Below are 57,671 nucleotides of genomic sequence, written 5' to 3'. Positions count from 1 at the left end.
TTGGCATGAACAGAAATACAGCACCCTTTATCGCATTAGTTGTATTGGGGTCAAAGTATTGTATACCATCCCAATTAGTTCCATCAGGACGAGGCAGGATATGATAAAGATTAGCATCACGCACTAGGGGTTTAATACTGTTGTTGTACAGATTGTAATATTTATTCATAAACGTCAGAGTATTGGGCGTAAATCCGCCTGACGCACCCGCGGTGGATTCGGAATTGTGCGGAACACCAAGCAGAAAGCTGCGGAAGGCATAGTCTTTATCCGTTCCAGTTCCCCAGGTTGAGTTAATATCTCCTGGCTCCTGCAGCTGTATAGATGGTATAGCATAAGAAGAATCATAGAACACTTGGCGATTGGACAATGCATCATAAATATCTGTCTGATATACCACACTTGAACGCTTTAAGGTAGCAAAATCCTTCAAATTGCCGCCTGCGTTGCAGTTTTCATAACGGAATCCCGATTTATTGACATACATGTAATCCAACAAATCGTAGAAGCCCCTAGCATTCCAATACATGGTATCTGTGCCGTACTTATGCCGATTGATCTGAGCGCTGGTATACGCAATAGGCTCAAAATCATTGCGGAATGTGTCTACATTATACGTATTCATTACCGACAGCAATTTGGTTTGGAGCCAGGAAACAGCTGCGGTATCGCCTAAATCAACTGAATTGCCATACCCATTAATATTGCGGTTTGAAAACCACGACGGATGTGCATTGGGTCCAATTGAAGTCAACGCATTGGGGTCATTGTCTAGAGCATCATGCAATAAAAAATACAAGGTGAATTTCAAGCCTTTGGTATGCATAAGCGAGCCAGAGCCAGCTAAACTGCCGCTAGCCCAGTTGGTTGGATCGGCACGCCAGTCTCCTTCATGATTGGCAACCCACCAGCCATAATCTTGTGTTATCGATTGAATTCCGTAGCTTGTAGGGGTTGGTGAAGAATTTAAATAAGTTGTTAACGGCGCTTCATATTGTGCTCCATAAGGATAGTAAGCCGCGTTTGGCGCACCGTTTGGTGCATTGACCTGAACGAAGGGCTCTGCCGTGTTGGTACGCATTTCTGCTGGGATATTGTAATTGAACTGCCATTTCTTGAAGCTGTTTGCCCCATCATCCGTTGACCCTTTGTAAGTTCCGATATAGGCTGTTGGTACATTGAAGACATCGCCAATTGGAATATCGGTTTTAAAATCCGTGTTAACTCCTGCTTTAATCCTTGTTGTTACCGGAGATGTTCCGCTTGCTGTTACATTAATTCTTCCATGCGGCCATTCCCAAGCTACATACATTCCATGCGTTCCACCATTATCTAAATAAACCAACGGAATATTATCATTGTCTCCAGCGCTGTTCGCCTTGGAATCCGTATTAGCCGTAATATTCGAGCCTGCGGTTAGTGTATCTAAATGTACACCAGTCGGATTTGGTGCAGCCGCATCCTTGTTGAAGCGCCACAGCACTGGATTGACGCTTCCCTTAACACTGACATCCATGGATTCCTGAGGGAAAACCGTGATAACACTGCCGGTATTATTCTGAATGGTCATCGTATGTGTAACTGGACCTACTCCCGGCTTCGCCCACCAGATGGATTTAAGCTGAAGTGCAGGTGTTGTACTGTTATAGGTTAACGTTACCTTTGTCCCTGTAGTCGTATCCACTGCTGCACTGGCATAAACCCAATTCAGAGTATATGTGGTAGCGCCAATATCAACTCTGCTCATTAACGGAACGGTTGTAGAGGCAGCCGTCCAATTGAAGTTTTGAGTAGGGTTCTTGAGTGTCGTAATCATTGGCCCGCTATTGGTCTCGCTTAAAGTCAGATTGGTATCCGCTGTATTCAATGTCCAGCTTGGACCTGCCACAACAGGCGTAAGCTCAACATCATCAAACCAAATCGAATCCGTCGGGCTGCTGTCTGTTACACAGCGAATAGTTAAGCTTGTAGCTGCACCGCTATTCCACGTACCTTCACTATATACCCACTGGCCACCGCCTGCTCCAACTGAAACTCCAACCTGGGCTTCGCCAGCAATATCATTCATATCGACATAAGCCACACCGTTGTTATTATTCTTATAAATCCAAGCTGAAAGCTTGTACGTTGTGCTTGGAGCTACCGTTACCGTTCTGCTTGAAACGGATGTGCTTGTAGCTGTAGACTTTAAAGAATACGTTCCGTCATAAGCTTTGTCACTTGCTCTTGCATGATTGGTCCCATTGGACCAGCCTGTTGCTGCCCCACCTGAGCCTGCTTCGAACGAGCCATTGGTCACGACATTGCTGGCAGGTACCGTAGTCAGTGCAATAGTCGGGTCCCAGCGAGTCAAATCGCTTGTGATATTGCCATTCTTATTCAGTACAAAATAAATAGCGTCAGATGCCGCGACATTCGTTGTTATATCGTAGTTATAGCCTGTGCCGTTATTATAAGCAATTGACTGAGGTCCCCAGATGGTTACCCCGTTTTTCTTAATGGTAGCGACAACGCCATCGCCGCCTGTAAGATCAGATTTCTTCACATTGCCCGTAATATGCGCACTGCCCGCCGAAGGAGCTACCCATTTACGATTGGGATCACAATTGGCATCGTCATGCTGCTGGTCATAGGTGACGGAGCAATCCAATTGTGTCGCATCTCTCCAGTAGCCGCCAAGCGGAAAAGCTGCGTCAGCATGCCATGCCATGTTGGAGTAGCTGCTAGTGGATGTGTTATACCCTTGATAGAACCACTGATTCGTACCTTGAACTGTACTGAAGCCTGATGAAGCCGTGTAGTTTGTTACATCTGCAAATATAGTTGAAGAAGGTTGTGAAATCATGATTGCCATAATAACTAGAGTCATACTCACGATTATATTTACCATTTTTTTTCTCATCTTAATATCTCCCCGTTGGCATATTTGTTGAATCGAATTTAAGCGGTTGTTTGATTTTTGTTTAATCTACAATGCCATATGTGGTTAATTCCGTGTCATAACCCGCTGGCAATGCTTGAACCAAGGATACCGTTGATTTGGCATACGCAACCATGTTTAGAATCATTCGATCCGCTACGGGCTTGCCAATATTGCCCATTAAATCAAACGTGTTGACTGTGAATTTACCGGCATATTCATTGTAGGTTCCAATAAGCAGACCCTCTGTATAGGAATTGCTGCCATTATCATCAATAGAAAATGCAGTTGTAACAGCAGGCGCTGTAATATTCCTTAAATATTTGGCAGTCCCGATATAATCGCCATAAACATCTGCCGTCATAACCTTTGACGGTAAAGTGTTCAGGATCGCAGTTGGCTTCGCAAACTGCTCCGCATGGTACAGCCAGCCTAAGCCGTTGTAAACTCCGCTTTGATCACCTTTGCTCACTACTTTGACCCATTTGTTTGGCCCGGTGCTGCCATTAAACACATTGCTCGACAAGAAGACAATTTGCGCTCCCCTCGCTGCTTTCTTATAGAGCGGACGCCAGGTTGCTTCGTTGTTAGCTACTGAATTTCCAACAACGATAACTTCATTGTCGAGGGCTTCGGCAGAATTGTACTCATGCAGCGTTGCTCCACGACTAGTCAGCAGATCTCTTACTGCTTGAGTAACTCCCAGCACCGTCACCTGGCCAAGACTTCCTGGGTAGCTGGCGCTGCTGAACACTTTAAAGCCCAATGTATTGCTTTTTGCATTTGTGACTGTGGTTAATGCGGCATTAAATGTATAATTGCCTTCGGTTAATCCTGCAATTGAAATATCGGCGTCATAAACCGAGTAAGCAAAAGGCGGGTTACTGCCGCTAGAGATGACAGCACTCGTGTTTTGCGTCCAAACCGTTGTCCCCCCGGAATTCTTAATCGTCAAGGTTACCGGATAGGTTCCTGCCGCAAGAACATCCTCGTTTGCCAGATTCGCCCTAACATGGAAGGTGCTGTTCGTGTAAATCGTCAACGGATTAACAAACAGGTTCCATTTTGATTTAGCCCAGCCATCTTGAAGGACGGGGAGAATATCTGCCTTCCAATCGCGGAAATCTGTCATGATTCCTTCTTGAGAGCCTCCAGAATCCGTAAGGCTGGTGAGACTGTAGCCCATAATTCTCGGATTGCTTCGTATGGTGCTGAACAATTGAGCTCTTTGCTTGCTTTCTGCTTTCTGGCTGTCGAGAATTGCATCTTCAATAACGGGATAAACACTAGACATGCCATATTTGGTCCAAATGTAATTTAAGGCTGTTATTTTGTTTGTTGTCCATGACCAGGGAACAACTAATGGACCTGCATTATAGGCATGCAGCTTTCTGTCATTGTCGAAGGAATTGAACATCCCGCCAGCGCCAGCTTCAGAAACGAAGATATTGCTCGTTCCACTTCCTAGACTTGCAAAGGAATTGACGAAATTCCATGTCGTTGGGTATGTGTTGTATACATGGACATCGCCTGCACCGCTTATAAATGCACCAGCCGGGTTCATAGGCAATAGATCGGAAAGCGTCCCGGTTGATACAGGTGTTGTTGCTGATTCGCCGCCCAGATAAACATTCCAGGTAGTGGAGCCTGGATTTGAGGCGGATGCCGTGGTCAGATCGTTGTCCCAGCGAGCGCTGCCCAGCATGACAAGCTTAGTCGTGTCGATAGCGCGAAGCGCAGGCAGGAAGTTCTTCGCTGCTGTATATACGGCATTATTCTTATTTTCATTCAAGAGTCCAAACATCGCTACGCTAACTCGGCTGCGATCACGCTTAATGACATCCGTGACAGACAAAGCGAATTTGCTAGAATCGGACAAATTCCAGGAGCCCTGGTGCTCCTCGTAGATAAGAATCCCCTTCTCATCCGCTAAATCGAGCTGCTCCGGCAGTGCCGCTGCGGCAATAGAACGATACATGTTGAAGCCTGCCAGCTTCAGCTTATCGAAATCCTGACCCAGCAGGCTCATATCACGTGCTGTACCTTGGACATTGACGGGATCATAGAAGTTCTGATGAACACCTTTGAGGAAAATACGTTGGTTGTTGAGCATATAGTACCCATTTACAATACGGAAATCTTTAAAACCGAAACGCGGAATGGCGTAGACATCGGTCTTGCCTCCGGATACTGCCGAAATACTAAGCGAGTACAAGTAAGGATCATCCGGGCTCCAAAGATGTACACTAGGAACAGTAACTGTCATATTAAACATAGTTGTCCCTGTAGTCGCGGTAACACTTGAATTGCCTGTACCGATATTGCTTCCATTAAACACCCCGTAAGCTGTGCTCAGCACGACGGATTGCGATGCGCCTGTGTTGTTTTCCACAGTGATTTGCAGATCGATATTTCCATTGGAAATATTCGGCTTAGCATAAACATCTGTGACTCTCAGCTTAGGCTGCTTCACTAAATCAACATGTTGGACAATTCCGCCATTATCCCAGAAAACCGGAACTGCACCGCTGCTTAACACACCCTTCGGATTTTCCACTCGAACCGCAATGAAATTACCACCTTGGACAAGAGATGAGGTTACATCTACCTCAAAAGGAGTATCTGAGCCTTCATGCGTCCCCAAATTTTGCCCATTTACCCATATCTGCGACTTATATTGAACTGCACCGAATTTAATATAGTACTTCATATCCGCAGCAACCGTTAGATTTGTATTGAAAAACCGCCCGTACCAGGTAACGCCATTGTAGCTTGGATACGCCTCATAGATGGTGCCGGGCACTTGAATGTTTATTGCCGTGCTGAAAGGATAGCTTGCCGAATTAAACCATGAGCTCGCTATCCCCGTATTCGAGTTGTCCTGAACAATTCGCCAGCTGCCATCCAAGGACTGCTTAAGCAAACTCGGATTTGGTGTTGGCAAAGCTCCAGGCACAAAAACGACATCTCTTAGATAATTATCCGCAGCTGAAGGAACTACGTTAGGCATTTTACCAACATTTGCCGTGAACCGGCCTGATTTCGTCGGATAACTGAGATGACCACCGTTGTTTCCCGCATTCGTTAGACTCATAAGCGGTATAGCTTTGTTCACATCCGCTCCTGTTGAAACGGAAACGGTATAATCGGTTAATTCCGTAATGCTGATTGGCGTTGGCAGCGTATAGGTAAACCAACCTGCTGCTCCGCCGTAAGTAATCGTATAAGGACCGCCTATTACGGTATTGTCATGATTGCGCCAAATCCGTGCCGTATGGACACCAGATTCCGCTGCAGTTGCATATACACGAATTGCCGTAACTTGGCCAGGAACCGAAGCTTGAAAAACCTGTCCTAGCTCAACAGGGAAACCATTGTTGACTGAAGGTGCTGTTGCCGCATCAGAGAATATTTTCTCTGCAGAGTCTGGTACAAATTCAATATCTCTCAAATAGCTTTCCCCTCCAGATGGTGTTGTAGCTGGACGTGTACCCATCGTATCTGTGAAGCGGGCTGAATTGGCAGGCCAAGCAACATGCTGGCCATTATTGCCTGCACCAGCATTCGTGCCGCCACCCCAATAGCGATTGGTATCCGTTCCAGTAGTTACGGAAACCGTATAATCGATGCCCGAGCCAATCGATAGCGGTGTTGGCAGGGCATAAGCAACCCAGCCGTTTACACCCGTAAATGCAGTTGAAGGAATGGTAAATTCCGCAAGCTTGGCTCCATCCGAATTGCGCCAGATGCGTGCTGTATGGATCCCCGATTCTTGAGATACAGCATACAATCTAACCTTGGTGATTTGCCCGGAGGTTGTAACATTGAATACTTGTCCCAGCTCATGCTGTGTGCTGTTGTTGACTGCAGTGCCTGTTACGGCATCAGCAAATATTTTTTCTCCTGTTGTGCTAATTGTGTCATATTCAAAGGCATCAATAGACGAATAGTAGCCGATGGAAGAAGCATTCTTGGTGTTGGTAGCAACCAGCTTAATTGTGTGGCTAGCATTGGACAAGGCTGTATTGCTGTACAATACCTGCTGCTTCAGCCATGAGCTTGCATACATATCTACCGATGCAACCAAGGCTCCGTCGATATACACCTGTGAAATACCGCAATCTAAATTCTTTGGACCTATCCATTTAATGGACGTACCCGTAAAAGTAAATTGCGCATAGTTTCCATTTGTACTGGAGTAATGCTGGTCACTATTGATATAACCGGAAGCACCTGTCGTATCATAGGTCCATGCTCCTGAATAAGTAATTTGTGCAGTTGTATGGTCATTTACCTGAGTCGCTGCAGCAAAAATCGTATTGCTGGGTTGCACAATAGTAAGCAAAGAAGCAAGTAGTATAAGAATGAGTCCAATTTGCATTAGCTTGTTATTCATAGCTTCCATTCTCCTCATTTTAGTTTTTTCATGTTGAGAAGCAGCCCGTTTTTCAACGGACTGCTGACAGTATTGTTAATTAATCCAGATAATTTCCGAAGCATAATCGCCTGTCATGCCTGTTACACTAATACCAAGATCCATTAGCTCCGCACCAGATTTGACCGTGTTGAGCCCCGTCCTATCCTGAAAAGTCAGGGTGTATGAAGTATTACGATCCAGCCCTTTAAGCTTGATAACCTTTGAGTTACCGTCTGCTGCATTGACAGATGGCTTGAATAGGAATACAGAGCCTTTATTCAAGCTGGAATTGAAGAATTGCATGCCATCCCAATTAGTCCCGTCCGCCATTGGCAGGATATGATACATATTTCCCCCTCTTAGAATAGGGCGCTGTTTGGTCTTATAAAGATCAATGCTTTGTCGATAGCTCGCATTGCTGGTATCCACACTGCACAGCAGCACAGAGCCAAGCATCGAGGTTCTACCCATAAAAGCATAGGGATAATTAACTATTTGCACATCTGATTTAAGCTGGATTGGATTCATTGCGTAGCCGTTGACATATAATGTCGCTCGGTATGCGGTTCCCCCATCCGAAGCTTCGTCATTCGTCGTAATGAATGTCATTCTGCTGGTGACTGCAAAGCCTTTGTACCTGCCGCCATTAGCACAGTTTTCATAGCGGAAGCCAGGCTTGGTGGTAATTAGATTATCAACAATGGACAGGAAATTGGTAACCCCATTATAAGTATCCGGCATTGGATTGGTCGGAGCGGTGTAAATATCCGTTCTCCACATGTCATACCAGCCATTATCATAGCGTGTAGTTAGCGCAGAAAGCTCCGCATCTCTGCCCGCAATAGTGTTTAGATCAGCATCATTATAAGTGCCGCCCATATATAGCGAAGCTTTTAAACCTGCATTGTGCGCTTTTGTTGCAAAATCAAAGCCATTTGGCCACTCTGCAGGGCGGTAGGTCCAGTTTCTGCCGTCATACCAGCCGAAATCCATTTTCACAGCTTCAACACCACTGGCTGCAATGCTGTCATAGGTGCTTTGCGGTGTACTGCCAACAGGATCAAAACAGATTTCTGTCCACGGTTCGCTTGGATTATTATAGAGGCTCCGCGGAACCTTGAAATCCCAGAACCATTTTTTGAAGCTGTTGCCGCCATCGTCGATATCACCTTTGTAAGTACCGTAATACACACTTGGAATGGTAAAAATAGCACTGTTCGCTTGCGTTACGGTCTCTGTAAACGGATTGACTGAGACACTAATATTAAGCGGATCAACGCCAGAGGCAATATTGAAGCTGCCGAGCTCCCACTCATAGCCGACATAGAATCCATGTGAGCCATTTACATTGAGCAGCCCAAAGGGGATATAGGCTGAGCTGGTTGTAATGCTCGTGCTCGCATTCATCGTGAACTTATCCAAAGTCGGCATCTGATAGGCCGTTTTAGAGAAACGATACAAATCAGCTGTGCTGTCCGCTTTTATGGCAATATTAGTCCCTTGTATCGAGGTTCCGTATGAGACTGTTCCTCCCGTATTATTCTGGACGGTCATCCAATTCTCTACAGGTCCTGTTCCCGGTCTTGCCCACCAAATCGATTTAAGCTCCAGATTTGGCGTCGTGCTTGTGAAGCGCAATGTAATCTTCACCCCGCTGGTTGTATCTGTCGTTGTGTCCTGATAGATCCAATTAGGGGTTACTCCTGATACGGTTGAGACTAGAGGTACGGTTGTATCGCCATTAATCCAGTCCCAGCCTTGTACGGGGTTTTTCAATGATTTGATATAAATCAGATTGTTTTTCACAGCAAGCGTTAAGCCTGTATCAGACGTCGCCAAATAGACCGCTGTGTTATACGTATCTAGTGAAACCAACTGTGTTCCACTGATGCTGCCGTTAGTCGCCACTATAGTAAAATTCCCTGCAGTTGCAGAGCTGCCTACTGTAGCTACACCTGATGAGGCATTAATAGATACCCCTGTTTTGGGAGACTGCAGGCTCCAAGTAACAGTAGGACCGCTCATCGCATTCCCCTGCTGGTCCTTTACTTTAGCTAAGTAGCTTTGTGTAATACTGCCTGTTGCCGGGATTTTCAATGCACTTGCTCCGGATACAGAGATCGCCGTCGCAGTCAGGCTTTGGATGGTTACTGTTTTAGTTCCAGTCATGCTGCTGCCTGCATCTGTGGCTACAACTGTAATAGTACCGTTAACCGCCGTGCTATTAACCGTAACCGTTCCAGTGCCTGAGTCGATGGAAACGCCGGTTTTTGGAGTTTGCAGGCTCCAAGAAATGGTTCGGTTTGGAATCATATCTCCGTTCTGATCCAATACTTTAGCTGTGTAAAGGCCATAGCGGCTAAGAGAAGATGGCTTTTCTATAAAGTCCGTTCCTGAGACAGTCAATGATGTAGGTACTTGCGCGTTGGCAATAAATTCAATATCCCTTAGATAGCTTTCGCCTCCTGCTGGTGTGGTTGTAGGCCGCGCTCCCATCGTATCTGTAAATCGACCTGAGCTTGCGGGCCAGCTGATATGTAGTCCATTGTTTCCCGCACTAGCATTGGTGCCGCCGCCCCAATAACGGCCTGCATCCGTTCCAGTTGATACAGAAACGGTGTAGTCAGTATTGGAGGCAATCGATAAAGGGATTGGCAGCGTATAGGTGATCCAACCGTTGGCACCAGTAAACGAAGCTGCTGGTATAGTATATTCACCCAGCTTCATGCCATCAGAATTCCGCCAAATCCTAGCTGTATGATTACCGGTTTCTTGTGAAACGGCATAGAGTCTAACCTTGGTGATACTCCCTGCCACATTAACGGCGAATACCTGTCCCAGCTCGTGCTGCATGCTGTTGCTAAGGGCAGTCCCCGTAGTAGCGTCGCTAAAAATCTTTTCTGCTCCGGTTGAAATGTATTCAAATGCATCTATGGAAGAATAGTAACCGCTAGATGAGGCATTTTTGGTATTAGTAATTACAACCTTGATGGTATGACCGGTATTGGCAAGCGTTGTATTGCTATACAAAACCTGCTGCTTTAGCCAAGTGCTTGCATATAAATCAACAGTTGCTGTTAGCACCCCATCGATATAAATCTGAGAGATGCCGCAATCCACATTCTTCGGACCGATCCACTTAATCGATGTACCAACAAAGGCTAATTGAGCATAATTTCCATTTGTACTGGAATAATGCTGATCCCCGCTTACATACCCAGAGGCAGCGCCATATGTCCAAGCTCCTGTATATGCAATACCTGAATCTGTGTCATTCAGAGTAATAGGCACAGCCGTATCATATTCAAAAGCATCTACGGAGGTATAATAACTAATCGATGCCGCATTCTTGGTGTTGGTGGCTACAACCTTGATAGTATGACTCGCATTGCTCAACGAGGTATTGCTGTAAAGCACCTGCTGCTTCAGCCAAGAGCTGGCGTACAAATCAACTGTCGCAACCAATGCACCATCGATATAGACCTGAGAGATTCCACAATCGACATTCTTGGGTCCAATCCATTTGATTGATGTGCCGGTAAAAGTATATTGTGCATAATTTCCGTTGGTATTGGAATAATGCTGATCACTGTTGATATAACCGGTAGCGCCTGTCGTATCATAGGTCCAGGCACCTGAATACGTTATTGAACCGTTGTTGTCATTGACTTGAGTTGCTGCTGCATGTGTCAAATCTAGGGGGAATAGGGATAATGCGATCACAATTGAGAGAAATAAAGCAAGCAGCCTCCTGCTTTTTTTACCATTTGTCTGTTTCATTATTGATCCACCTTCCTATTGGTTTTTATAACGTTGACCTACCCTAATTATTCCAGCACCAAAGTCCTTTATTAATATCCTTTATTAATTTCTCCTTTCTATAAAATTAATTTTCAATATTATCCTCCTTCCCCATAAACTTTGTAAGCACTTACATGACTAGCGAATTTAGTATACATATAAATATTTTTGTAGTCAATAACTAATTAATGTTGATTTTAATTTATTTTAGCAAACAAAAAAACCTCCCTTTAAGAAAGCGGAGGAATTATGGTTTCATTAGATTTAGAGCTGAGAATTTCGAATTATAGCACTTTAAGCTTAACCCACTTATGCCCCATGGCTGGAATAACTGCATTAAGCAGAATTTTGTCATGGATTACTTTATAAGCCGCGCCTTCTATCTCCACCTGCCCAGCTGTTAAGCCAATTTCCGACAAGCTGAACTGAATTTGCCGCTGTACGAGTTTGTTTTCTAAATTAAAGATGTTGATCACACACTCTCCGTTTTCGGTTAAGGTATGGGCATGAACCGTTTCATCCAAACCATAGAAAGTTCCTTGGGCATAAAACAATTTATGGGACAAATAAACCTGCATTGCTTTTTTCTGTGTTTCCCCTATTTTTAAATTGGTGTGCGTACCGCCTATGCCCAAGTGGCGACATGTGCTCGCGTACCACCAGAACATCAAAGCATTTTCATTGTCCTTGCGTAAATCTATGTGCAAATAAATCGGGATACTGTAGGCTAGATTAGCATAGTACAACGAGAAAGCGCGTCGACTAATAATGTCATCCAACGGTTCTACCATGTACTCATATCCCCATAGCTCATCAAATGACCCAGGCTTTCCATGCATATAATAGGTCGGCACATAACGCGGAGTCCCTGGTCCAGTCATGGGATCATGCTGCTCAATCAGCACTTCCGGAAATTCCTCATGTACCCGCTGTGTGATGAGAAGTATGGCATCGAGATGCTCCTGATGCTTCAAGGGAAGCGAGTGTCCATGTGCAGGATCCCAGCATTCGCCGGCAAACCATGACCCGTCAAACATGAGGAAATAGGCACCTTTTCGACAAAGCTCTTTAAGTCTTTCGACCTTAACCTCTATATAAGCCGAGCTGCCGCTGCACAACACATCAATGTGCAAGAAATCATTCGCTGGATGCTTTAATCTTTGGCCGTTTTTATCCATGCGGCTTGCCTCTTCAGGGTAAGCCCCGGCATCGCACCAAGGCGCTAAAGGTGTATGAAGCGCCAGCTTCATATTATATTCGTCCTTCAACCATTGGACGAAGCTTTCTTGAGTTCCCAAGCGATCATTCGCCCATATATTGGAGCTTAATGAAGTATCCCAACCTGGATCAAGATATAAACATTCACAACCAAATTCTTTGGCCTTGTCTGCTTCTAGCTTCATATCGCTCTTCTGATAATATTTATGGCGATTCTCTTGCGAATCCTCTATCCACCACAGCAGGTTGTCATATAGCTCATTCCAATGAACGGGCGGATTAAATCCAGTAGGCGTAATGTGCCCTTTACGTTCGGTGTATTGGCGGAAGGCCGAATAAGCTTCCTTCCATTCTCCATCCAGAATCTGATAGCGAGTCTCGCCAAAGCTGAATTCACCTCCAGGCAACAGCTTCTCAGCCCCCTCGGGATCTCCCAATTTCCAGCGACCCGCTCCGCCAAATCGCAGAGCCTTAGCCGTCTCACTTGTTTCGTCTTTGTGCATGGGGCTAATTAACGACCATTCCATAGCGTTCGCATTGTACTTGCTGATCAGCAAAGTATTGCCTTCCTGATACCAAGCCCAGCCTTCCGCTCCCCAATCCGATGTGTACTCTATATTGTAATCCGGGCTGCGTGCAGTAGTAAACCAATTAGGCTGATTCGCCAATTGTTGAATATCATAATCGTTGAGTTCCCCCGTCTCTGGATGACGACGATAAGGCACATCACAAAAACGCTGTTGGCTCATCCCAGGCAGCCAGTCGTTGCCATCATGCACGTTCTTTACAAAACCACATGCAAATGAGGAAGTATCCAATGTTTGTAAACTAGGATTATATATACGAATAACCTCTGTCAAAACTCCTGTCTCATCCCCAGGCATTGTCCAAATTTGCTCAATTCCCAATTCACCGGCTTTGCTGCTGAACACTACTTTATACGTGCCATTATCCTCTGTTGTAATGCTTGGCTTTCCTATTAATTGGGGCTGATTTTCACATAACCAAGCATAGCTGTCATCCGCATACACACGTCTGCTCTGCAAATCTCGCAAATGCAGAGGATTTAATCTCCCCTGCGTCTCAACAATCATTTCTAATCGCCCATTGGTTAGAACGAGCTGTCCATTCTGCTCATCATAGCTAACGGAAGGCTTACTTATGTTTAGATCATTTGATTGGGTAGTCATTTCGCAACTTCCTCTCTTCTCCCTAGTTCAAGCTGGGTGAGCTCATCCTCAACCAGATTTCCCGCATTTTCATCCACTACTCTAAAATAAACAAATTCACCATCGGGATCCGCAAAATCGGTTAAATACAGCTTTAATTCAGGTGAATTCTCAGGAGCATGCTTGTATGGCCCCCAAGCTTTGATACAGCAGGCATGTCCGTTTGGGTGCATCACATCTTTGGAATCCATCGATTCCACCAAGCTGGGGTCAAATGCTATCAGCCGCATATCTGATCTTGTTATCTCCGTATTTTGGGAAGGATTAAAACAGAATACAATCGGTCCTTTCATGACGGCCGCTCTACCCTTTTGTGCTTTTCTACCTTTTATTAACCGATAGCCCATCGGTAGGTTCAGTTCAATCGCATCTCCTGCCGACCATAACCGCTCAATTTCAAAAAAACTACCCGCTGAGGCACTAGTCGTTATAGTTTGATGATTTACTTTTACTTGCGTCCCTGCTCCCGCACACCATTTTGGAATCCGCAGCTTTAAGACAAACCTAACAGACATTGAGGGATCTATAGCTATATGGATCTGACCTGAATGAGGATAATCCGTCTCCTGTCTTATAGTGACAGAGGTATTATTATCCAGATCTATGGTTGCTTTTGAAGCTGTATATAAATTGATAGCAACACCGTCAACAGTCCTGTAATAAATCATTTCAGGCAATTCGGATATGATGCGTCTAAAATTATTCGGACAGCAATACGTATCGAGCGGAAAATAGCGTTTAGGTCCATCAAAAGGCACATAATATCTGATTTTCCTGCCATCTGGTGATTGAGCGGCAAACAATCCGTTAAAGATTGTTCGCTCCATCACATCTCCATATAATGAATTACTTGTTTCCTGCAGCAAAATATCCAACAAACGAATCCAATAGGCCGTGGCACAGGTTTCACCTAAATTACCCAGACCTTCCTGAGTATCCTGCCAGCATTCATTCTCGCCCGCTGCACCCGTGATGACCATTGCGTCCTGATTCAGCATAAAATCAACTGTCTGATGGATAGTGGCAAGTAGCGCCGGAACATTTAAACATTTACTGAGCTTAAACCTAGCAATAAGTCTGCTTAAATAGTCATAAATATGCCCGTCAACATGCTCCAGCCTGCCTTTAACAATAGGTCTATCCCAATCCTGAAATTTTCTAAACTCAGTTAGAAATTCCAGATATCTTTGATCCTGCGTTTGTTCATAAAGCGCAAGAAAAGCCTCTTCAGAGCCTAGCGTACCTATGTAAATTTCCGGTAAATCCTGCGGCGCAGCTTTCCATTGCTCCATTAGATAATCAGCAAGCCTACAAGCTGCAGCTAGTGACTTTACCTCTTTCCAGTAACGGTAGTCCGACACCAAACCAAATATCATATAGGATATCTCATGAATATCCCATAATCGATTAAACCTATAATCTAATGGCATTATACCTATATATCCATTCTGTTCTTGCAAGGCAAGGATCTGATTAATAACACTATCCCGAAGATTTGTCAGTTCTTCATCTTGCTTATAGGCGGCCAGCCTTGTCAATGCGTCAATAAATTTTCCCAAGCCGACATAATCGCCAAGCTCCTTGTCTTTATCCCATTTATCTCTAAATGGCTGTATGAAATCCCGTTGTATATCAATAGCGAGGATATTATTCTTGGCTGTAATGTCGATTCGTCTGCCAATTTCACCACCAACTTCGATACTTCTAATATCAATTGTTTTCATAGCTCCTCCTTCATTAAACATCTGTAAGCGCTCACTTTTGCTGCATTTCAAATATATCAGATGATGCTTTTATTGACAACAATTTTAATAAATTGTATACAATTTATTACTTTAACCTTTGAGCTCACAAAAATAAAGCTAACCCGCAGATCTTTTCAGACCTTGCTGGTTAGCCTTATTAAGGATATAAGTTTAATGACTATTCTTCTGCATTCGAATAAATCTTTTCCATTCTATACACAATGATATCTTTAGATTTGGAAATATGCGCTATAAGCTCATCTACGCAGCTGGGATTCTTCTGAATAACAAGATCCGCCAATCGTCTATGATCATTATAAAATTCTTCAAAGCTAGAGCTAGTCATATTAGTAATTTCCAGAATAGCTTGAAACACGTTTGCCATGGTATTCCATGCGACAAGTAATGGGTTATTCTCCAGCATATTAATTAAGCTGCGATGGAATTGCACATCCAAAAAGGATGTCTCCGAGCTTGTAATTTCTGTGGTCAAGGATTTTTTGCGATAGGCTTCGAAGGTTTCCATGATGTCAAAAATCGGTCTATAGTTAAAGGAATTACTTATCAGAATTAATTCCAAAGCTTTTTTCTCCAGCATTAATCGCAAATCAAATAGATCCACAAAATGCTTTACTGAAAATCCGACAACCTCTGTTCCGCCGTTTGATAGATTTAACACTAAGCCCTCTTGTGCCAGCATCTGCAACGATGTACGGATTGGAGCGCGGCTGATCCCCATCTGTTTAGCGATAGTAGCTTCTATCATTCTCGATCCTGGTCTATATTTCCCCAGAATAATATCCGTACGCAGCTGCTTAACAATCTCTTTGGTATGCAATGCCCTGGCTAATGGTTCATCATATTTATTCATAGCTCTTACCTCATTCAACTATATTCAAAACGCCAAAATCGTTCAGTATTACAATGTTATCAATAATCGAATTAAAATGTCAACATTTTTACCGATTTGTTACCTTTTTTTCAAGTTTCGTCACATTCCTACTCTGTCACTTCAAAATCCAAATACCATGCATATTCACCATTCGCAGGAAGTACACTATTCTGCCCAAACCTTTTGGCAACATCCGGTCGATCCAAGGAGCCCGTACACATTTCCAGTGCCAGGTTATTAAAGCCCTTAAAGTCGCCTTCATTGATCCATACACCGAGATAAGGTACCTCAGCTTCTGGGAAGCTTAACTTAAGTGTCGTCCCGTCCGATTTATACCGGTACGCACACCAGCCCTCCGGAATTTTATCTTTAAAATAATATTTATAAGCTAGCTTCCGCTCTGAATTCCCCTCTAATGTGGCGAGGTTAAGCTTACTCTTGTCCTTGCATACAAAGTTAGGCCAAGCTATCTGATCTCCATATTGACCTAGCTTTCCGTCGGTTGAGAACATCGTAATTACTTCTTGTTGACCTTGATAGGGGACAAGAATATCTCCACCTGCTTCGGCGTTAATCATCGGATGTGCCGCCCAGAGGAAATCAAAAGCATAATTGCTTAAATTAGTCGCTTTATAGCTGATATTTAATTTCCCGCTCGGTGCAAATTTAATCCATTTCTCCAGCTTATACGGAAACCTTACTCCATTCACAGCCATATATAGACAATCCGCTCTAATCTCATAATCCCATCTTAAGCCGCAAACCTCGCCATGATCTGGAATTTCGACTCCTTTCCACGGATATTCCGGGTAATAGACCTTATCAATCGTCGGAAACATATCATCAAAGCCGCTGCATTCAGCATCCACATAATCTCCATCATATTCCAGAACTCTATATAACTCATTGGGAGCTTGAACTAAAAACTCCCTTGCTGTTTTCTTTTGAATCAGCGATGCCATTTTGCCGCCATAGTCAGGTAGAAACTGTGCAATCAACTGCTCGTTTTCAATCGTAACCGCTTTAATATTCTTATAGCTTGTGACACTTATGATTGGCTTCACTCTGTTCCCTACCTTCATCTCCGCTTTTGTTATACAGTCAATCTAAGCTAAAGTAATAAGCCGCAAAGCTTCGCTTAATCTAATTCCGTCCTGAGGGATATACTTACGCCAATATTTTACAGACTCAAGAATTTTGTGCTTAATATCACTATTCATTTCACTTGTTCCCGCGAAAATTTCCAACGTTAAATAAATCTCATCGCATACTGGAGGCATTCCCTCCACTGAAGAATCTTGATAAGATTTGCTAATTGCCTGCAGCACCTGATCACCGAAAATGACTCCTGAACTGTTATACTCTTCAGTAAACGGCTGATGCGCGGATGATGTCCCATTGGTTTGCTGCAAATGAATGATTGGTGAATACCGAGCGAGCTTTTCCAGCCAGAGATAAGTATCCCCATCCTTGTAATCTGCAAAAAGCTGAGGAAACTTGTTCATTTCATCATCCATTTGAGTGAGAATATCCACTTCTTGCTCAATTGGGCTTTTCACCAGCTCAGCGAACAAATTGCTCGCCGTTTCCGGGCCAAGCCAGAAATCGCGTAGTCGCTCACCCTGTCTAACTCTACCCGCCGCCTCGCGTATAATAGATGCCGATGGCCGCATGTATCGGCGTTGCCCGCTTTGATGACCTGTGTCGAGCGTAAGATAGAACGGGGAGCTGGAAGACATCCGGTACACTTCACGAAGCAGCTTCTCCGCACCATCAATCGTCCACGGAATTTGGTTTGGCGAATACATCTGTTCCACACCAGGCGTTCGCACCCCACATGCTTTACAATAAACAGCAAGCTCCGCAAGCCGGCGATACAAATCCTGTTCGGTTTCCATGTAAGCCTGCCCGTTTTGAAGCACAGCATTCGAATAGGCGTGACAGTAAAAACCCAGCCCAGCACCAGCTTGAGCAGAGAGTAACGCCATAGGCTTAAGCCAATCATTCAACATACGATCGCGAATGCGAATGTCCGTATGAGCCAATCCCAAGGTTGTGTAAGAGCCATGCCCCGAGTAAAAATTAGCGACATGTACCCCCCATTTTGTACAGGCTTCCTTCATTTCACTTAACCAATCAGCTAAATAAGCTGGATCGCCATAAAGCGGGTCAAACTCATTATCCGAACTTGCTTCAACATAATAAACTCCAAGGTCGTGAATCAATTTCACCCATTCATTAGGGCTCGTCCAGCGTTTTTTAGCAAAGCAGTTATCAAGTGCTAGATATAGCTTTGGATCTGTTTTTGTCATCTATGCTCACCTCTTTTCCTCTGATAATGAACCAACCCCTATACCTCCATCCACATTAATCACCTGTCCAGTAATTTGATCGGCTAAATCACTAACGAGAAACAATACGAGTGCAGCGGTATCATCGCCAGTCTGCAAACGACCCAATGGCAGTGATTTTCCCATTTCCATCATCCATTCAATCGTTTGGCCAATGGCTAGCTGTTCCATAATCTCTCTTTCGCTTGCCACCCATCCGGGATTAACACAGTTGACACGAATTCGGTCGCGCGCATAAGCTCCAGCTAAATTTCTTGTAAGTGTAGCTACACCGCCTTTGGATACAGAATAAGCAAATAACTCTGGCATCCCAACAATCGCATGACTCGAACCAAGGTTAATAATGGCTCCTTTTGCTTTTTGACGCATATAGGGAATAACTAGCTTACAGCAGAGGAACATACTTTTTAAATTGATATCTATAACGGAATCCCATAAGGCTTCCGACGTTTCTAGCAGACTTGCTCTTGGATAAATCCCCGCATTATTCACCAAAATATCTATCCCGCCATAATTGGATGCCGCTTCTGTCAGCATGCGTTCAATATCCGCTTCCTTGGTTACATCTGTCTTAATATATAAAACGCGTTGTCCCGCATCGCATAGAACCTTCGCTTTTTCGGCTCCTGAATCAGATAAATCAGCAATCACAACAGCAGCCCCCGCTTCCGCGAGCCATTTCACGATGTCATAGCCAATTCCTCCCGCCCCACCAGTCACAATAGCCGTTTTATTCGATAATTGAAGCTTAAACATAGATTACCTCCTCATAGTTACTATTGATATATATTCGACTAGGGGGCTAGCTTCCCTTCAAACTAGATTACCGCATACAAAAAGCTAATCTACAGATCTTTTCAGATCAAGCAGATTAGCCCATCTTCATTTTTTTGATAGATAACCATTCATAACCAATCCCCAAAGCTAAAATCCCAATGGAATGCTTTAACGTTTTATCCTCAATAGCTTGCTTGGATAAGTCGATAACATCCACAATACATACTATCCATAGGACAATAAATGCAAGGAAAACTACCCATAAGTACACAAAAATTAATAGAGAAATAATTGAAAATACAAGTGGAAAGGTAATTATTATCAAACTAGGAATCGACAAATACATGAAGCCGGATTTATAAGAGCCTAGATAAAGATGCCCCATTCCCGGTGATATAAGCGTAATCAGAACTGCTTTAGTTGATCTTTTCCTAACATAGTAGGTTAAACAAGCAATAATCCCTACGATACAAATCAAAATCTGGGTATTGGCTGGGATTACTGTCATTTCGATCCCCCTACTTTTATTAGTTAAACCCGATTCGCTGCTCCATTTGTTCATCATACCACACATGCATGCGGCTTTTATTCTGCGCTTGATTCATCTCTTGAATCAAACCCTCGCAATTCACCCGATTGTCGTAATGATGCTGCAAGGCTGCGGACACATAAAACTCATTCAGCTGTGCAAAAGAAAAACCTTTAGTTAGTCGTGCAGCCGATGTAACTGCATCATTTCCAACAAGCTGAATGAGATGTTTCTTCATTAGATAATCCAAGGCGGGATCATTAAACAGATTATCTAATTTGGGAGCATACAAAAAACCGCAAGCTATTAGCCTACGGTCTTCGTGTTGCGAATAAATGCGCAGCGGCTGCGATATAGCGAAAAAATCCCACTAATCTCGGCTTGCGACAGGCCCGTAGAGGCCAATAAAACAGGTTAACTTATGCGATTGTAAAAAATGATTTTTTGAATTCTGCAAATGGCTTAGTCGAATCATGTTGGTTGGCCTCCTTTTCGAAATGAAGATAATGTCATAATAAGCGGGCAAGGAAATGTTTGTCAATGCTTTTCATAATAAAATTTTATTATAATCATCATTATTGTTTATCACAATTAAGCAATTCCAAAGAATTCGATTGTGTTTCTAGTTAGCAGAACAAGAAACCTAATCGAGCTAATTAAAAATTGTATTGACAACACTTGGTAATCCATATTATAACTAGGCTTATAGTTTTTGTTGACAAAGTGATGCGTATGGATGAGTTACTTCGACTTTTAATCGACCTGTCGTTGGTTCGAATCCAACCTCCACTTAGGTGGAGTAGCTCAGCTGGTAGAGCAGTGCGTACCTATCCGCCCTCTTTCCTCACTTTGAAATAAAAGAATTGACAGCTTCCTTGTCCATGAGTTAAGCTTTGAACAAAATTAAGAGGCAGAGCAGAAAGGAGTGTATGAATCATGTTTAATCACTTGACCTATCTTCATTTACCGAATAATAAACAAACGTTTAAACAAGAATTTAATACACAGCACCCTTTTTCTTTGTCATCCATTCTCCATAAGAAGGATAACAGTTGTTAGTTTCATCTCGGCATTTGGCCAGATGAGCACTAAACATCATAAAGAATTTACGGGGCTGCTGAATCTCAGTAGCTCTTTTATTATGAAAAATAAAAGAAAATAATGTATTTACAGGAATAAATTTCTATGATAAGATACGGTTTATCAAAACGAAAGCAGGTGAGAAGCATGGAAAACTTTATTGGAAAATCATTTAAACATGAACAATATCTAAATGAGAAGCATCTGCAATATCCGCAATTAAACAATTATTTCCAACTAAATATTCCTAGCTTTAACAACCCTTTCGTTTATTGTGAAATGTCGCTTTCCGACATTTTATAATGAATATCCGAATCATTTAACATGTGAATGTGATTCCTATAGAATATGTTGTTAGGCTACTGGTGCTCATCTAGTGGTCTTTTCTTTTTACCAAGAAAAGATCCTGGGGAGAGCGGGTAGTCTTTTTTCATTTCAAACTAAATTTAGTGGAGGTTTTGAAAATGCACAATCCATCCCATTTTAAACAAAACGAGAAATCCCAAAAGCAATCCGAGAAGAATTTTTATCGTATTCGCAGTTTTACATACCTAAGTCAGCGCCGCTTTCCACCCAAGGAAGGATGTTCTGCATAATGTTATAGTACTGTGTCCAATTTGGACTTCAGATTATTATACATATAGGTAAGTTGAGGCTGCTGGTACAACTAGCAGTCTTTTTTGTTGCAATTTTGACGCATTCGGCAAGCGGCTAAGCCACACGACTTTCACTCGTGTAACGCCCAGTTCGAATCCCACATGCGTCACCAATTAGGTCAGATAGCTCAGTAGGTAGAGCGATGGTTTGAAGTACCATGCAGCGGCGGTTCGATCCCGTCTCTGACCACCAAAAATCATGGAGAACGTGGCGAAGTGGTTACCGCGAACGGCTGTGAACCGTTTATTGAGAGTTCGATCCTCTCCGATCTCCCCACTATGACGCTGTAGCTCAATTGGCAGAGCAACCGACTTTTAATCGGTAGGTTAGGGGTTCAAGTCCCTTCAGCATCACCACAATATGGATGGGTATACAAGGTCAAAGAAGCTGCTGCACTAGGTGGCTGACAGATTCAACGGTGGGAATCCGTTCCTATCCTCCAAATCGGGATATAGCTCAGCTTGGGAGAGCGCATACTTTGGGCGTATGAGGCCGCAGGTTCGAACCCTGCTGTTCCGACCAAAATTGAATATAGGGATGTAGCTTAATTGGTAAAGCAGCTGACTGTTAATCAGTGTATCGTGGGGGTTCGAGTCCCTCTTTCCCTGCCAACTACATACAAGAAAGGAACAATGCCTACCGTTAGGGTACAGGTGAAAATTATGAAAAAGAAAACAAACAGCCTAAGCCAAAGGTTGGAGTTCCGCAATACCACAGAGATGAATCTAAATCTGGAGCAGGTCCATGGCCGAATCATTCGCTTCATTAAACAAGACCCAAACTCAGAGTACAAATTCATCATTGGCACAGATTGCCAAGTCCATCGTGGATATACCCAGTTCATTACAGGTGTTGTTATTCAAAGACCCGGTAAAGGAGCATGGGCTTGCTACCGACAGGTTATCATTCCTAGACAGCTAGTTTCCATCAAAGAAAAGCTATCTACAGAAACCACTTTAAGCGAAGAAATTGCTATGTATTTTAGTGAGGAAAAGCGCAGGGAAATGGAGGATCTGATTTTACCTTATGTCTATAAAGGTGGTTCGTTCGAATCCTACATTCACATTGATGCAGGCTCCAACCTAATGCGCAATAAAACAGCACTTTTCGTTGCTGAAATGGTTTTCCGAGTCGAATCACTTGGCATGGTCCCCGTCATCAAACCAGATTCCTATGTAGCCTCGGCTTATGCTAACCGATACTCCAAAAAACAATATCAAATTGTTTAACACATTTTTATAATTTGTGAGGCGTTTGAAAGGGTTACTTCGGGCTTAAGTGACTGTCGGTTCGATTCCGGCCTTCATCGCAAGGTGAAGTCGCCAAATGGTAAAGGCACTTAATTTGTACCTTTTCTGTTACTTTCTTCGCAATATTAATAAAGCAACAACGTGAGGCGCTAGAGAGGGTTACTTCGTCCTAAGACTGCAGACTACTATCCTGCCAATTCCTTCTATTGAAGGAGTTATACCTTCTCTGTCCTTCCTCACGTATTATTCTATGGAGGTCCTAATAATGAGTAAAGCAACTAAAATTTTCGCAACAATTCTTCCAACCTTTCGTAACCGCGAGAGCTTTCCCGCTTATGAACGCACGTTGGAAGAGCAGTATGTACAAACACTAATGACAAATACGCTAGCAAATACTTTTTATGCGGATCAAACGCAGCTTTTGATGGAGGCAAATGAAATCCATGACCAAATGCTAAAAAAGGATCCAAACTTCGCTGCAAAAGCCATTGTCTATGCTCGAAATGAAGGCTATATGCGAATTCAGCCCATTTACGGATTAGCTAAGCTGTCCAGCGTACGTCCTGAGCTTTTCGCAGAAATATTCAGCAAGGTCATTCGAATTCCTTCTGATCTTTTTGACTTCATGACGATATTGGAAAGCATGGGGCGAGGTCAAGGCGGTCGGGCAATCAAACGAGCGGTTAAGCTTTTTCTAAGAGAGGTTTCTGAATATTGGGCGATGAAATATAATGGGCGCGGACGCGGCTTCAATCTCGCAGACGTCATTTCTACAGCCCATCCAATCGCGAAGGATCCTACACAGGAAGCACTGTTTCGTTATCTTTTGAACAAAGAGGCTGATCTTAGCTTAATTCTGCAGATTCAAGCGATGGAAAAGCTGAAATCCGCCGAAACCGATAGCGAACGTATACATTGGATCACAGCAGGCAAGCTCACATATGAAGTGGTAACTGGTGTAATTCAACCGTCCAAAGCGGTATGGGAAGCAATTCTCTATCAAATGCCAACATTTGCTCTCTTGCGCCACTTGAATGCATTGGATCGCGCAGGTGTCTTGGAAGGCAATCAAGATTACATCGCAGCAAGATTGACCGACCAAATCGCCTTGCAAAAAGCAAAAATTCTACCTTTTCGGTTTGTTAATGCCTTTCACCATGTGAACGCTCCTGTGATAAAGGACGCACTTAGAGAGGCTGTCGACATAACGTTTAGAAATGTACCTGCGGTCGAAGGCAAAACAGCCATTTTTCTCGATATCTCAGGGTCGATGCAAGGTGACTTGTTGGAAATAGGTTCGGTGTTTGCTTATGCCTTGTATAAAAAGACACGTGGACATGGCTTGTTCTGGTTATTCAATACGGAAGTTATCGATGCCAAGCCTTCCTTGTATGACAGTATTTTAACACAGGCGTCACAAATCAAAGCAGGAGGTGGGACGGATACCGGAGCACCAATCAAAGAGCTGATAGCTAGAAAACGCAAGGTTGATAACATTATCATAATCACCGATGAGCAGCAAAACAGTGGCAGCCACTTCTACAGCGAGCTAGCTCGCTATCGCAAAGCGGTGAATCGTGAAGTAATAGCTTTTATTATCGATATTGCTCCATACCGCAGCGTCATGGTCCCTCCACAAGATCCAAACACTTATTATATTTATGGCTGGAGTGATACCATTCTGCAATATATCGCTAATATGACACAAGGTTATGCGGGAATGGTTGACTCCATTAAAGCAACTGAATTTGATTGAGAATGCACCTGATCTGATAAATCAGGTGTATTTTTACTTACTTTCGATTAATTCTTCATATTTCCTTCACAATTCTCCTTTATACTATTAAAATATGTTAAGGAAAGTATTTTACTAGCAACGCTTACCTAAGAGCCACTTTAAAGGAGTCCTATATTAACATGCAAATCAAACTATCGAAGCTATCGCCATTTAACCGTTTGCGAAAGCCTTCCCGCATTGAACGAAATCCCAAATTGAAATACAGCTTGATTTTAGCCGTCCTCCTCATTGCCCCCTACTTATTAACCTTCGGAGTTGAATTTATCCAAAGACGTTCGATCCATGATACTTTAAATTGGATGACAGTACATTCAAATCTACTTAATCTTAATGTGCTAATCGATTTTCTAATCGTAGTTTTCGTTTATTGTTTGCTTGGCTCGCTAATTCCTTCGCTTGCTGTAACAAGCTTGCTGTTAGTCTTGGGTTCGTTGATTAGTTATTTTAAGATCAAATTAATTGGTGTTCCGTTCTTTCCATGGGACCTGAAGATGAATAAAGAAGTTGTCGATATCCTGCCTTTAGTTATGAACGCTTCCATGCTCCGTTATATAGTAGTCTTAGTCGTGTTTATTGGGCTTATATTCTTGATGCGTTTGCTGCTACCGCGGTTCTCACTCCCTCTAATCACAAGAATTTCTGTGGGGCTAGTCTCTCTGCTTTTATTGTATTTATTCGCCATCAAGATTCCACCTGTTAAATGGCTGATGCAGAAAAGTCAGGTTTCGAATATCCTCTGGAATCAGCAGCAGAATTATTCACTAAATGGGCAGTCGCTTGCTTTTATGATGAATTTACAGAACTCCAAGATGCCAACCCCAGATGGATACAGTGAAGCTTCCATTAAGGCTATCGCCGATAAGCTGTCCACTCAAAGCCTGACTGCTTCAGCTAAAGTTGGCGGTTCTATTCCAGCAACAACCAAGAAGCCAAATGTTATTTTCGTGATGAATGAAGCTTTCTGGGATCCTACGTTAATGACAAATGTAACCTTCAGCGAAGACCCGGTACCGACTATTCACCAATTGCAAAAAGAAACCACCTCTGGTTACATGCTATCCCCGCAAATCGGTGGAGGCACAAGCAATGTAGAGTTTGAGGTTTTAACTGGAGATTCGGTGAGCTTTCTACCTAACGGTGCCATTGCTTATCAGCAATATATCCATAAGCCGCTGCCTAGCCTAGCTAGCTATTTTTCCGGTCAGGGCTACAAAAGCTTAGCGCTGCATTCCTATGTTAGCTACTTCTACAATCGTGAGAATGTTTACAAATACTTGGGCTTCGAAAGCTTTAAAAGCTCGGAGAACTTTATTAATCCTGAGATCAAAGGCGGCTTTATTGCAGATGATGAGTTTTCACGTAATTTAATAGAAGAAGTAGATAAAACAGAAGACCCGATGTTCATTTATGGCATAACGATGCAGAATCATGGATCTTACGAGGGTAAGACACGATACAGTAATCTGCCGATCAAAGTTAAAGGAAATTTCACACCTGCTGCACAGCAGCTAATCGACAATTATACGCAAGGTGCACACGATGCAGACCATGGTCTGAAGCTGCTCATTGATCATTTTAAGCAATCCGCTGAACCCACGGTTATTGTGTTCTATGGGGATCATTTACCAATGCTTGGCTTTGATTATGATGTTTTTCATCAGTCTGGATTTGTGCAATCTGGTAAACCTGAGGAATGGTCGCTAGAGGAAATTAAAAAAATGCACAGCGTGCCTTTTGTAATGTGGTCCAACATGGACTTGCCTAACAAAAGCTTCCCGATTATGAGCAATTCATTCCTAGGTGCTTATGTGCTGGATGCTCTCAATTTGAAAATGCCCGCTCCGTTCGCAGCTAATTTCGAGGTTTCCCGCAAGGTACCAGGTTTAATCTCTAATCTGGTGATCGATGCCGATCAGAAGCTATACGCAGAAGTGCCGGAAAAAGACAAAGCAGTCGTCGAGCAGTATAAACAACTGCAATATGATGAGCTTTTCGGTAAAAAGTATCTAGCTGATTTCATTGATCAAGACTATTTAAACAAAGGTCCAAATCCTAAATATAATGTCGAATTTAAAAAATAAATCGTGTTTCATTTCAGCCAAAAAGTAGTATATGTACTTATGGAAGTCATGAGGTGAGCGAGCGATGAAAATCTACTACATTAAACTTAGCTTGAGCTGCTTTTGCCTTGCCTTGTTTGCATGTTGCTTTCTTAGTCAGACTACCACCTCTGCCGCTGTTCAACCAGTACCTTTAGCTTTTAAAGATGTAACTCCTGCTCAATGGGCCTATGAAACTGTAAATTGGTCTATTGCGCATGAGATTACTTTTGGCTTCGAGGATCAGACCTTTCGACCGAATGAACCGATAACGGAGGAGCAATTTATTGCTTTATTGCTGCGCTCTTTTGGAGTGCTGCCCACTTCAAACACAGGTGATACCGCTTGGTCAGATCCCTTCTACCTTGTAGCTGCCACACACAATTACCCCATAAGCCAACGTCGCAACACCTCTATCACACGTAAATATACAGCTGAGCTCATATCTGCCACACAAGGTGTCCATTACGAGGATAAATTTGCGATTCAATATTTACTCGACAATGGATTAGCCAAGGGAGAAACATCGGCAACCATCCCAGGCTTTAACGGTAATAAACTCCTCACACGTGCTGAAGCCCTTCAGCTTATTAAGAATTTGCAAGAAAAGCTAGAGATAAAGGCATTAAAAAATCGACCGAAACAGCTAAGTAACCGGACTTCACTACAAATGCCAGCATTAGCAGTTGAGAAATTACATGGCTTAGGCAATGCAGAGCAAGCTATTATAGTTACGGCACCCTCATATGGAGAAACTTCCGTCAAAATCACAGCTTATGAGAAAACAAATGGAATCTGGTCTGAGAAGTTTGCGGCTAAACAAGGCGTAATAGGAATTCGCGGGTTTTCAGCTAATTTTCATGAAGGAGATAAAACGACTCCAGAGGGTATTTACACATTAGAATCTGCCTTCGGGAAATTTAAAAATCCCGGCACTAAGCTGCCTTATACAAAAACAAGTCCTAATGATTACTGGGTAGATGATAGTCAGTCTACTTACTACAACACTTGGCAGAATGGGCCTGTGAACGGGAGGTGGAGCTCGGCAGAGAAGCTTTTAAGAAAAGATGATTTATATGATTATGCGGTTGTCATCAACTATAATCCAATGCAAATTTCAGGCAAAGGCAGTGCTATTTTTCTACATATTTGGTCATCGGAAGCAAGCGGAACTCTAGGCTGTACAGCTATGAGCAAATCAGAATTATTAATGCTCATGCGTTGGCTCGATCCTAGCAAACACCCGATTATTGTAGAGGGAACGGAAGCTACGATCAGTCAATTATAATCTCCGGTTAGGTCATTCCGCTTCTGGAGGATTTTAGGTATCGCTTGACATGATACAAAATGTATCGTAAATTAGATTGAAGAGCTTCAGCTCTTAAGTCTGAATGATTCAAGGAGGCTACCATGAAAACATTATTATTCGACCACGCTAGCGATGGCCATCATACGCATTATGATAATACCGTCATTCAAGGTCTACTAGACGCCAATAATGCTTTAGAGCTAACATTTTTAACATGTCCCAATCATGAAAATACAACCTCTAGTTATCTCGAGCATCTATCGATAACCACCTATATCCCTCAACGTATCCAACAAATTCTTAACTATCTGCCCACTAGATTAAAAAGCATGCTTATTACCTTATATGTTCTAGTTTACGCAAGAGCCCATGGCTTCAAAAGAATTCACTTTCTATATGTCGATTGCTGTGTATTAGCTCTGTATCTTTTCTTTCCTCTAACCCTTGGCTTAAAATTATCGGGCACTTTGCATAGGTTTCCCGCACAAAAAAGCAAGTCCAATATGCTCACAAAGCTTTTAAAATGGAACATTCTGCAAAAGTTAGTCGTGCATGGTGAATACACCAAAAATCGCTTAGTTCAATTCAGAGCAGATATTGCGAACCGTGTGGAAAGCGTGCTTTTGCCTAACCTACAGAAAACAGACGAGATTTCATATTCAACAAACGCCCATGACCTAGAGATCCATACTTTAATTGCTCAACAGTTGAAAGCTTATAAAAGGCCCTTATTACTTGCTTTTGGCGGACTTAGACACGAGAAAGGTATAGATCTTTTATTAGAATCGTTGGCAAATATGGAGCAAGAAGCAACCTTGCTTATAGCAGGTTCAGAAAGCTGTTTTAATAAAGACGATTTACTCCAAATACTAGAGCAATATAAGATCAGGGATAAAGTATTTTTAGATATTCGTTATATTCCCAATGAGCAAGTCGACTTTTATTTCAACCTCTCGGATATCATTGTTCTCCCTTATAGAAAAAGCTTTTTAGGTCAAAGCGGCCCCCTTACCGAAGGCGTTGCACGCTCTAAGCTGGTGGTCGGCCCTAATCATGGAGAGATTGGCTTTACCCTGCAGCATTTTGGAATTGGGCTCGTTTATGAATCGGAGGATGTTAAAGCTCTAGCCTTTCAAATCGATCAAGCCATCCTTAAATTAAATTCTCCAGAAATCCGTGAAAATCAAACTAGATATCATAAACTTGTTACTGTTAATGCCTTTAAGCACAAATATAGCCAGATCATTCTAGCCAACACATCTAATTCTAAGCGTAATCCGCCACGTATCAAAAACCTTGCTCATTTGGAGGTTTTATACTATATGTTATATGTCGAAGCAATCACTAATCTCTGGCTTTTCGGCCTGCTCTAATCAACTACTGAAACAAATCCGCAGAAATGGAATAGGCTGAAAAATGGTGTTTAAGCTCCTCGATTTTTGCTTTTACAGGAAATCCGAGGTCTCTTAAACCAAGAAGTACACCGCCTATCACCGGCTCAAATAAAGGATAACGTAAATCAATCTGCGGGAAAAGCTGCTTAATTTTTGTAGAGAAGCAATTAAATAACAGCGGATTGGTTTTCCAGACTCCTCCAGCTACTGTTAAAGGAAACCTTGCTTCCACATCTGGCAGTTTTAAAACGGAGCTGGCTTGCATGAATAGCATTTCTGCTGCATCCTCGAGTATATCTATGGCTACTTTATCCCCTTCAGCTGCCGCTTTTCCGACAATCGGGCATAACGAAGCGATCAATGTGCTTTGCTTATTGCTTGGTGTGGCGTAAATCAAAGTACACAAATCCCTCATCTTCACCTGTTTGCAATAGGTTAAAATCCGTTCCTGTAGAATAGTAAATATCCCTAGTTCATCTGCCATTCTAACGCATGCCATCAATGCATTCTTGCCAATATAATAGCCCGAGCCTTCATCACCCAGAATCGGCCCCCAACCGCCAACGGTAATCTCCGTCTTGGGTGTTCGAATGTGCGCAAACGAGCCCGTTCCTGCTTGAACAACCGCTCCATAATCCTCTTGAATGGCTCCAAACAAAGAAAGCACGTACTCTCCACACAGGTTTACCTTTACCCCATCATGAAGATTTTTAGTTATCGTTGAAATAGAAAGCTGTCCATCGGCAGGCAATGCACCATAAACGATCGAAACATCTTGCCGAGCTATATTATGGTTAGCGAGGATTTCTGAAATCACGGAAGTGATCGAAAGCTCGATTTCTTCGGGTGTGTTATAGCTTGAATTGGTTGGACCTGCTAAGCTGGACCCTATCATCCGACCTGTTTCATCTGCAATTACACACAATAGCTTACTGCCGCCGCCATCCAAACCAAGCACATAACGCATAAGATTTAGTCTCCTTTGCTATCAGCGATAATCACCCTAATATTCTTTTCCTCAAAAAGCTTCATATACATCTCATCCGGCATCTGATCTGTAATAATCGTGTTAACCGCATCAAAGCTTTCGATTCTAAATAAGGTGCGAAGGTTGTTGAATTTACTATAATCGGCCAATACAATTACCTCGTTTGCCGAATCCATCATTCTTTTGCGAATATCGGCTTCAGCCATTGTGATATCACGCAAGCCCTCTAGCAATAAGCCTTTAGGGCTTATGAAAGCTTTTGTTGCTCTAAGATCGCTGATCATTTTCTCCGCATAAGGTCCAACGAACGTTTGAGTACGCGGATTCAAGGTACCGGGTATCCCAATTAAGGTTCCAGTCGTCAACTCTTTAAACACCTCGAAAACAGGGATTGAGTTGCTGATTACTGTTATATGCTCAATTGGACGGGCTAGCTTTGCTAACAGCAGTGTTGTTGAGCTTCCGTCAAGAAACAAGCTATCGCCTGATTGAATTAATTGGACGGCAGCTTGGGCAATCGTTGATTTAGTCTCACCAAGCAGCTGAGAGGCTACCGAGAATGGCATAGAATCTGGATCATCTTTAATCATAGCTCCGCCATAATTACGTTCTATCTTCCCCTCTTGCTGGAGATAGCGTAGATCAGAACGAATCGTAACCTCCGAAACCTGAAAAATATCACGCAATTCGGAAACGGGTTTAAACCCACTTTCTTTGATAACTCTGAGAATTTCCTTGCGGCGCTGCATGGCATACATAGCTTGAATCCACCACCTATAATCATATGAAAGAAGTATAACCTATTCCGATATGTAAATCTATAAAGATAAATGAATTAGAAAGGAAATGAAAACAATTCAATTGACATCGAAGGACATCGAAATTATAATTTAGTTTAATTACTGATAAAATTTAGATATACGAAAGGAATGTGAATAAAAAACTATGTTAAAAGAAAATTTCTTCCAACAATTAAAAGAACTCATTCATCGAATTGAGCATGAACAAGGCCCATCAATTGATGCGGCTGCAGATGCCATCACCAAAGCGATTGCCAATGGCAATTGTATTCATATTTACGATACAGGCCATATGCTAGACAGCGAGCTGATCAATAGAGCTGGCGGAATGTCCAATTTCAAGCCCTTGCGGATTAAATTTGAAATCGAAAACCCCGTTAGGAAACGTCCCGAGGATGCAACCAAGGATCGCAATCTGGAAGGTTTCATCAAATATGCGTTGAGAGCAAGCAATCTGCAGCCAGGTGATGTGCTGATTGTCGGCAGTGTATCTGGAAAAAGTATTTTACCTGTCGATATTGCGCTTACTGCTAAGGAAATGGGAGCTTATGTGATTGCCATGACAAGTGTAGCATTCTCTACTCTACTAAAAAGCGAGCATTCGACGGGAAAGCGCCTATTTGAAGTTGCCGATTTAGTCCTGGATAACTGTGCCCCTCCACTTGATGCGATGGTTAAGATTCCTGAATTGGATTTATCGATATGCCCAGCATCCGGAATATCTGCAGCTACTATTATGTGGGCCATTGAAGCTAAGGTAGCAGAAAATTTACTTGCCCTCGGCATTAAACCAACGATTCTGAAATCGATCAATTTCCCAGGCAGTGGCGTCTACAATGATAACGAAAATCTACGGTACGATGAAACTGGACATTGAGGTGAAAGAGCCATGCTGCAGATAAAACGTTACTTTCAAGCTGTGCAAGATAACTTAGACAAAGTGTTGGAAACACAAATAGAAGCCATGGAAAAGACGGCTCAACTATTCGCTGACACTGTAGAGAATGGAAGCACGATTTATATTACGGGCTGCAGTCATTCCAGTATTTTTGCACAAGAGGTATTCTATAGAGCTGGCGGGTTCATGCTGATGAACCCTATTTTTCTGCCGGGTATGACCTTGGAAACTTTCCCTCCCACCCGAACTTCCAAGTATGAGCGAATATCGGGAATTGCTGCAGCCGTTCTTTCGGAGACGAAGATTAAACAAGGCGATGTGCTAGTGATTGCCTCTGTTTCGGGACGCAATACCGTACCCATCGAGCTGGCTTTATGGGCAATAGAAAATGGCGTAAAAGTTGTTGCGTTAACTTCAATGAGCTACTCTAGTGATAGTCTAAGCCGCCATTCTAGCGGGAAACGCTTGTTTGAGCTCGCTGATATTATTCTAGATATGATGGGTGAAAAAGGCGATGCAGCCTTGGCGATTGAAGGACTGCCAGAGAAAACAGCCCCTCTCTCCACTGTAACAGGTGTGACTATTATGCATGCAACGATATCGCAAACTATTGAGCTTCTGCTTAAAAGAGGGATTACACCTCCTGTTTTTCTATCCAGCAATTTAGATGGTGGAGATGAGTATAACAAACAACTATTGGAGCAATATAGGAATCAAATCCATTATCTAGAGTAAATGGCGAGGAGACAGCTTAGATGAATAATACTCACTTCAAATTAATCGCGCTTGATTTAGATGGCACTACAATTGATCGCCAGCTGCGTTTGAGTGATCGGAATCTCAAGGCTATAGAGCGTGTAATAAACGAAGGTGTTATAGTAGCCGTTATTACAGGTAAAATGTTCGCAGCAGCGCTTCCTATCGTGCATAAGTTCAAAGGTGTCTCTTATTTATTCGCCAGCAACGGTGCCCATGTATACGATATGCAAGCAGATCAAGAGCTCATCTCCTTTCCCTTGCCTTCAGCTCATATGAGTTATATCCTTGCCACAATTGAAAAACATCGTGCGCTTTACCGAGTTTACACGCGCGACGCGATGTTTGCTGCTCAAGACTCTCATTTGGTTCACTCTATCCAACGCGACTATCCCCATTTACCCGTTTTTGTGGGCAGTATCCCTTCCGATAAAATCTATTATAAAATCTATGTGCAGGACGACGACGCTAAGCTCACTGCCATTATGGAGGATCTCAAAGCGATACCTGTACAAATTCATCCTAGCGATAACCATAACATTGAAATTACTAATCTGCAGGCTAACAAAGGGGAAGCCCTTCGTTTCTTGAAGCAGCATCTTAATATAGCTAAGGAATCCGTGATTGCCATAGGCAACCATGACAACGATCTGCCGATGTTTGCCGAGGCAGGCTATTCCGTTGCCGTTGAGAATGCTCCGTTATATGTTCAGGAGCGGGCAAATATGGTGACGAAGCACTGTGAAGAGGATGGCGTGGCACATGCGATTGATGTATTATTCCCCCTTGACATTAACGTTACGTAAAGGAGTATAGTTATTTTATCAGGAGGTTGATCATGGAATACACAGTGCAAAAGCTAGGATACATAGCAGGTGTCAGCACCCGAACACTACGCTATTACGATGTAATTGGCCTTCTTAAGCCGGCAAGAATCAATTCATCGGGGTATCGTATTTATGGGCAATCAGAGGTAGATCGGCTGCAGCAAATTCTTTTTTACCGTGAGCTGGGTGTGAGCTTGGAAGGTATTAGAGATATTATGACTGCTCCCGAATTCGATGGTGCCCTTGCATTGATCGAACACCATGAAAAGCTTCTTGAACGAAGAGCTCAATTAGATGAGTTAATCGCTAATGTTGAGAAAACAATAGCGTTAACTGAAGGGAGAATAACCATGACGGATAAAGAAAAATTCGAGGGCTTTAAACAAAAACTGATCGACGACAATGAGGCCAAATACGGCAAAGAAATTAGAGAAAAATACGGAGATAAAGAAGTGGATAAATCCAACAGGAAGCTTAAAAATATGTCCGAGGAACAACATGCGGCAATTGAAAAGCTGGGGGCTGATGTTATGGATACATTAGCGGCAGCTTTTGCAACCGGCGATCCTGCTGGTGAGCTAGCACAAAAAACAGCCGACTTGCATCGCCAATGGTTGAGCTTTTATTGGGATACCTATACCAAAGAAGCACATGCCGGAGTTGCCCAGATGTACGTCGATGACGAAAGATTCACGGCTTTTTATGATACTAAACAGCCAGGATCCGCCGAATTTCTCCGAGACGCTGTTTTAATTTACACAGGTAAGAGACAGTGATTACACACTAAAGTGAATATATGGATTTAAAGCGACTGGCATTGTCCAGTCGCTTTAAATTTTTGCCTATTTGCGCATGCGCAATAGATAATTAAAAATCGTCATTATAAAGATAATTAAAATAACATAGAACAGAATACCTAATCCACTTAATCTTTCCAAAGCGGTTTGAATGATTCGCCATTCTATATAACTGAATAATACAACTATCTCTACCTTCATCCAACTTAATAATATACGCCCATTTAAATACTGCTTTTTAGCATTTCCCGCCGTAATTTGGACAGGATAATTATACTTATGCGGGAACTTAGCCAGAATAGAAAGGCCAAAATATACAGCCAGCGACAGCAAAGGAAGAATGAATAAAACATACCTGCTTCCCCAACGATCCACTTTGCCCAACGAGTTGAAATGTATGGGTATGGAATTGGGCAGCTCTGTCCATGTCATAACTAAATAAGTAATAGTAAATAATATTGCAGCAATCGAAACGATAGTATGTATGAATTCTACTTCAGTCCTTGGGATCGATATGATAGGACGGTTCATTGCTTCAGCTCCTAATTCCCCATTTAATTCCTTGCTTCCAATTATACTCTAAACATGCATTTCGGACGATTTAAAATTAACCTACCTAACTATTAGTGAAATTAATAGACTTTAAGGATATATAGCCACCAAATTATGAGCTATTGCGTAAAATACCTGGAAGAACAGTCAGCAGCCTTTCGAGTGTAATCGAATCATCGTAATTCCATTTCGGATCCACAAGATAGACAAGATTTCTTTGAACAGCTGGTAGCTCCTTCCACAGAGGACTTTTTATTAAATCATTCGCAGCATTAACAGAACGCGGTTCTTCGCCTACCAGTAAAAAAAGCCGATCTCCTACATAATCCGCTAGCATCTCAACAGAAATTTCCTCAAAATCGACCCCCTGCTCAATCATTTCTCTAACCTTCTCGGCTGGCTTAAACGCAAGCGGATGATAAAGTGTATAGGATAATCCATGGTTGCCCATGACAAAAAACTCCCCATCCACTATTACGATAACCGTAACCGTTTCTTTTGCTCCTATATCCAAGCTATATTGCGACCACAGAGCCTTTACTTTGGTCTTATAATCCTTGATCCACTTCTCCGCTTTTGGCCGTTCACCTACTACTGTCGCAATTAACCTTAGCTTTTCAAAGTTTGAATCCTCTCTATTAATAACCAGGGTAGGTGCAATATGCGCTACGAGAGCAGTAGCTGAATGCATAGTACTGCAGTTAAATATGAAATCCGGCTCCAATGCTTTTATTCTTTCCAGATCCTCCTTAGGGCCAATATCGCTAATATTATGCAGCTCATTCCGATAAACCACCTGTTTACCGATTACCGTTAAATCAGCGCCAACCGGCCTCACGCCTAGCGTGAGCAAATTACCCAATTCATAACCTATCACAACAATCCTTGATTGCCGCAGCGGCAGCTCAATGTGTGAGCCTAGATAATCCTTGATACTACCTTCACTTTGATGAGTTCGAGCATATAGCTTAGGGGAGATCCCCATGGACTGCCGAAATCTACGGTTGAAATAATACTCATCCTTAAAACCTACACGATGCGCAATATCTCGAAGCGGCTCATTGGAGAGCAGCAAAAGCTCCTTAGCACGCTTCATCCGTACATCCGTTAAATATTCCAAAGGCTTAAAGCCTGTAAGGTTCTGAAATAAAGTGCTATATTCCCAACGTCGTATACCCGCTTGCTGAGAAAGCTGTTCTACCGTAATATTCTCCATATAATTTTCTTCCAGATAAGTAACAGAACGCTTAACAGCACGCAATGAATCCGAGGGCCCTTCTGTTACCTGATGGTTTTCCAGCAAAAAAACAATGAGCTCCTGCAAACGTATTTGCTGCTTAAAGCACTCCAGTTTACCGACATTTTGCTGTCTGACTTGGAGCTGCTCTAGCATATCTACAAATTTAATAAAAGGCGTCGGATTCAGCTGTTGTCCATAGGGAAAGTATTTTTGCATATCCGAGTAGGGTTCGCTTACACCTAAACGATATATATCAAATGTAATCCAGTATCCAGCAAAATCCTCTGCAATTGTGTCCTCAAACTTTACTTGAACCCCCGGCTTTACTATAAAGCACGTCCCCGACTGAAAATGCAAAGTACCTCCAGCGATTTTCAGATTGCAAGTACCTTTTGTAAATGCAACTATCGCATGATGTCCCTCTAACGGACTTAAATCTATTGAATTTCCGCTACTATCGATTGTTTCGACTTGGCAGATCGAAAAGAATAATTCGTGAAGTAATGGAGCTTCCTTCTCCGTTTGTTTCAATGGTAGCCCTCCTGCTAAACAACTTGTGAGAATGATTATCATTTACATTTTAATTGTACAGAAAAAAAAGAAGCTTATCAACATGAAGTTGAAAGCTTCTTTTTAGAAAATTATACTACAAGTTTATTTCATAATATTTGGGAGCTCGTCCAATAATCTATCCTTGGTAATCGGATCATCAAAATTCCATTTTGTTGGGATGTAATAAACTTGCTTGTTAGCGACTGCTTTGATTGATTTAAATACCGCATCATTCGTAAAAGAATCTGCCGCTGCTCTAGCCGTTTCATCTTCATCCGTAAGCACAAAAAGATAATCTCCTGCGTATTCAGGCAAAAGCTCTTTGGTTAAATCAGCGAAATTTTCCTTCTTATCGATTAAATTCTGCTTGACCATTGTAGCAGGTGTGTAGCCAAGTGTATCGTAAAGAATAGTTGCGAATCCACTATTCCCCATAACGTAGAAATCTTTACCTAATCGAATGTAAACAGATGCCGTTTTACCCTCTTTTACAGCAACCTGATCTTTGATTCCCGCAACTTTAATTTTAAAGGCGTTAATCCAGTCTTCTGCTTCTTGCTTCTTTCCTAAGATGTCGCCCATGACAAGTAATCGCTCAAAGGTAGGAAGCCTGTCGTAGGCAACGGTTGGAGCAATTTTATTCAACGCATCATAATCTTTGGATTCATAGTAAGTGCCTCCGCTATCCATAAGTATGAGGTCCGGCTCAAGAGAGAGTACCTTCTCCAGATTAGCTTTCACATCCCCGATGTCTTCAATACCAGTCAATAAGTCTGGGAAAGCTACCTGTGAAGCAATAACACCAAGTGCGGCACCAGCGGGTTTAACTCCCAATGCAAGCAGATCCCCTAAATCACTTCCGGTATATACGATTTTTTTGGCATGAGTTGGAATTTCAATCGTATGATCCTTAGAATCTATAAAAGATCTCGTAGCAGGCTCAGTTGTTGGTTCTGGTGTTGCAACAGCTGTTGCTGCTGGACTTGCAGTTGGTTGAACATTTTCTGGACTTGTTGAACTTACTGCATCCTTATCTTTAGTGCCACAAGCCGTAAACAAGGCGACCATCAAAGTTGTTAATGCTAAAATTACGATAAATCTACGCGCTGTTCTCATCTCGCTTTGTTTCCCCCAATATCTGATTTTGTAAAGATAATGATAATCATTATCGCTTAGTAAATCATAATAAAATTTACTCCTCTTAGCAATGGAGAAACCTGATGATTTTCTTGGGACAAACTGCAGAGAGTTGCCGATAACTTCATTATTCATCTACCACTTAAAGGCACCCCAAAACCCAGCCTTCCAGTTCGCGCTTAATTTAAGCTCACTCTCACTTAAGGTAGGGAGATCTAGATAGTGCTGAAGCACTTGAGCTTGATCCCGGTCCCTTAACCAACTGGCAATAAAAAAAGCATCCCGTTCGTGCTCATTTAACGATCCTTCAGGAGTTACCCTCTTCTTGTACAAAGCTGGATAACCTTCAAAAATAACATGGCTGCTTGGTTCTATAACAAGGCCATCGTAAGGCCAAAAATGCACTTTGATCAGCTTTAGCTGCTGCAGCCGCCTCAAGCGGATGATCCAAGAAATTCCTGCATGAGTAGAATAAGAAACTGTCCCTTGTTTCCCCTCCACTCTATCTAAATCGACTACTCCTTTGGCGCTGGTTGCGACTCTTTTTCTACTAATCTTCTGTCTGTTGAGCTAATGAAAGATCTTGTCTTCTTACATTCACCAACGGAATGCTGAGCCGTTTTCCAATTTATCCTCTCTGGACCAAACTGGCGCATTATTGGAGCTCATCCGAGTGTTGTTGCTTAATCTATGGACAGGCATTGTGTTAGGCAGAATTATAGTAGATTCGTTTTTTTCAGATATAGCCACAGCGATACTTTTATTGGAAGAACGCGGCTCCCCAGCTCCGGAATAATCAATTCCTATGTATTTCTCAAATTTCGTCACTCTAGCCACACTCCTATATAAAACTTCTCTTGCTCGTACATTAACATAATTATAACAACTTATAAAAGCAGCCGTATTTTGAATAAAGTACGGTTAATCATAGAGTTGTAAGCTTTCACGTTTAATGTCTAGCTTGCAACTCCCCTCCTCCCACAGTACACTGCTTGTATGACGGAAAAAGCGGTGCAGATAACATGATTTGTTCTGATTCCGTTAAAGCCATAATGAGGAGTAAATCCATATGAGTATTTTCTTAGATAAGATGGAGGCTAAAATCGAGTTTTTCGAGGCTTATGAATTAAATACACTTGAGAAGAAAATCAATGAACAAATCGACAATAATAAAGCTTTAATGCTTTCGGTATTCTTCATCAGCCATAATGTAGTTTTCAACCCACTGAAGAATAAAATGTTATACAGCGCAGTTGTCCATTTTAAAGTTATTGGCTAAGATCCGTATAAGTAACAAGACTTAAACTCATAATTTATAGTATCTACCAAAAAAAAAGCAACTTCCTCTTTTTAGTTATAGAGGCTGCTGCTTTTTTTGCTTTTGTCTATTTTTCATATAACATTCCATTAAAGTTACCTGCATCAAAAGTCGGAGCATGTGTATAGGATTGTCTGAACATAAATGTAGAGTCTGAATTATTATAATCAAAATTCTTAATATGAGTTATATCTACCATATTCTGTTCCGTGAAGAACAGCTCCGCTCCATATAACTGGGACATAAAGTCAAATCCAACCGTGGCAACACTTAGGTCACTTATCGTGGTTTTATTGTCCCAAATCAGATAATATACATAACCTGCACCATTATTGGATTCTGAGTAATCCATCACTAACACTTGATTTTCGTAGTCGTGGGCAGCATCTTTTTTACTAGTCAACGTAGCTCTTGTACTGTGATATTTAAGGCCATTCTCATCGGTAAATTCAGTGATTTGGTTTGTTAAATTATATTTAGCCGCTATGATATCTGCAGCTTGCTTAAAGCTTTCTTGGGTTAATCTCCGATTTTTTTGAATAACTGTTGCTTCGGATGTAACCTGAACCGTTGACGTTTTGGCATCATAGCCGACTTTATATCCCAATGCTGTGGCTACAGCGCGGGCTGGGAGGAATACACGGTCACTTTGTGATTTTACTTGTTGGGCTGGCACCTCGAGCACCTCAAAAACCTTGCCATTCTTATAGATATTAGTTTCTCCAACCGTTAATTTAATCGTATCACTATTTTGCTTAATGGTTACGGATTTTTCGGTTTGATTCCATATAATATGGTCATCATCATTAGGAACATTAAGAGCAATAAGCAGATCCCTTAAGGGCATCAGTGACCTATTATTCTCAATAATAGGGGTCCCATAAGCAAAAGCTACATTCTTTCCGTCTACAGTCATTTTTAAAGTGCTGGCACTAGCTAATCCTGAAAAAGCAGTAAATACCGTAAGAACTGTGATTAGTAGAATAATTCGTTTCATTTTGGATTACCCCCTCGATCTAAGTGTAAGTAATGGTAATTATTTCGTTCGCTGCTTCCCATTCCGTTTTCTTCTAGTACTATACCATATATTTAACAGTTTCTCTGTATAATTTAGTAGAATTTTGTAAAATAGCATATAAAAATCTCATACTTCTGTCCCTAAAAACCGACATATATCATAGGTATAATTACTCAATAAAACGAGGTGTAGCAATGAAAGTCATGTATTTAATTTTAGCTTGCTGTCTAGTTCTGACGGCTTGCGGCAGCAAAAAGAAAGAAATGGAAATGGATCATTCGACTATGGTCATGGACGCAAACCATAAACCGACTATGGAAGTTAAAACGGAAGTTAAGGGAACCGAGCTTGACGTAGATGTAACTACAAACATGATGATTTCACCAGAGCACTACGGCATGGCTCGTGAAAACGGCGAGGGTCATATACATATGTATTTGGACAATGGCGAGAAAATCGGAGTTAAGGAAGGGCACAAAGTCTTCAAGGATTTAAAGCCTGGTCCCCATATTCTAAAAATTTCCCTGCACAATAATGACCACACCCCTTATGATGTAACACAAACCGTTGAATTTGATATCAAATAATTAAGCCTAAGTTTAGGCTTACGATGCTGGCTTGCAACGCAAGCCAAGATTATGCTTACGATGATGGCTTTCTTTCGAAAGCCCTAAGGAGAACTGCTGTGTTTCAAAAATTAAGCTTACAACTCAAAATCCTTATATTAGTTACCATTGTCACTGTTTTGATGACCTCGATCATCGTTTGGTTTGATACTCATACTTTGCGCAAAACCGTTGAAGAAACTTATGTAGGTCAGCTAGATGGCATGAAGACGGCTATTAATGGCAGATATGAAGAATCTCACAATATTGTTGACGTTCAACAAATTTTTGATTATATCCAATATAAGAACCCCAATGTGCTGCAGCTTACTCTATACGGTAAAGATGCGGTATTGGCTTCCACTGACCGGGATCGCATTGGTACCCCCTCTCCACCGGAATTATTGGATATCATCAAGTTTGATGAAACATTGGTCAAGCATATCCGCAATGAGAAGGACGGAATCCCCAAAGATCGTCTAACGGCTCCACTTAAAGAAGATGGCGTTACAATTGGGGCCATTGAGCTTTTGATTAATACTTCAGATAGCGCTGCATTGATTACTAATCGGACACAGATCATTATAATTGTAGCTTTAGCTGCAAGCCTGCTTCTGTTATTCGTGCTATCTTTTATTATTCGTCAGCTGCTTATTCGACCCTTATTAAAAATCCGTGAAGCTGCAAACTCATTTAAAAATGGCTTGGACTACAAAGAGATTAAGCTAAATGCCAGCTATGAAATCACGGAAGTCGCATCCGCATTCAATAATATGGTATCTGATCTGGATGGCCGTTATAATGAATTAGAACTGGCTATGAAAACCATTAAACAAACTCAGAAACAGCTGGTTGAATCTGAAAAGATGGTTGCCTTAGGAAATTTGGTTGCTGGAGTATCACACGAAATTAACACCCCTATTGGTATAGGAGTTACCGCGGTTTCTTATATGGATGAGAAGAACCGAGCCTTTCAAGCCCTATTCCTCGAGAATAAAATGAAGAAATCGGATCTCGATGATTACCTGAAAATCATTGGTGAAACGACAGGTATGATCCAAACCAACCTGCAACGTGCCTCAGAGCTAATAAAAAGCTTCAAGCAAGTAGCGGTTGATCGTTCTGCGCAAACCAAGCGCAAATTCAAGATTAAATCCTATATTCAGGAAGTGCTTATCAGTCTCCAGCCCAATATTAAGAAAACAAAGCATCAAGTTATCGTTCAAGGTGAAGAAGATATTCAACTCTATAATGATCCTGGCGCGATCTCACAGGTAGTGACCAATTTGATTATGAACTCTATCATTCATGCTTATAGCAACACAGCTGAAGGAATCATTAAAATTGAGCTTAATAGACACCTTAACGAGCTTACTATTCGATATAGCGATGATGGTAAAGGCATGTCACCAGAAGTAATGGAGCAAATATTCAACCCCTTCTTTACGACAAATCGCAGTGGCGGTGGAACAGGTCTCGGTATGCATATTGTTTATAATCTAGTAACACAATCACTAGCTGGAACCATTCGTTGTGAGAGCAAGGTCGGATTTGGTACCCGATTTATTATTCAAATTCCAATAAACGAGGGATGATTAAATGTTTAGTGAGCAAAATGATGATTTTCTAACATTCGCCGATGAAGAAGTAGTTGATACTCAACAATCTTATTATGAGAAGGAAAAATGGAAGGTCATTATTGTCGATGACGAGCAAGAAGTCCATCATCTAACTCGCATGGTTTTAAGTGATTTTGAATTCGATGGCAAGTCATTGGAATTTATCAGCGCCTTTACCGAAGATCAGGCAAAAAGCGTAATTGATGAGCATCCCGACGTTGCGATTATTCTTTTGGATGTCGTTATGGACCAGGATGACTCCGGATTGAAAATCGTTAAGTACATTCGTGAGGAATTAAAATATAAATGGGTCCGGATTATTCTCCGTACTGGTCAGCCTGGACAAGCACCCGAGAAAACAGTTATCACCAATTACGATATTAACGATTACAAAGAAAAAACCGAATTAACCTCGCAAAAGCTCTTTACTACGATGATGGCAGCTCTGCGCTCCTATCGCGATATCATGGTTATTGAGAACAACAAAATCGGGCTTGAGAAAATCATCAATTCCTCTGCAGACTTGTTCGAAGTCATGTCGATGCGGAATTTTGCTTCAGGGGTTCTGACCCAATTGACCTCCATTCTGAACTTGAATAAGAATGCTGTGCATTGCAATAGCTATGCCGTTGCCAAAGGACAGGAAGAAATTTATATTCTTGCCGCTTCTGGCGATTATTCCGTTTACGAAAACGAACGCGTAGAAGATAAAGTGCCTGCCCATATCTTTAAGTCTATTGAAAAGTCCTTTCATGAGAAGAAAAGTGAATTCTACGAGAATCATTTCACTTGTTATTTCCAAAGCAAAACAGGCAGAGAGAACGTTATCTATTTTGAAGGCGCCAAGAAGCTCAACGAATGGGACCGTTATTTAATTGAAATTTATTGCACGAATGTGACTGTAGCCTTTGATAATATCTACCTCAATGAAGAGGTTGAGCATACGCAGATGGAAATCATCTTTACCTTGGGGGAAATTGCGGAGACACGTTCGAAAGAAACCGGAAATCACGTTAAACGTGTTGCCGAGTACTCCAAATTGCTTGCTCTGAAGTACGGAATACCTGAAAATGAGGCCGAAGTGATTCGCTTAGCTTCATCCATGCATGATGTCGGCAAGGTTGCCGTACCTGATGCAATCTTAAATAAGCCAGGCAAGCTGACTGTGGAAGAGTTTGAAATCATTAAGAACCATACACTGCATGGCTATGCGATGTTAAATCATTCCAATCGCGACATCTTCAAAACAGCCGCAATTATCGCTCATCAGCATCACGAGAAATTTAACGGCCAAGGCTATCCCAATGGACTAGCCGGGGAAGAGATTCATATTTATGGCAGAATTGCAGCATTGGCCGATGTATTCGATGCCTTGAATACCAAGCGCGTTTACAAGGAAGCTTGGGCGCTTGAGGAGATTCTTGAATATTTCACTCAAGAAAGCGGGCATCACTTCGATCCCCAGCTTGTGAGTCTATTCTTTGATAATTTACCTGCTATCCTGAAAATTAGAGAGAAATATATCGACCCAAGCTTAACACCGCTTTAAACCGATCCCATAAATAGGACCGGTTTTTGTAATGCAGTTAAGCTTCAATGATAACGTTGTGCTTTTCCGCCATCTGCCTGAGATAAGGTTCCATTTGTTCGAGTGTTTTCACCCTATCACCTGAGATAATAAAAGGAGTGTCATTTCCTCTAACATGGACTTCAATGATCCTGAACTGTTTGACTTTAAACCATTTTTTAACGGAACCCTCCGAGAATTTTAAACGTGAAATTTTAGCGTATTGTATTTTCTGTACTCCAGGAGAGTTTTCGAGCTTTAACTCAATTTCATCTGTATCCAAATTTAGATCCACCACATTTGACATGATTACTACCTCATTTCACACATGATAAGGGCTCTATCCTGAATATATGGCAAAGCGATGTTGCTTATGCCTTCAACAACAAAAAAAGCCAAGTAACGAGTTTGTATATTCGTCGCTTGGTTTTTTCAATCTGACCTCCCTAGCCAAATTTCCTCTAAACCCAAATACAAACTCCTGAATAAACTAATTTACAGGCTAGGTTTTGTTAAAGAGGGGGAATGGAAGTTGAAGATCGCTATCGCAATTGTCCACGGCATGGGACAGCAAAAGTTAGATTTCTATTTAGCTATGGAAAGCTTATTAATCAAGAAAATGGCTTTAGTAAATCCTTCCATCCAGCTGCATATTGAGGGTGTATTCTGGGGAGATATTACAGATAAACTCGAGAAAAAGCTCTGGGCACGAACTCAAGCTATCCATCAACATCATGGGAAACCTACAAGGCTGCGCAGCTTTGTCCTAAATTATTTGGGTGATGTCATTGCTTATCAGGCTGTCCCCAAAGAAAATGATCCTTGCCCGAATGACTATATTTATGACGATATTCATAAGCGTTATGCGGAGTGCTTGCTAAGACTTTCCAAAAAAGCAGGCGAGAATGCTCCCTTATGTGTGATCTCCCATAGTCTTGGCACTATAATATCAAGTAACTTTTTCTATGATTTACAGAATAACAAGATGATCCAAAAAGCAGCCGATGTAATAAACTCAAGCAACTCTAATCTTGTAAAAGGGCAAACCCTTACTCATTTTTATACATTAGGCAGTCCTATTGCACTTTGGACCATGAGATTTGAACATTTTGGCATTCCGATTCGTGTACCTGCACCAAATCTCAAAAAGCTTGCTATCGGTGAATGGGTTAATTTCTACGACAAAAATGATCTGCTGGCTTTTCCGATTAAAGGACTTAACCCTCAATACTACAAGAATGTCAGCAAAGATGTGGAAGTCCGCTGCCCTGGTATTCTCAGCTGGACTCCGTTATCTCATGAAAAATATCTCAAATCACATGAAGTAGCCGATCAAATAGTGAAATCGTTAAGTGAACTAGGGAAGAAAAAAGAAGGCAAATAAATCTGCCTTCTTCTCTCAAACGGTTATTTACTTAGACCATGATTTTACATATATCGTTGGTGAACTCAACTGGATCCTGAAGCGGCAAGCCTTCAATCAGTAATGCTTGGCTGTATAACAGAGCTGTATAAAGATTCAGCTTGTCTTTATCTTGCTCAAAGGCAGCCTTAAGTGAGTGGAATACGGCATGATTGACGTTGATTTCCAAAACCTTGTCTGCTTTTACATCTTGGTTGTTAGGCATCGATTTCAAGATTTTTTCCATTTCAATCGTGACTTCACCATCGGTGGAGAAGCATACCGGGTGAGATCTTAGGCGCTTGGATGCTCTCACATTACTGACTTTATCCGTCAATTGAGCTTTCATATACTCGAATAATTCTTTGTTGTCGCTTTCTTCGGACTCGGTTGTTTTCTCACTTTCATCTGCTTCAATCCCCAGATCGCCACTCGATACAGATTTAAACTCTTTTTCTTTATACTTCATGACCATTTTGATTGCAAATTCATCAATATCGTCCGTAAAGTAAAGGATTTCATAGCCTTTATCGGATACCATTTCTGTTTGCGGCAGTTTATCTATTCTCTCATTCGTTTCACCAGATGCGTAGTAGATATATTTTTGATCCTCTGGCATGTTGGCTACATATTCATCTAGAGTGATTAACTTCTTCGCTTTGGAAGAGTGGAATAGTAATAAATCCTGCAGCTCGTCCTTATGCGTGCCATAATCACTGTAAATCCCGTATTTAAGCTGTCTGCCGAAGGATTTATAGAATTGCTCATACTTATCTCTTTCGTCCTTCAATAAGCTTAGCAGTTGGTTTTTGATTTTACTCTTAATGTTCTTCGCGATCAGCTTAAGCTGACGGTCATGCTGCAGCATCTCTCTCGAGATATTAAGCGATAGATCCTCGGAATCTACCATCCCTTTAACAAAGCTAAAATAATCAGGCAGCAAATCAGCACATTTATCCATGATCAAAACACCATTCGCATAAAGCTCTAGTCCCTTTTCAAATTCTTTGGAATAGAAATCAAACGGAATGTTCTCTGGAATGAAAAGGATCGCGTCATATCTAACAGCACCGTCAACACTAAGATGAATATGCTTAATTGGCTTGTCGTACCCATAACGCTTGTCCGCATAGAATTGCTCATAGTCTGCATCGGTAAGCTCTTTTTTGTTCTTTCTCCAAATCGGAACTCTGCTGTTAACAGTCTCTTCTTCTTCAAAATCCTCGAACTCGCCATCTTCGCTGTCTTCTTTAGCTCTTTTGCTGGTAGTATCCATCTTAATCGGGTATTTAATGAAGTCGGAATATTTTTTGATGATCCCTTTTAAGCGGTAAGTCTCGAGCCATTCGTCAAACTTCTCATCTTCTGTGTTTGGTTTGATCGTAAGAATAATTTCAGTACCTACTGAATCCTTCTCAGCTAACTCTACTGTATATCCGTCTGCGCCTGTGGATTCCCATTTATAAGCTTCATCACTGCCAAAAGGCTTGCTTATCACAGTAACTACATCTGCAACCATGAATGCTGAATAGAAGCCAACACCGAATTGACCGATGATATCGTGGCCTTCTTTAGATTCATTCTCTTTCTTGAATGCTAATGATCCGCTCTTGGCAATAACTCCAAGGTTGTCGATTAGCTCTTCCTTCGACATTCCAATACCTGTATCACGAATAGTTAAAGTTCTTGCTTCCTTGTCGGCAGTCACTTTAATAAAGTAGTTTTCTTGGTCAAAAGCCAAATTTTCATCCGTCAACGCTTTGTAATACATTTTATCAATTGCATCACTAGAGTTGGAAAGCAGCTCTCTCAGGAATATTTCTTTTTGCGTATAGATGGAATTAATCATCATTTCTAAAAGCCGTTTGGATTCTGCTTTAAACTGTGTTTTTTTCACGAATAAATTCCCCTTTCAAGCTAGGTGTGTAACTTTAGCACTCTAAGTTGTCGAGTGCCAACACCTTTTTATAACATTACTACTTTTTAATGTCAAGTTAAGGTTTGATTACTGGCTATTTTTGAAATACTAATACAGCCCGATTTTCATCAGAAGAGAGGTAAATCGCGTCGTCAATCACACTTTACGCCAAATAGGCTTCCTCTAATGTTCCCATTGGTGGACGGTCTTCTATGATCGCAGAAGCAAAGTCACTCATGAGCCCCGAATGAAGCGTATCCCAGCTCTCGCTCCCCGACCAAACTCGGCTCGTTATTACACCTTTCTCCGAATCTGCTTGATGGAATAAAATTTCCTTGTTTTCTCCAGGCAGCATATGAAAGGTTATAACCAGCCGGGATTCAAGAAAACGAAAACGTGAAGTGCAGCTTGCCGCGACAAGTGAGCCTCTAGCCTGCATGATGATCTCCACCTCCTGAGCATTCATTCCTCATCGATCAAATCATGTCCATTGTAATAGACAGCTTGTACTCCATAGATTTCCCCTGCGGCTGATGCGGCTTCATAATTCGTATCCGCAACCGCCATTAGCTGAATATGCTCCATTTGTACAGCCATGCTCAGATGAATACGGCCAATTACCCCGCATCCAATCACTCCCAATCGAACACGTCTCATGCAGCCTCCGTTGAATCGGTCAGCTGAAGCTTTAGCGGTGTCAACCCAATACGCACTCAACTATATCAATAGCGGTATGGCGATCAATACCTCCACAGGCTACTTCTGGGATACTCTGGATTCCATTCTGCTGGATACGGCAGTTGTCGGCGTTAATGGCCTGACTCTTGGTGTAGAAGACACCAACGGCAACACCTTGACTGAGGATTTGCAGAATCAGTGGAACGCACTTCAGCATTGGCGACGTCGTACTTGTGGCTGGCGTCCGCTATGGCTCGAAGCAGATTTAGGGGGATTGGGGGCGTTTGGAACAATCTGACTCGGGGAAGATTACCACTTCACTTACTTTACGCAATGATTCTCTGGATTTCAAAAAATATGCTGGCGCTAATTTTGTACAATTCAAGGCGTTATCCCTTTCACTCAGTTTGCATTTCTTTTATGATTTCTAAAAACTGGCTGACAGTCTCGGTTGGATTTAAGGGATATAGCAAACCATAGGGTGCCGTGAAATCCAAATCACTAGGGATGGTCACTAAGGACGGATGAATATCTGACCATGCATCCAATGTTAGTAGGACAGTATCACTTTGCTCGCAACGATTGAATACATCAATATCATAAAGGCGCGGAACATCTTTAATTTTGATTTTAGGATGGTTCCTTATCAAAAAATCACGAATTCCATCAATTACTGCACTTTTTCCACCTTTCACCACCGCCAATTTCTCTCCATACAAATCTTTGACAGACAGTGTTATTTTAGAAGCCAGCCGATGGTTGCGAGATACAGCAAAGCTAAAGCGGTAACTTCCCAGCTCAAGCACACTGAAATAATCCTTCCAATCTTCAATAAGGTATGGTCCTACAATGAAATCAAAGTATTTGCCAATGGAACGGTAGGTGGTTGGGAGAGTATAAGCATCATCCTCAAAATGGACGATTTTTATTTTGAATTGCGGATATTGGTCGCTGATTTCATTCCACAAATCCAGCAAAACCTTGCAGGGATTAAGCATTGAAGTTCCCACGCGAATCACATGCTGATTTCCTTGTGCGGCTTGACGTATACGTAGCACGGCTTCTTGAAAATACTGCAAAAAAAATGCTGCATCCTTGTTAAATGATTTTCCTGCCTCGGTAAGCTCAACACCATGGTTAGTGCGAATCAAAAGAGGCACTCCTACATGCTTTTCCAATGAATTAATTTGCTTCATCACAGCGGTTGGAGAAATAAATAGTTTTTCAGCCGCCTTGGAAAAGCTCCCAGACTCTGCCACCTGAATAAACGTATTCAATTGTTCGTTCATTTAAAGCCCCTCCTCGCTTAAACTTTTAGTTAATGCCATCCTAACCTATTTGAACTTCCGCATCAAGTGCAAAACAGTTAAATTAGAGAGGAACTGAAAGATTGAAAGGGGCAAAAACAAATGCATAAAAGAAAATTAAGAGATTTAGAAGTGTCCGCAATTGGTTATGGCTGTATGGGGCTATCTCAAGGATATGGTTCTGTGCCAGAGCGCAGTGAGGCTATTAGCCTGATTCGCAAGGCTTATGATATTGGCTGTACTTTTTTCGACACAGCCGAGAGATACGCCATGGGTTCCAACGAGGAACTGGTGGGTGAAGCACTGAAGCCGATCCGGGATAAGGTTGTAATTGCCACCAAGTTTATGTTTGAAAAAAGCAACGAAGTGAACTCTAACGAGAAGCTACTGCAACAAATTAGGGGGCATGTGGAGGCTTCTCTAAAAAGACTTGGAACAGATCATATCGACCTCTATTATCAACACAGAGTGAACAAGGACATCCCAGTGGAAGAAATCGCATACTGCATGGGCGAACTGATTAAAGAAGGAAAAATCCTAGGCTGGGGACAATCACAGTCCACAGAAGATGAAATCCGACGCGCGCATGCGGTAACTCCCTTGACTGCGATTCAGAGTGAATTTTCCATCATGGAGCGGATGTTTGAAAAGGATGTGATCCCCACATGTGAAGAGCTTGGTATCGGCTTTGTTCCGTTCTCTCCACTTGCCAATGGATTTTTGTCCGGGAAAATCCAAGCAGATACCCAATATGTTGGAGTTGACGCAAGGAGAGTTATCACTCGCTTTAACAAGGAGAATATTCTAGCAAATCAGCCATTGCTAGACTTATTAACCCGTTTTGCAGAATTAAAAGAGGCCACTCCTGCTCAGATTTCTCTTGGATGGATGTTGCATAAAAAAGATTTTATAGCACCCATTCCTGGTTCACGAAAACTTGAGCGAACTCAAGAAAATCTAAGGGCAGCTGACATCGAGCTAACAGATGATGAATTTAATCAAATCGAGAAAGAGCTTGCTAAAATTGTGATCCACGGCAACAGAACAGATGCTGATCTTGCAAAGCTGAGAGATCTCAAATGAAGGTAAGCACAATCAAGAAAGCCGGCCAGCCAAATGGTCGGTTTTTTTTGGGTGAATATTGTAATTTCAACCTTATTTTTTATTTAAGGCGGTAAGCAAGCGAGTCGTTATGAATGGTACGAGTTAGCTCTAAATACGGCTGTCTCATTAAGCTATCGGGGAGGATAATTTAATAACATCGCGAATACTTCAACTATGTAGAATTTGCAAAATTCGTAAATAAGACGGTTGGTGAATTCCCGAATTACTAATAGTTAATAAAGAACTACAAAATCAAAAAAAGAAGCGAGAGTGTTAGTACATGGGAGCATGGGGATATGGAAATCTCGAAAATGATACAGTATTGGATTGGGTAGAAGAACTCTTAGAAACGCAGGATTTGAGCTTAATTTCTGAATCTATTGAAATGGTGCTTGATGATAGTGATTTAGATACAGACACGGCAGCTATTGCTTTAGGAGCAATAGAAATACTGGCTGCGTTGCAAAATAGACCCGGAAAAGAAAAATATGATGATGAACTTGAAGAGTGGATAAACCAACAAAAAGGACAGGGAAATAATCTATTAGTAATAGCTCAAAAAGCACTTGGAAAAATACTTTTAGAATCCGAACTCAAAGAATTATGGGAAGAATCTGAAAATTTTGAGGAATGGGTAAAGACAATTAAGGAATTGGAAAAAAGATTAATTTTGTGAGAGGCAAGCCCAAGAAGTCAGAGTCTTCACATAGCTTAATATTCACGCTTCAACCAGACACTAAGCTACCTTAAACCTCGCGGGTTCGTGAATATAGGTGGTACTAATTCTCAATCTTTGAGAGAGTATCAGCAGTTATTTGTTATGTTTGGTTCAAGGAAATCACCAGCTACCATTTAGACACTTAGCTTTTTGGCATACTGTTGATCGTCAATCACCCATTTGTTTTTGAGCTTGACGCCTAGCTGTTTATCAAGTTCTCGCGTATACACGTTATTGTCCCAATCATCTCCGCTAGGGAACTTCAATCCACTGTTCTGCATGCGGACCGTAGATACTTCAATAGCAGGATCATATTTAACAAGCGGGCCGTCCTCAACCACTGCAGCAGCTGTTGTTGATGGTGCTGTAGTTTCCACACCTGTAGCTGCTGGAGCCTCTACATGCCGACATGGTTAATGTAACCGACATTACTGCAACAAGTCCCCATAATTTCCACTTGCTATGATTCATGCTTATTCCTCCCTTTTTCTGCTTGCTTCCCTTCCTATTATCGAGAAAAGCAAATGAGTTGAATATCCTAAGATTTAGTTATTGCTGTCACTTTTTTATCTGATTTACACTTAGAGGAATAGAACTATTTCATACATAGATCAGGTTTGGGACGAATATAAATACAAAAGCTGAGGAATTGCTCCAGTCTGTTCAATTAGCAAAATGGAGGTGATATTGCAATGAACAAGGACCAATTATTAAATAAAATTCACGAGGATTATACCGAAACCATTCATAATGGAAAACTACTCGATCATGTTGAGGACTATATCAGAAGCTATCTCAAAACGATTCATCAAGGCCTTGAGAAGATTCAAAAATATCTCGGCCAAGAAGTAGAAATTGAATTCGATGACTGCAATGCAATCGCTCACATCCGGATTAAAGCCAACTCGATTCATTTTTATCGAAGACAGGATAGAATCGATGTCTCTATTCTAAGAAATGGCAATAAACAAGATGATCAAATAATTGTATCAGATAATCAGGTATGTCACAGTCGTATGTATGAAAAATCGATCCAAACCGCCATGGATCAATATATGAGCTTAGCTTTTCAATAAATAAGGAGTGATTCTGTTATGAGTAAGGATAATAACAAGCTGACCACTAGCTGGGGAGCTCCAGTCGGAGATAACCAAAACTCGATGACCGCAGGTGCGCGCGGACCCACTTTAATCCAGGATGTTCACCTCTTGGAAAAATTAGCGCACTTCAATAGGGAACGTGTCCCTGAACGTGTGGTACATGCTAAAGGCGCTGGGGCGCACGGATATTTTGAAGTTACGAATGACTTGTCGAAGTATACAAAAGCGAGTTTTTTAGCTGAAGTTGGCAAACGTACGTCCATGTTCATCCGCTTCTCAACGGTTGCAGGTGAGCTTGGTTCTGCTGATACGGTTCGTGATCCACGTGGTTTTGCTGTGAAATTCTATACAGAAGAAGGAAACTATGACTTGGTCGGCAATAATACCCCGGTTTTCTTTATTCGGGATGCGATTAAATTTCCTGACTTCATCCACACCCAAAAACGCCATCCGCAAACACACTTAAAAAATCCAAATGCGGTCTGGGATTTCTGGTCTCTCTCGCCTGAGTCTTTGCACCAAGTAACTATTCTCATGTCAGACCGTGGGATTCCAGCAACTTTTAGACATATGCATGGTTTCGGCAGTCATACCTTTAAATGGGTCAATCATGAAGGGCAAGCCGTTTGGGTCAAATATCATTTCAAAACAGAGCAAGGCGTTCATAACCTTGATGTTAATCTTGCTGCTAAGCTTGCTAGTGAAAACCCTGATTATCATACGGAAGATTTATTCAATGCGATTGCTGACGGTGACTTCCCGGCTTGGAAGCTTTGTGTTCAGATTATGCCTTTGGAGGATGCGAATACATATCGCTTCGACCCATTTGATGTAACCAAGGTATGGTCTCAAAAAGATTATCCTTTAATCGAATTAGGTCGGATGGTATTGGATCGGAATCCAGAGAATTATTTTGCAGAGGTTGAACAAGCTACATTCTCGCCTGGCTCATTCGTGCCTGGAATTGAAGCTTCGCCAGATAAAATGCTGCAAGGCCGTCTCTTCGCATACGGTGATGCCCATCGTTATCGGGTTGGGGCTAACCATAATACTTTGCCGATCAATCGTCCCCTTGCAGAGGTGAATAATAACCAGCGTGACGGACAAATGCGCTCTGACAGCAATGGTGGAGGCTCCGTTTATTATGAGCCAAACAGCTACGACGGTGCTACTGAGTCAGCAGCTGACAAACCGGCAGCATTCGCTGTTTCAGGACTGGCTGATAGCGTTGCTTATGACCATAGCGATCATTACACTCAGCCCGGTGATTTATATCGACTATTAAGCGAAGAAGAACGTGCACGTTTAGTTGTCAATATAGTGGGGGCAATTAGCCCCGTGGAGAAGGACGAAATTAAAATCCGCCAAATCGGACATTGGTATAAAGCCGATCCCGAGTTCGGAAGCCGCATTGCCGCCGCGCTTGGTTTACCGGTTCGTGAGGATGCATAACGAGGATTGTGATTAGAGCTTTATCGAACATAAACCTTCCTTTTAACCTGTATCCCCTTCGCTCAGTGTTCAAATTGAGGAAACCAGTGGATAAAAGTTCTATTCCCAACTACTTTAATTCATTAAATTGCTCACTCCCTCTATACGATAAGTAATGCTGAGTCAAAGGGATACAGATCAAAAGGACACCGATCAAAAAGGCAGTAACCTATCTGGCACGGATATCCGACAGTAAGGTCAGCAGCCTTTTTGCTTTGTTTGTATTATTTCTTTTCACCAATCCAGAACAACACCAAGCTTGTTTTTACTTGGGTCGAGAATTAAGTCCCACGCCTCTACGGCCTGTTCAACTGGAAAGTGATGCGTGATTAAGGGAATGGTTTGCAGCCAGCCTTCGGTAATCCCTACTATAGTTTCATCCATAGCAGCTTGCGTCCATCCAGATGGACAATACAAGGTCATCCTTTTAGTGCGCAACAGTTGGATATCGATTCTTCCATCCGCTTCGTAAAAGCCTGCCGAAACCAAATGGCTATCTACCTTAGCTAATGGAAATAGCTTTAAAACAGATTCCATAGAACCTACTGAATCAACAATAATGGCTACTTTGCCATTTACAGCTTTAAGTGCTTCATCTCTTGAGGTTTGTTTGGTATTTATGGCGGTAATCGCAGCTGGCAATAAATCTAATCGATCCTGATGTCTGCCAAGCACGAAAACCTGAGCCCCGCGATGCAGCAAGGTTTGTGCTGCCCATTGTCCAACCATCCCATCGCCAATTACAACAGCGTAATCACCGGCTTTGACGGGTGGACACATCCCACAGTTATAACCAACCTGTGTAAGTACAAGACCAGAGTAAGCAAGCGGATCAGCTGCTGAGGGTATTTTCCAAACCTGGCTTAATGGGGTAACTGCCGGACTAATATGTCCTCCATAAGGAACGAACATGCCTTCAACTTTGCTCATCGCAGCAAAAACTCGTTCACCTACATTAAATCCAGTTACATTGGCGCCAATCGACGTAATTTTTCCAACCTTTTGATAGCCATTAATCTGCGGGAAAGGTATGGGATCTCCATTTTTAAATGCCGTTTCTCCATTTGATCTTTCACCTCGCAGATAAGACGACTCCGTCCCGTTGCTGATCCACGAATATTCAACGCTAATAACAACATCATCCACTTGAGGCTCTGGTATACTTACATCTTGATAGGCTACTTTAAGCCTTTCTTTGAAAACGACGCCTTTTCCAATCATAATGAACGCTCCTCTTCTGCAGCTGGCTCAAAATCCGTTTCGGGGTAAAAATAAACCTTAATCGCTTTCTGTTCTCTTAATAGCTGTACAGCCTCATCATATTTTACAAAAGACCCATGGTAGGTTTGAATGCATTCCATATTCAAGCGCTTATTTGCTACTAAATCGATTAACAAGGCATGATCTCTTGGAGTTGTAGGCCTGTATCTATACGATTCCAGCTTAAAACCACTAAACCACAGCTGGTCTGAGTAGCGTAATTCCCCTCTTAGTACTCCAAAAATAACCACATGATCCCTTACGAAGCTCATCACATTCTGTACAGAAGGAGCAGCACCGACACAATCGTAACCTAAGTCGAATTTCTCCTCGAGCTGATCGCTAACGAGCTTCGCTTCACCGATTCCTAAATCATTAACAAACTGTACACGTTCCTCACTAAGATCCATTCCAACTACTCGTGAAGCTCCCCACAATTTAGCCATCTGAATAGCTAGAATACCTGCAGGGCCTAATCCTGAAATGAGGATAGATTTCCCCTTGATATCGCCAAATTGTTGCATGCCAATCATCACACATTTCAGCAGTTCAAACGAAACCGCTTGTTTATAAGAAATAGCATCAGGCAGCTTGAGCAAATCCTCCTCTCTAAAACAAACATATTGTGAATAAGCACCTGGAGCATCGCCATTATGTTCAAGCGCTGCAACCCGATCCCCCACCTTTAATGAACGAATCCCGCTGCCAATAGTCTTCACAACACCTGCCATTTCATGTCCAGGAAACCCGTATTGCAAAGGATAGGCTGGAGCAAGGCTATAATCAAACATGTTCCTGCCACCGAGCATATTAATGTCCCAACGCGGACAAGTAGAAACAATTTTAAGCTCGACTAGCACTTGGAAATCCTTAACTTTAGGTATTTTTGTATCAATTATTGTAAATGCATCCTTACCTAGGATCTGCAATGCCTTCATTATAATTGCTCCATTCTTTGATTTAAATTTGGCATCCTATACCTTTCCAGTATAAGGAATTTCCTTCATTATGTATTTATATAATCTTGCTTTATATTTATGATTAGCAGTGTAAAATCAGCTTAATTAACGCCATAACAACTCCTAAATTCATATAATATTTCACTACGTCTGATTTCGTTCATAAAAGGGTTTACATTGATTATGTTTCAAATTACTATTGGAATGAGACTCAAACACAAAGGAATGTGAAGCTAGATGAAGCTGAGAAACTATAGTATCTCTTATTATAATGCCATGAATTATAACTCAGCGATCACATCCGAGTCCGAGTATAAAACGGGAGGCATTCACCCGACATATGAACTGCTTTTTCTGGCATCTGGCAGCTTCCGACTCCACTGGTTAGGTGAGCAATACGAGGTGTCCCCGCAATCCTTATTTATCATTACGCCAAATACACCTCATGATTTAATTATCACATCGCAGCAAGCCGTTTATTGGTACATTGAATTAACCGAAGTGACCGCTGAGCCCTTGTTTGCGAAGTTGCAGAATGTTCTGTTGTGGAATCGATTGCAGTGTGGCATTGATGCAGCATTTGGCTTGTCTCCCCTGTTGAAGTTATGTCTTCAAGGTATTAGCAGCATGCTTGACAGTCGTGTTCAGGACCAGCCTTATGGCGAGGAAATATTACTATTGGACGTGGAAAAAATCCTTTTGATGGTCCGCGGCACCGTGGAAGAGCATCAAAAAGATTTAAAGCAAAGTAAAAGCAGATCACTTCCTACTGGTTATTCTTTAAGTAAGGATGTGGTTAAGGCCTTAGCGCGGCACATGGAGTCGGCTTATAAATTCAAAATTACATTAGCAGATTTAACCCGAATCAGCAACTTTCAAGCCACATACTTAATCAAACGATTTAAAGAAGAAACAGGCTTTACACCGATTGATTATTTGCTGGAGCTGCGAATGGAAGCCGCTAAAACCTACTTATCTACTACAGAAATGCCCATACAAATAGTTGCCTCAGAAACGGGTTACCCGAATATCTATCACTTCAGTGGGGAATTCAAACGTAAAACGGGATTTAGCCCTACAGATTGGCGCAAAAAAAACAGACAACAAAAAAGAGGCTATCTCTAATTAAACGTGACCCAATTCGTGGTTCCCAAAACAGCAAAATCCTGCTTAAACCAAAAATTCCGTGATTTATGAATTGTATATACATACATTTTTTTCTTCGGGTATTTCTCTTTAAGATAGTTCATAAAGAATTTAGCATACCCCTTACCTTCAAACGGCCTCAATATATCCAAAACCTCGATTAAGATTATGTCCGTTTTATTTTTGATATCTATATAGAAATCCTTCTCCAAGTACTTGTCCTCTTTATCAAAATAATCTTTTTCTGCCTTATCGATCAGCAGCTTGCCATTCTTATACTCCCAAATGACTGCATATCCCACTAGCTCGGCTTCCTCTTCAATTAGATAAATCTCCGCAGGCAGCTCCGACTTATCTTTTTTGCTCAATTCCACCGCATGATAGCCATTATCTATTTCACTTAATAGATTTTGCATGTCTGGATCAAACGGTTTTGCTGTAATACTAC

At 42.0% G+C, this 57,671-nt stretch carries 50 protein-coding genes and 6 tRNA genes (2 of these 56 running past the window's edge); 27 read left to right on the top strand and 29 right to left on the bottom strand.

Features of this window, described 5'->3' with window-relative positions; translation table 11 throughout:
- The 11 genes from EHS13_RS04815 to EHS13_RS04765 form a co-directional block, all read right to left on the bottom strand.
- On the bottom strand, window positions 1–2,902 hold the 5' portion of the coding sequence (locus EHS13_RS04815) for an alpha-galactosidase (RefSeq protein ID WP_155699274.1). It extends 188 nt beyond the left edge of the window; only the first 2,902 of its 3,090 coding nucleotides appear in the window; it begins with the start codon at window positions 2,900–2,902; the stop codon falls past the left edge of the window.
- Between the two features lie 61 nt (window positions 2,903–2,963).
- Window positions 2,964–7,316, bottom strand: a complete 4,353-nt coding sequence (locus EHS13_RS04810) for a DUF4082 domain-containing protein (RefSeq protein WP_162462958.1) — start codon at window positions 7,314–7,316, stop codon at window positions 2,964–2,966.
- A gap of 75 nt (window positions 7,317–7,391) precedes the next feature.
- Window positions 7,392–11,117 carry a DUF4082 domain-containing protein gene (locus tag EHS13_RS04805; protein ID WP_155699272.1) on the bottom strand — a complete coding sequence of 1,242 codons (3,726 nt, stop codon included), beginning with the start codon at window positions 11,115–11,117 and terminating at the stop codon, window positions 7,392–7,394.
- Window positions 11,118–11,422: 305 nt separating this feature from the next.
- Window positions 11,423–13,546: a hypothetical protein gene (locus EHS13_RS04800; protein WP_155699271.1), complete on the bottom strand. Its 2,124-nt coding sequence runs from the start codon at window positions 13,544–13,546 to the stop codon at window positions 11,423–11,425.
- A complete protein-coding gene (locus tag EHS13_RS04795; RefSeq protein ID WP_162462957.1) occupies window positions 13,543–15,309 on the bottom strand; it encodes a beta-L-arabinofuranosidase domain-containing protein in 1,767 nt (588 codons plus the stop codon). Before EHS13_RS04795 ends, EHS13_RS04800 begins: the two co-directional genes overlap by 4 nt.
- Before the next feature lie 199 nt (window positions 15,310–15,508).
- Window positions 15,509–16,201 (bottom strand): GntR family transcriptional regulator, encoded by a 693-nt coding sequence (locus EHS13_RS04790; protein ID WP_155699269.1) that lies wholly within the window; start codon window positions 16,199–16,201, stop codon window positions 15,509–15,511.
- Window positions 16,202–16,329: 128 nt separating this feature from the next.
- On the bottom strand, window positions 16,330–17,286 hold the full coding sequence (locus EHS13_RS04785; protein WP_155699268.1) for an aldose epimerase family protein: 957 nt from the start codon (window positions 17,284–17,286) through the stop codon (window positions 16,330–16,332).
- A 42-nt stretch (window positions 17,287–17,328) separates the two neighbouring features.
- A complete protein-coding gene (locus EHS13_RS04780) occupies window positions 17,329–18,534 on the bottom strand; it encodes a TIM barrel protein (RefSeq protein ID WP_155699267.1) in 1,206 nt (401 codons plus the stop codon).
- Between the two features lie 6 nt (window positions 18,535–18,540).
- Entirely contained in the window at window positions 18,541–19,329 is a 789-nt protein-coding gene (locus EHS13_RS04775) for an SDR family NAD(P)-dependent oxidoreductase (RefSeq protein ID WP_155699266.1), read from the bottom strand.
- A 115-nt stretch (window positions 19,330–19,444) separates the two neighbouring features.
- The gene (locus EHS13_RS04770) at window positions 19,445–19,858 is read right to left on the bottom strand and encodes a hypothetical protein (protein WP_155699265.1); all 414 of its coding nucleotides are present in this window, start codon (window positions 19,856–19,858) and stop codon (window positions 19,445–19,447) included.
- A gap of 19 nt (window positions 19,859–19,877) precedes the next feature.
- Window positions 19,878–20,117, bottom strand: coding sequence for a hypothetical protein (locus EHS13_RS04765; protein WP_162462956.1), 240 nt, complete (start codon window positions 20,115–20,117; stop codon window positions 19,878–19,880).
- 989 nt (window positions 20,118–21,106) lie between these two features.
- Here EHS13_RS04765 and EHS13_RS04760 point away from each other — a divergent pair.
- The 12 genes from EHS13_RS04760 (at window position 21,107) to EHS13_RS04705 (ending at window position 29,445) form a co-directional block, all read left to right on the top strand.
- Entirely contained in the window at window positions 21,107–21,262 is a 156-nt protein-coding gene (locus EHS13_RS04760) for a hypothetical protein (RefSeq protein WP_155699263.1), read from the top strand.
- 390 nt (window positions 21,263–21,652) lie between these two features.
- Window positions 21,653–21,728 (top strand) — tRNA-Glu (locus tag EHS13_RS04755).
- Between the two features lie 4 nt (window positions 21,729–21,732).
- A tRNA-Phe gene (locus tag EHS13_RS04750) sits at window positions 21,733–21,808 on the top strand.
- Window positions 21,809–21,817: 9 nt separating this feature from the next.
- A tRNA-His gene (locus tag EHS13_RS04745) sits at window positions 21,818–21,892 on the top strand.
- Between the two features lie 4 nt (window positions 21,893–21,896).
- Window positions 21,897–21,972 (top strand) — tRNA-Lys (locus EHS13_RS04740).
- Window positions 21,973–22,061: 89 nt separating this feature from the next.
- Window positions 22,062–22,138: transfer RNA gene (locus EHS13_RS04735), tRNA-Pro, on the top strand.
- Window positions 22,139–22,149: 11 nt separating this feature from the next.
- Window positions 22,150–22,227, top strand: a tRNA-Asn gene (locus tag EHS13_RS04730).
- Between the two features lie 51 nt (window positions 22,228–22,278).
- Window positions 22,279–22,845 carry a ribonuclease H-like YkuK family protein gene (locus tag EHS13_RS04725; RefSeq protein WP_155699262.1) on the top strand — a complete coding sequence of 189 codons (567 nt, stop codon included), beginning with the start codon at window positions 22,279–22,281 and terminating at the stop codon, window positions 22,843–22,845.
- A gap of 286 nt (window positions 22,846–23,131) precedes the next feature.
- Window positions 23,132–24,622, top strand: a complete 1,491-nt coding sequence (locus EHS13_RS04720) for a TROVE domain-containing protein (RefSeq protein WP_155699261.1) — start codon at window positions 23,132–23,134, stop codon at window positions 24,620–24,622.
- Window positions 24,623–24,783: 161 nt separating this feature from the next.
- Entirely contained in the window at window positions 24,784–26,745 is a 1,962-nt protein-coding gene (locus tag EHS13_RS04715; RefSeq protein WP_155699260.1) for an LTA synthase family protein, read from the top strand.
- 64 nt (window positions 26,746–26,809) lie between these two features.
- On the top strand, window positions 26,810–28,051 hold the full coding sequence (locus EHS13_RS04710) for an S-layer homology domain-containing protein (RefSeq protein ID WP_155699259.1): 1,242 nt from the start codon (window positions 26,810–26,812) through the stop codon (window positions 28,049–28,051).
- A 122-nt stretch (window positions 28,052–28,173) separates the two neighbouring features.
- Window positions 28,174–29,445: a glycosyltransferase gene (locus tag EHS13_RS04705; protein ID WP_155699258.1), complete on the top strand. Its 1,272-nt coding sequence runs from the start codon at window positions 28,174–28,176 to the stop codon at window positions 29,443–29,445.
- A 4-nt stretch (window positions 29,446–29,449) separates the two neighbouring features.
- Here EHS13_RS04705 and EHS13_RS04700 read toward each other — a convergent pair whose 3' ends face one another.
- Together EHS13_RS04700 and EHS13_RS04695 are read right to left on the bottom strand one after the other, a co-directional pair.
- Window positions 29,450–30,433, bottom strand: coding sequence for an N-acetylglucosamine kinase (locus tag EHS13_RS04700; protein WP_155699257.1), 984 nt, complete (start codon window positions 30,431–30,433; stop codon window positions 29,450–29,452).
- Between the two features lie 5 nt (window positions 30,434–30,438).
- The gene (locus EHS13_RS04695; RefSeq protein ID WP_155699256.1) at window positions 30,439–31,212 is read right to left on the bottom strand and encodes a DeoR/GlpR family DNA-binding transcription regulator; all 774 of its coding nucleotides are present in this window, start codon (window positions 31,210–31,212) and stop codon (window positions 30,439–30,441) included.
- 187 nt (window positions 31,213–31,399) lie between these two features.
- Here EHS13_RS04695 and EHS13_RS04690 point away from each other — a divergent pair, with 187 nt between their 5' ends.
- Genes EHS13_RS04690 through EHS13_RS04675 form a run of 4 tightly spaced genes read left to right on the top strand, consistent with a single transcriptional unit; the run spans window position 31,400 to window position 34,511 of the window.
- Window positions 31,400–32,131 carry a sugar isomerase domain-containing protein gene (locus EHS13_RS04690; protein ID WP_155699255.1) on the top strand — a complete coding sequence of 244 codons (732 nt, stop codon included), beginning with the start codon at window positions 31,400–31,402 and terminating at the stop codon, window positions 32,129–32,131.
- A 12-nt stretch (window positions 32,132–32,143) separates the two neighbouring features.
- A complete protein-coding gene (locus EHS13_RS04685) occupies window positions 32,144–32,887 on the top strand; it encodes a sugar isomerase domain-containing protein (protein WP_155699254.1) in 744 nt (247 codons plus the stop codon).
- A 20-nt stretch (window positions 32,888–32,907) separates the two neighbouring features.
- Window positions 32,908–33,714, top strand: coding sequence for a Cof-type HAD-IIB family hydrolase (locus EHS13_RS04680; protein WP_155699253.1), 807 nt, complete (start codon window positions 32,908–32,910; stop codon window positions 33,712–33,714).
- Between the two features lie 32 nt (window positions 33,715–33,746).
- Window positions 33,747–34,511, top strand: a complete 765-nt coding sequence (locus EHS13_RS04675; RefSeq protein WP_155699252.1) for a MerR family transcriptional regulator — start codon at window positions 33,747–33,749, stop codon at window positions 34,509–34,511.
- 66 nt (window positions 34,512–34,577) lie between these two features.
- Here EHS13_RS04675 and EHS13_RS04670 read toward each other — a convergent pair whose 3' ends face one another.
- The 5 genes from EHS13_RS04670 to EHS13_RS04650 form a co-directional block, all read right to left on the bottom strand.
- Window positions 34,578–35,063 (bottom strand): DUF1648 domain-containing protein, encoded by a 486-nt coding sequence (locus EHS13_RS04670; protein WP_155699251.1) that lies wholly within the window; start codon window positions 35,061–35,063, stop codon window positions 34,578–34,580.
- Window positions 35,064–35,196: 133 nt separating this feature from the next.
- Window positions 35,197–36,855: a helix-turn-helix domain-containing protein gene (locus EHS13_RS04665; protein WP_162462955.1), complete on the bottom strand. Its 1,659-nt coding sequence runs from the start codon at window positions 36,853–36,855 to the stop codon at window positions 35,197–35,199.
- Between the two features lie 123 nt (window positions 36,856–36,978).
- Window positions 36,979–38,148, bottom strand: a complete 1,170-nt coding sequence (locus tag EHS13_RS04660) for an ABC transporter substrate-binding protein (RefSeq protein WP_155699249.1) — start codon at window positions 38,146–38,148, stop codon at window positions 36,979–36,981.
- Window positions 38,149–38,514, bottom strand: coding sequence for a hypothetical protein (locus EHS13_RS04655; RefSeq protein WP_155699248.1), 366 nt, complete (start codon window positions 38,512–38,514; stop codon window positions 38,149–38,151). It lies immediately after the preceding gene.
- Window positions 38,515–38,610: 96 nt separating this feature from the next.
- Window positions 38,611–38,841 (bottom strand): hypothetical protein, encoded by a 231-nt coding sequence (locus tag EHS13_RS04650; protein ID WP_155699247.1) that lies wholly within the window; start codon window positions 38,839–38,841, stop codon window positions 38,611–38,613.
- 241 nt (window positions 38,842–39,082) lie between these two features.
- Here EHS13_RS04650 and EHS13_RS04645 point away from each other — a divergent pair, with 241 nt between their 5' ends.
- A complete protein-coding gene (locus tag EHS13_RS04645; RefSeq protein ID WP_155699246.1) occupies window positions 39,083–39,292 on the top strand; it encodes a DUF2536 family protein in 210 nt (69 codons plus the stop codon).
- 106 nt (window positions 39,293–39,398) lie between these two features.
- Here EHS13_RS04645 and EHS13_RS04640 read toward each other — a convergent pair whose 3' ends face one another.
- A complete protein-coding gene (locus EHS13_RS04640) occupies window positions 39,399–40,328 on the bottom strand; it encodes a copper amine oxidase N-terminal domain-containing protein (protein WP_155699245.1) in 930 nt (309 codons plus the stop codon).
- 215 nt (window positions 40,329–40,543) lie between these two features.
- On the opposite strand from EHS13_RS04640, the gene EHS13_RS04635 reads away from it, so the two are divergent.
- From EHS13_RS04635 to EHS13_RS04625, 3 genes are all read left to right on the top strand, one after another.
- Window positions 40,544–40,936 (top strand): hypothetical protein, encoded by a 393-nt coding sequence (locus EHS13_RS04635; protein WP_155699244.1) that lies wholly within the window; start codon window positions 40,544–40,546, stop codon window positions 40,934–40,936.
- Window positions 40,937–41,034: 98 nt separating this feature from the next.
- Window positions 41,035–42,549: a sensor histidine kinase gene (locus EHS13_RS04630; RefSeq protein ID WP_162462954.1), complete on the top strand. Its 1,515-nt coding sequence runs from the start codon at window positions 41,035–41,037 to the stop codon at window positions 42,547–42,549.
- A 4-nt stretch (window positions 42,550–42,553) separates the two neighbouring features.
- Window positions 42,554–44,122, top strand: coding sequence for a DUF3369 domain-containing protein (locus EHS13_RS04625; RefSeq protein ID WP_155699242.1), 1,569 nt, complete (start codon window positions 42,554–42,556; stop codon window positions 44,120–44,122).
- Between the two features lie 37 nt (window positions 44,123–44,159).
- On the opposite strand, the gene EHS13_RS04620 is transcribed toward EHS13_RS04625, so the two are convergent.
- On the bottom strand, window positions 44,160–44,447 hold the full coding sequence (locus EHS13_RS04620) for a hypothetical protein (protein WP_155699241.1): 288 nt from the start codon (window positions 44,445–44,447) through the stop codon (window positions 44,160–44,162).
- Between the two features lie 225 nt (window positions 44,448–44,672).
- Between EHS13_RS04620 and EHS13_RS04615 the strand changes: the two genes are divergently transcribed.
- Window positions 44,673–45,524 (top strand): chemotaxis protein, encoded by an 852-nt coding sequence (locus EHS13_RS04615; RefSeq protein ID WP_155699240.1) that lies wholly within the window; start codon window positions 44,673–44,675, stop codon window positions 45,522–45,524.
- Between the two features lie 31 nt (window positions 45,525–45,555).
- Here the strand turns inward: EHS13_RS04615 and htpG are convergent, their stop codons facing one another.
- The 3 genes from htpG to EHS13_RS04600 form a co-directional block, all read right to left on the bottom strand.
- On the bottom strand, window positions 45,556–47,439 hold the full coding sequence (gene htpG / locus EHS13_RS04610) for a molecular chaperone HtpG (RefSeq protein WP_155699239.1): 1,884 nt from the start codon (window positions 47,437–47,439) through the stop codon (window positions 45,556–45,558).
- Between the two features lie 184 nt (window positions 47,440–47,623).
- Window positions 47,624–47,899 carry a hypothetical protein gene (locus tag EHS13_RS04605; RefSeq protein ID WP_155699238.1) on the bottom strand — a complete coding sequence of 92 codons (276 nt, stop codon included), beginning with the start codon at window positions 47,897–47,899 and terminating at the stop codon, window positions 47,624–47,626.
- A 23-nt stretch (window positions 47,900–47,922) separates the two neighbouring features.
- On the bottom strand, window positions 47,923–48,117 hold the full coding sequence (locus EHS13_RS04600) for a Gfo/Idh/MocA family oxidoreductase (protein WP_155699237.1): 195 nt from the start codon (window positions 48,115–48,117) through the stop codon (window positions 47,923–47,925).
- A gap of 37 nt (window positions 48,118–48,154) precedes the next feature.
- Between EHS13_RS04600 and EHS13_RS36190 the strand changes: the two genes are divergently transcribed.
- Entirely contained in the window at window positions 48,155–48,436 is a 282-nt protein-coding gene (locus EHS13_RS36190; protein WP_162462952.1) for a hypothetical protein, read from the top strand.
- 100 nt (window positions 48,437–48,536) lie between these two features.
- Here the strand turns inward: EHS13_RS36190 and EHS13_RS04590 are convergent, their stop codons facing one another.
- Complete coding sequence (locus EHS13_RS04590; protein WP_155699235.1) at window positions 48,537–49,427, bottom strand: LysR family transcriptional regulator; 891 nt, start codon at window positions 49,425–49,427, stop codon at window positions 48,537–48,539.
- Between the two features lie 120 nt (window positions 49,428–49,547).
- Between EHS13_RS04590 and EHS13_RS04585 the strand changes: the two genes are divergently transcribed.
- Together EHS13_RS04585 and EHS13_RS04580 are read left to right on the top strand one after the other, a co-directional pair.
- Entirely contained in the window at window positions 49,548–50,528 is a 981-nt protein-coding gene (locus tag EHS13_RS04585) for an aldo/keto reductase (RefSeq protein ID WP_155699234.1), read from the top strand.
- A 301-nt stretch (window positions 50,529–50,829) separates the two neighbouring features.
- A complete protein-coding gene (locus tag EHS13_RS04580) occupies window positions 50,830–51,225 on the top strand; it encodes a DUF4259 domain-containing protein (protein ID WP_155699233.1) in 396 nt (131 codons plus the stop codon).
- A 176-nt stretch (window positions 51,226–51,401) separates the two neighbouring features.
- Here the strand turns inward: EHS13_RS04580 and EHS13_RS04575 are convergent, their stop codons facing one another.
- Together EHS13_RS04575 and EHS13_RS04570 are read right to left on the bottom strand one after the other, a co-directional pair.
- Window positions 51,402–51,644: a hypothetical protein gene (locus EHS13_RS04575; RefSeq protein WP_155699232.1), complete on the bottom strand. Its 243-nt coding sequence runs from the start codon at window positions 51,642–51,644 to the stop codon at window positions 51,402–51,404.
- Window positions 51,601–51,738 carry a hypothetical protein gene (locus tag EHS13_RS04570; protein WP_155699231.1) on the bottom strand — a complete coding sequence of 46 codons (138 nt, stop codon included), beginning with the start codon at window positions 51,736–51,738 and terminating at the stop codon, window positions 51,601–51,603. The genes EHS13_RS04575 and EHS13_RS04570 overlap by 44 nt, the downstream gene beginning before the upstream one ends.
- Before the next feature lie 221 nt (window positions 51,739–51,959).
- Between EHS13_RS04570 and EHS13_RS04565 the strand changes: the two genes are divergently transcribed.
- Both EHS13_RS04565 and katA read left to right on the top strand, forming a co-directional pair.
- A complete protein-coding gene (locus EHS13_RS04565) occupies window positions 51,960–52,343 on the top strand; it encodes a hypothetical protein (protein ID WP_155699230.1) in 384 nt (127 codons plus the stop codon).
- Between the two features lie 18 nt (window positions 52,344–52,361).
- The gene (katA, locus tag EHS13_RS04560) at window positions 52,362–53,819 is read left to right on the top strand and encodes a catalase KatA (protein WP_155699229.1); all 1,458 of its coding nucleotides are present in this window, start codon (window positions 52,362–52,364) and stop codon (window positions 53,817–53,819) included.
- Window positions 53,820–54,092: 273 nt separating this feature from the next.
- Here katA and EHS13_RS04555 read toward each other — a convergent pair whose 3' ends face one another.
- Together EHS13_RS04555 and EHS13_RS04550 are read right to left on the bottom strand one after the other, a co-directional pair.
- Window positions 54,093–55,079 (bottom strand): alcohol dehydrogenase catalytic domain-containing protein, encoded by a 987-nt coding sequence (locus EHS13_RS04555; RefSeq protein ID WP_155699228.1) that lies wholly within the window; start codon window positions 55,077–55,079, stop codon window positions 54,093–54,095.
- A complete protein-coding gene (locus EHS13_RS04550; RefSeq protein WP_155699227.1) occupies window positions 55,076–56,056 on the bottom strand; it encodes a zinc-dependent alcohol dehydrogenase in 981 nt (326 codons plus the stop codon). The genes EHS13_RS04555 and EHS13_RS04550 overlap by 4 nt, the downstream gene beginning before the upstream one ends.
- Window positions 56,057–56,314: 258 nt before the next feature.
- Between EHS13_RS04550 and EHS13_RS04545 the strand changes: the two genes are divergently transcribed.
- Window positions 56,315–57,202: an AraC family transcriptional regulator gene (locus tag EHS13_RS04545; protein ID WP_155699226.1), complete on the top strand. Its 888-nt coding sequence runs from the start codon at window positions 56,315–56,317 to the stop codon at window positions 57,200–57,202.
- Here EHS13_RS04545 and EHS13_RS04540 read toward each other — a convergent pair.
- A protein-coding gene (locus EHS13_RS04540) for a GNAT family protein (RefSeq protein ID WP_155699225.1) crosses the window boundary here: on the bottom strand, window positions 57,199–57,671 show its 3' portion. Its footprint extends 4 nt past the window's final position; 473 of the gene's 477 nt are visible here — the last part of the coding sequence; its start codon lies beyond the right edge, outside the window — the gene reads right to left on this strand; its stop codon occupies window positions 57,199–57,201. The genes EHS13_RS04545 and EHS13_RS04540 overlap by 4 nt on opposite strands.

Source organism: Paenibacillus psychroresistens (genome assembly GCF_009728935.1).
GTDB classification, from domain to species: domain Bacteria; phylum Bacillota; class Bacilli; order Paenibacillales; family NBRC-103111; genus Paenibacillus_AC; species Paenibacillus_AC psychroresistens.
Note: the sequence above shows the minus strand (reverse complement) of the source record. Positions and strands in the feature narration are given on the sequence as shown.

Excerpts from the sequence above, each read along its gene's own strand:
- EHS13_RS04660 (WP_155699249.1), bottom strand. The coding sequence starts at position 38,148 with ATGAATAATGAAGTTATCGGCAACTCTCTGCAGTTTGTCCCAAGAAAA.
- EHS13_RS04800 (WP_155699271.1), bottom strand. The coding sequence starts at position 13,546 with ATGACTACCCAATCAAATGATCTAAACATAAGTAAGCCTTCCGTTAGC.
- EHS13_RS04640 (WP_155699245.1), bottom strand. The coding sequence starts at position 40,328 with ATGAAACGAATTATTCTACTAATCACAGTTCTTACGGTATTTACTGCT.
- EHS13_RS04760 (WP_155699263.1), top strand. The coding sequence starts at position 21,107 with ATGGAAAACTTTATTGGAAAATCATTTAAACATGAACAATATCTAAAT.
- EHS13_RS04570 (WP_155699231.1), bottom strand. The coding sequence starts at position 51,738 with ATGAATCATAGCAAGTGGAAATTATGGGGACTTGTTGCAGTAATGTCG.
- EHS13_RS04720 (WP_155699261.1), top strand. The coding sequence starts at position 23,132 with ATGAGTAAAGCAACTAAAATTTTCGCAACAATTCTTCCAACCTTTCGT.
- EHS13_RS04635 (WP_155699244.1), top strand. The coding sequence starts at position 40,544 with ATGAAAGTCATGTATTTAATTTTAGCTTGCTGTCTAGTTCTGACGGCT.
- EHS13_RS04555 (WP_155699228.1), bottom strand. The coding sequence starts at position 55,079 with ATGATTGGAAAAGGCGTCGTTTTCAAAGAAAGGCTTAAAGTAGCCTAT.
- EHS13_RS04770 (WP_155699265.1), bottom strand. The coding sequence starts at position 19,858 with ATGACAGTAATCCCAGCCAATACCCAGATTTTGATTTGTATCGTAGGG.
- EHS13_RS04790 (WP_155699269.1), bottom strand. The coding sequence starts at position 16,201 with ATGAATAAATATGATGAACCATTAGCCAGGGCATTGCATACCAAAGAG.
- EHS13_RS04810 (WP_162462958.1), bottom strand. The coding sequence starts at position 7,316 with ATGAATAACAAGCTAATGCAAATTGGACTCATTCTTATACTACTTGCT.
- EHS13_RS04710 (WP_155699259.1), top strand. The coding sequence starts at position 26,810 with ATGAAAATCTACTACATTAAACTTAGCTTGAGCTGCTTTTGCCTTGCC.
- EHS13_RS04670 (WP_155699251.1), bottom strand. The coding sequence starts at position 35,063 with ATGAACCGTCCTATCATATCGATCCCAAGGACTGAAGTAGAATTCATA.
- EHS13_RS04620 (WP_155699241.1), bottom strand. The coding sequence starts at position 44,447 with ATGTCAAATGTGGTGGATCTAAATTTGGATACAGATGAAATTGAGTTA.
- EHS13_RS04690 (WP_155699255.1), top strand. The coding sequence starts at position 31,400 with ATGTTAAAAGAAAATTTCTTCCAACAATTAAAAGAACTCATTCATCGA.
- EHS13_RS04775 (WP_155699266.1), bottom strand. The coding sequence starts at position 19,329 with ATGTTTAAGCTTCAATTATCGAATAAAACGGCTATTGTGACTGGTGGG.
- EHS13_RS04795 (WP_162462957.1), bottom strand. The coding sequence starts at position 15,309 with ATGAAAACAATTGATATTAGAAGTATCGAAGTTGGTGGTGAAATTGGC.
- EHS13_RS04600 (WP_155699237.1), bottom strand. The coding sequence starts at position 48,117 with ATGAGACGTGTTCGATTGGGAGTGATTGGATGCGGGGTAATTGGCCGT.
- EHS13_RS04805 (WP_155699272.1), bottom strand. The coding sequence starts at position 11,117 with ATGAAACAGACAAATGGTAAAAAAAGCAGGAGGCTGCTTGCTTTATTT.
- EHS13_RS04685 (WP_155699254.1), top strand. The coding sequence starts at position 32,144 with ATGCTGCAGATAAAACGTTACTTTCAAGCTGTGCAAGATAACTTAGAC.
- EHS13_RS04545 (WP_155699226.1), top strand. The coding sequence starts at position 56,315 with ATGAAGCTGAGAAACTATAGTATCTCTTATTATAATGCCATGAATTAT.
- EHS13_RS04550 (WP_155699227.1), bottom strand. The coding sequence starts at position 56,056 with ATGAAGGCATTGCAGATCCTAGGTAAGGATGCATTTACAATAATTGAT.
- EHS13_RS04705 (WP_155699258.1), top strand. The coding sequence starts at position 28,174 with ATGAAAACATTATTATTCGACCACGCTAGCGATGGCCATCATACGCAT.
- EHS13_RS04680 (WP_155699253.1), top strand. The coding sequence starts at position 32,908 with ATGAATAATACTCACTTCAAATTAATCGCGCTTGATTTAGATGGCACT.
- EHS13_RS04645 (WP_155699246.1), top strand. The coding sequence starts at position 39,083 with ATGAGTATTTTCTTAGATAAGATGGAGGCTAAAATCGAGTTTTTCGAG.
- EHS13_RS04585 (WP_155699234.1), top strand. The coding sequence starts at position 49,548 with ATGCATAAAAGAAAATTAAGAGATTTAGAAGTGTCCGCAATTGGTTAT.
- EHS13_RS04725 (WP_155699262.1), top strand. The coding sequence starts at position 22,279 with ATGAAAAAGAAAACAAACAGCCTAAGCCAAAGGTTGGAGTTCCGCAAT.
- EHS13_RS04675 (WP_155699252.1), top strand. The coding sequence starts at position 33,747 with ATGGAATACACAGTGCAAAAGCTAGGATACATAGCAGGTGTCAGCACC.
- EHS13_RS04580 (WP_155699233.1), top strand. The coding sequence starts at position 50,830 with ATGGGAGCATGGGGATATGGAAATCTCGAAAATGATACAGTATTGGAT.
- EHS13_RS04700 (WP_155699257.1), bottom strand. The coding sequence starts at position 30,433 with ATGCGTTATGTGCTTGGTTTGGATGGCGGCGGCAGTAAGCTATTGTGT.
- EHS13_RS04565 (WP_155699230.1), top strand. The coding sequence starts at position 51,960 with ATGAACAAGGACCAATTATTAAATAAAATTCACGAGGATTATACCGAA.
- katA (WP_155699229.1), top strand. The coding sequence starts at position 52,362 with ATGAGTAAGGATAATAACAAGCTGACCACTAGCTGGGGAGCTCCAGTC.
- EHS13_RS04590 (WP_155699235.1), bottom strand. The coding sequence starts at position 49,427 with ATGAACGAACAATTGAATACGTTTATTCAGGTGGCAGAGTCTGGGAGC.
- EHS13_RS04780 (WP_155699267.1), bottom strand. The coding sequence starts at position 18,534 with ATGACAAAAACAGATCCAAAGCTATATCTAGCACTTGATAACTGCTTT.
- EHS13_RS04695 (WP_155699256.1), bottom strand. The coding sequence starts at position 31,212 with ATGTATGCCATGCAGCGCCGCAAGGAAATTCTCAGAGTTATCAAAGAA.
- EHS13_RS04605 (WP_155699238.1), bottom strand. The coding sequence starts at position 47,899 with ATGCAGGCTAGAGGCTCACTTGTCGCGGCAAGCTGCACTTCACGTTTT.
- EHS13_RS04625 (WP_155699242.1), top strand. The coding sequence starts at position 42,554 with ATGTTTAGTGAGCAAAATGATGATTTTCTAACATTCGCCGATGAAGAA.
- EHS13_RS04715 (WP_155699260.1), top strand. The coding sequence starts at position 24,784 with ATGCAAATCAAACTATCGAAGCTATCGCCATTTAACCGTTTGCGAAAG.
- EHS13_RS04765 (WP_162462956.1), bottom strand. The coding sequence starts at position 20,117 with ATGAAGAAACATCTCATTCAGCTTGTTGGAAATGATGCAGTTACATCG.